The sequence below is a fragment of the Natronococcus sp. A-GB7 genome (assembly GCF_029688865.1).
Lineage (GTDB): Archaea > Halobacteriota > Halobacteria > Halobacteriales > Natrialbaceae > Natronococcus.
This window is the reverse complement of record NZ_JARUKV010000025.1, coordinates 1-54,640: the sequence shown is the minus strand read 5'-3', so window position 1 is coordinate 54,640 and position 54,640 is coordinate 1. Positions and strand designations below refer to the sequence as shown.

Here is a 54,640-nt window from a genome sequence, read left to right as displayed (position 1 = left end):
CCACCTGCTCGTCGACTCCCGGGATGGACTTCGAGCCTGTATTGCCGTCGAGGACGCCCTCGAGGGGCTGCTCGCGGTCGCGAAGGGCGGTCGCCCGCTCTCGGCGGTCGGCGATCACGCGACGCGGTTCGTCGCGCCCGGCGTCGACGGCGTCCGGACGGTCAAGGGTGTCGGGCGCATCGAGGCGGCGACGCTCGCTCCCGGCGAGGATCCCGAGTCCTACGAGCGACGGGGGGAGTCGGCGGACGAGAACCCGGGCGGCCAGCGCATGTAAGCCGAATCGGCATCCCTCGGCCGCGGGAACTGTGGCGTATGTCGCTCGAAACGTACCGACTCGAGGTTCGAGAGTCAGACGCAGGTCTCGACGCCGACGTCTACGACAGCGAGGGGCTGATCGAGGAGTCGACTCACCTCTCCTACGACGACTTCGACGTCGAGGCGCCGGATCGCGACGAAGCGGTCTCTCGGAGCGAGGAGATAACGGCCGACGTCACCGAACTCGACGTTCAGATCCAGCGCGACGGTGCCGGCTTCACGTTCGAACTGCTCGGCGATCGAGAAACCCTGACGACAGTCCGGGTCGACGACGAGGAGTAGGGCCGTTCACCTGCGCTCTGTTTTCGATCTGATCTCGTCGCCCTCTCGCCACTGGTAGTAGCGATACTCCACGCCATCGACCGCTATCGTGGACACCGTCGCCCGCTCGGGGACGCCGTTCGGGTACGCGTCGTCGTCTCCGTCGGACGGGCGAGACTCCGCCCAGGTCGCCAGCGCGTCGGCGTGATCGGCGACGGACCGGATCGTCTCGGGATCGGAGTCGGCGAGCGCCTCGAGGACCGCGCGGAGCTCCGGCTCGAGGTCGTCTGGCGGCGTCGGTTTGTCGGACGGCTCCATCGTCGGACCCGTTCGGTCGCGAGCGTAAAAAACACGGAGAATCGGCCGGCGGCGGTTCGTCGTCGCCGGTCAGTACTTCTCGAGGTAGCGGTCGAGCTCCCAGTCGGAGACGTCGATGAGGTACTCCTCGAACTCCTGGCGCTTGGCCTCGACGAACTTCTCGGCGATGTGCTCGCCCAAGGCGTCGTAGACGACCTCGTCCTCCTCGAGGGCATCGACGGCCTCGCCGAGGTTCGAGGGGAGGGTTTCGATACCGTACTCCTCGCGTTTCTGCTCGTCGAAGTCGTAGATGTTCTCGCGGACCGGGTCCGGACAGTCGAGGTCGTTCTCGATGCCCTCGAGACCGGCGTGAATGAGTGTGGCGAGCGCGAGGTACGGGTTACACGAGGGGTCGGGGAAGCGCGCCTCGATGCGGCTCGCGGCCGGGACGCGGGCGGCGGGCTTGCGGATCAGCGCCGAGCGGTTGCGGTCCGACCAGGCGACGTAGACCGGTGCCTCGTAGCCGGGCACCAGGCGCTTGTAGCTGTTGACCGTCGGGTTCGAGACGGCCGTGATCGCCGGCGCGTGCTCGAGGATCCCTGCGGTGAACGCGTGGGCCTCCTCGCTCAGGTCGAACTCGTCGTCGTCGTCGTGGAACGCGTTCTCGCCGTCCTCGGTGAAAAGCGAGAGGTGAGTGTGCATTCCCGAGCCGTTGACCTTCGGAATCGGTTTCGGCATGAACGTCGCGTGGTAGCCGTGCTGGGCGGCGATGGCCCGAACGACGGTCCGGAACGTTCCGACGTTGTCGGCCGTCGTCAGCGCGTCGTCGTACTCGAAGTTGATCTCGTGTTGACCCTGTGCGACCTCGTGGTGGCTCGCCTCGACCTCGAAGCCCATGTCCTCGAGGCCGTAGATGATATCTCGGCGAACGTCGCTGGCGAGGTCCTTCGGCGCGAGGTCGAAGTAGCCGCCGTGGTCGTTGGTCTTGGTCGTCGCGTGGCCGTCCTCGTCCTCCTCGAACAGGAAGAACTCCGGCTCGGGAGCGGCGTTGACGGTGTAGCCCATCTCCTTGGCGCGGTCGAGGGCCTGCTTGAGGATGTACCGCGGATCGCCCTCGAACGGCTCGCCCGTCGAGGTGTCGATCACGTCACAGATCATCCGTGCGGCGGCGCTGTCCTCCTTGTCCCTCCAGGGGAGGACGGCGAACGTCTCGGGGTCGGGCTTGAGGCGCATGTCCGACTCCTGAATGCGGACGAAGCCCTCGATCGAGGAGCCGTCGAAGTAGATCCCTTCGGTGAACGCCTTCTCGGCCTGGCGGGCCGGAACGGAGACGTTCTTTACCGTGCCGAGAATGTCCGTAAACTGCAGCCGAAGGAAGTCGACGTCCTTCGATTCGATCTGATCCAGTACGTCCTGCTCTGCTGTGGTCAGGTTCCCATCTGACATCTTCTACTCGACTTATCCAACGGATCCCACTATTAAAGCTCTACTGTTGTGGGCGAATATACTCGAGCCGAACTAGAGTTGGACAATCGTAAATTCCACCTGCTGTCTGGTGGGGATCGGGTCGAAAGACGGCGGGGAATCGGAAGGAAAAGCTTCGAACGTCGAACCGATACTGGCGATCACCGCTCGTCACGTCGGTCGAAGGGTGCCGCCGAGATCCGTGTGCCGACGCCGACGCTCGCCTGCCAGACCGAGACCGAGGTTCTGACGACCCGGCCCCACGCTTCGAGGGGACTGGGACCGTCGTTCTCGCGGGGTCGCTCGTCGAGAACCGTTCCGCAGTCGGGGCAGACGAGCGCGACCGTTTTCCCTCGGGGTTCGCGAGCCCAGTCACCATCGGCGGGGCTCGCGTGGTTACACCCCCAGCAGTACAGCGTCGCCTTCCACCTCTCGGAGGGCTCGCAGTCGTGACCGATGCTCATTGCAAGTCAGTAAGGGTTCGACGCGTAAAGCCCCTTTTGTCAATGATCGTTTCTTGAACTGATCCGGGCGAGTTAGTCACACGATAGCGACCCCATTCGGAATTTGGAATAACGAATGTCGGTATATAATGGATTTCTCTGCCCGAACGGTCAGGTAACTGTTCGATCGTTTCGGCCGAGAACACCCGTCGCGCGTCGGCACTACCGGTTTCAGTCGCGAGACCGTACCCGGGGTATGGACGAGTCAGCGAAACCGGCTCGCCTCGAGGACGGCGAGGACCTCGAGGCGTTCGTCGACGAGCACGACGTCGCCCTCGTGGAGTTCTACACGAAGGGCTGCGAGCGGTGTAACGCGATGGTACCGGTGCTCGGGAACGTCGCTCGCGCCGCCGACGTCTCTATCGCCTTGCTCAACCCAGGCAACGACATCACGCTCGTCGATCGGTTCGACATTCGCTCGGTGCCGACGCTCGTGTTGTTCGACGACGGCGAAGAAGTGGGTCGACTCGCCGAGGGGTTCATGCAAACCGACGCCGTCCTCTCCTTCCTCGAGGAGCGCGTTCCCGAGACCGTCGCGGAGTGAGAGCGGGCAGCTACGAGTCGTCCTCGGGTTCGAGTTCGTTCGGATCGACCTCGCCCGCGAGATACTGCTTGCCCAGGTCGCTGATGTCGTACATCCCCATCGCGTGTTTCGTCGCGAGTCCGTACTTCGCGAGCTCGCGACATCGGTAGGCGACGTGGGGGGCGCGGGGTTCGAGCTCCTCGGCGAGCTGGTCGGGCATGAACAGCTCCTCGTCTCGGAGCAGTCGGAGGAGCTCCTCGTCGACGGGATCCATCCATTCGTCGCTGTCGTCGGTCATCGGTACCTCGAGCTCGGTCGCCGAAGGCGGTAAATGGTACGGAGTTCCCGTTGCCGAATCGAGCGGGCTCGAGGTCGATCGCATGCGGTGTGGGTTTCGGGCCGGAACTACGGCCGTCGAGAGACCGCGACGGCGGCCACAGCCAGTGCGGCCACGGCGACGCCGACGCCGAAGCCGGGCAGTCCGTCGGCGTCGTCGCTCCCGTTACCGTCGTCGTCAGTGGCGTCGTCGCTCGAGTCGTCGCCCGTCGCGTCGTCTCCGTCGGCACCGTCGTCGTCGGCGACGCCGGCATCGTCCTCTGATGACTCGTTCGAGTCGGTGCTGTTCTCGGTGGTCGACTCGGTCCGCTCCTCGGGTTCGTCGCTCGAGTCGTCGACCTCGCCCGACAGCTGCAGCACGACGACGGCCTGGCCGTGCGAGCCGTCTGTCTTGTACGTCCAGCTGCCGCCCGCTTCCTCGTAGGACTCGGCGTCCTCGAGCGGATCGACGTCGCTGTCCCAGGCCTCGTGTGCCTGCTGGATGTAGCCGGCGACCTCGATGTCGTCGGCGTGCTCGCCGTCGATTTCGACCTCGCCGTACTCGATGGTTCCGTCCTCGGGCTGGCCGTGCATCTCGATGCAGTGGGAGTCCATGTAGCCGTCACCCTGCGGGAGCTCTGCGTTCGTCCCGAACTGGTCGGCGTCGAGCGGTCGGTCGTAGTTGTCGGTCAGCGAGTACTCGACGACCATCGGGTCCGCACTCGAGTGCCACTCGAGTTCGTCGCCGGTCGGCACGGTCGCGGTCGTGTTCGGGACGCTCTCGCCGACGACCGGTTCGCCCGCCTCGTTGACGAGCGTCACGCAGATCTTTCCGGAGCCGTCGCCGAGATACGGGTTTCGGTACTCGTCCTGGGGATTGATGTAGCTGATCCAGCTCCCATCGGGGGCGGCGGCCTCGTAGTACTCGTCACCCGGTTCCGGGACCGGCATCTCGGCGGCGGGCTCGGAGACGGCCGTCGTCGACGACTGCACTGCGTTCGTCTCGAGGGTCGCTTCGCTCGAGGCGTCGTCGGAGGCGACGGCGACGGTCCCGCCGACGAGAACGGTTGTCGCGAGCGCGGCCGCGAACACCGCGAGCACGCCGACGAGGACGACGGTTCGTCCGTCGTGACTCATCGGCCACCCCGTTCTCCCCGTCCGTTCGATCCCCCTTCGGAATCGACCGTCGAACCAATACAACTCCGATGTCGAGACTGTTCTAATTTAATGAATTTCATCTAATCAGATGATATCGGAGATGCCTGTATACTATTCGCCTCCTAAACCGGCTTAACTGCCTGATACATCGGATTAACCGGCTGCTAGTGGGCTTGCTCTCGCGGGCCGAACCGACTTGCCGATACCCCTGATAGAACGCTCAATGAGTCTTCGACAGCTTCGCAGAGCGAAGTCGAACGATCGACCGGAGCCGTCCGCGGCCGACCGATCGCTCGTCGCTCGAGCCGTCGGGCTGGCGATCGTCGGCGCCGGGGCCATCCTGACCGCCGATGCGATCGCCCGGCGTCTCGAGTCGAGCGGGCCGTCCGCGGTCGCCGACGGCGTGCGCCAACGCCGGGGTCGGTCGACGCCGCGAGGGGGGCCCCCATCGGAGCGGACCGACGACGGGGCCGAGCCGATCGACGATGATCAGCTGAACGCCGACGTCGCCGACGAGCGACGCTCGAGCGAGGCGATCGACGAGCGAGCGACCGAGGACGTCCAGGAGGAGCCAGCAACACCGGGTGAAATGACGGTCGACGAAGACGTCGCCGAGGAGCTCCGCGGGGACGGGCGCGAGGAGTGACCGTCGAAATTTCGGACCGCGAGTCGTGCGGAGAACGTGGCGCTTATCCGCCCTACGTCCGTAGGAGCGTCGATGACTGAGGGAGACGTCGCCGCCTTCACACACCTCGGCTCGACGGTCCGCGGGGCGCTTTCCGAGCGCGGGTTCTCGACGCCGACGGCGCCCCAGCGGCTGGCGATTCCGCCGCTGTCGGCCGGCGAGAACACGCTCGTGATCGCGCCGACCGGGAGCGGCAAGACCGAGACGGCGATGTTACCCGTCTTCGATCACCTCGTAGCGGACCGCCCCGAGGGGTTCGGCGCGCTCTACGTCACGCCGCTGCGGGCGCTCAACCGCGACATGCGCGAACGCCTCGAGTGGTGGGGCGAGTACCTCGACCTCGAGGTTGCGGTCCGCCACGGTGACACAACCCAGTACCAGCGGAGCAAGCAGGCCGAGGATCCACCCGATATCCTGGTGACGACCCCCGAGACCGTCCAGGCGATGCTCACCGGGGAGCGACTCCGGGAGGCACTCGGGGACGTCTCCCACGTCGTGATCGACGAGGTTCACGAGCTCGCCGCCTCGAAGCGGGGTGCACAGCTGTCGATCGCACTCGAGCGACTCCACGACCTCGCCGGCAACATGCAGCGGATCGGCCTCTCGGCGACCGTCGGCGATCCCGACTCCGTCGGGCAGTTCCTGACGGGCGGGCGCGCCTGCGAGATCCGGGAGATCGACGTCGGAAACAACGTCGACGTCACGGTCCGCAACCCCGAAATCACCGAGGAGGACGAGGAGCTGTCCGGCAAGCTCGTCACCGACGCCTCGACGGCGAGTCACGTCCGGCTGATCCGGGACCTCGTAGACGAACACGAGTCGACGCTGATCTTCGTCAACACGCGCCAGACGGCCGAGGCGCTTGGCTCGCGGTTCACCGAACTCGAGTTGCCGATCGGGATCCATCACGGCTCGCTCTCGAAGGAGGCCCGAATCGACGTCGAGGACCGGTTCAAGGCCGGCGAGCTCGACGGGCTGCTCTGTACCTCCTCGATGGAGCTGGGGATCGACGTCGGCCGGGTCGACCACGTGATCCAGTACCAGAGTCCGCGCCAGGTCGCTCGCCTGCTCCAGCGGATCGGCCGTGCGGGCCACCGCCAGGACGAGGTTTCCAGCGGGACGATCGTGACGACCCGCCCCGACGACACGTTCGAGGCGCTGTCGATCGCTCGGCGCGCTCGAGACGGCGAGGTCGAACCCGCCGCGATCCACGAGGGCAGCCTCGACGTCGTCGCCAATCAGCTGCCGGCGTTCGTCCAGAGCCGCGGCGACACCCGCCTCGAGGATGCCGTCGAGACGATCACCCGGGCGTACCCGTTCCGGGACGTCACCGAGGCGACGATCCGCGAGATCCTCGGCGAACTCCACCGCAACCGGATCGTCTGGTTCGACGAGAGCGAGGACCGCATCGAGACGACCGGCGGCACCTGGCAGTACGTCTACGCGAACCTCTCGATGATCCCCGACGAGGAGACCTACGAGGTCCACGACATCGCGTCGGGGAGCCAGATCGGGACCTTGGACGAGCAGTTCGTCGTCAACTTCGCCCAGCCCGGCGAGGTGTTCATCCAACGGGGCGAGATGTGGCGTATCGCCGAGATCGACGACGAGGAGGGCCGGGTGAAGGTGAGCCCGATCGAGGACCCCGCGGGCGAGGTTCCCTCCTGGATCGGCCAGGAGATCCCCGTCCCCGCGGCCGTCGCCGGCGAGGTCGGCGAGATCCGTGCCGTAGCCGAACCGCAACTGAAGCAGGGCGCCGACGCCACTGCGGTCGGCCGCGAGCTCGCGGGTCGGTATCCCGCCGACGAGCACACGCTCACCGAGGCCTGCTCGCAGCTCGCGGACCACGTCGAGAGCGAGGCGCCGATGCCGACGGCCGACCGGCTCGTCTTAGAGCGTCAGGGCCGAACGATCGTGCTCAACGCTCCCTTCGGCCACAAGACGAACGAGACGCTCGGCCGCGTGCTCTCGTCGCTGCTGGGCCAGCAGGCCGGCTCCTCTGTCGGTCTCGAGACCGATCCCTACAGAATCGAACTCGAGGTGCCGACGTCGATCGCGACGAGCGACGTGCTGGCGGTGCTCGAGGACACCGACCCCGACCACGTCGGAACGATCGTCGAGCTCGGACTCAAGGGGTCGGACGCGCTGGCCTTCCGGCTCGCCCAGGTCTCGGCGAAGTTCGGCGCGCTCAAGCGCTGGCAGGGGTCGGGCCGAACGTCGAACGAACGGCTGCTGAAGGCACTCGAGGATACGCCGATGTACGACGAGTCGATCCGCGAGGTGTTCCACGAGGACCTGGACGTCGCGCACGCGGGACGCGTGCTCGAGGCGATCCAGTCGGACGAACTCGAGCTGGCCACTCATCGCGGCCACACCGCCGTCGGGACGGGCGGTCGCTCGTCCGGAAAGGAGCTGCTCGCGCCGGAGAACGCCGACGCCAGCGTGATCGAGACGGTCAAGGAGCGCATTCGGGACGACCGCGTCATCTTGCTGTGTACCCACTGCCACGAGTGGAAGGTCAAGACGAAGGTCCGCCGCGTCGCCGACCAGCCCGAGTGTCCCGACTGCGGCTCGACCCGGATCGCGTCGCTGAACCCGTGGGCTGACGAGGTCGTACAGGCCGTCCGGGCGGAAAAGAAGGACGAAGAACAGGAGGAGATGACCGAACGGGCGTTCCACAGCGCCAGTCTGGTCCAGAGTCACGGCAAGCAGGCCGTGATCGCGATGGCCGCCCGAGGGGTCGGTCCGCACAACGCGGCTCGGATCATCAGCAAGCTCCGGGAGAACGAGGCCGACTTCTATCGCGACATCCTCTCGAAGGAACGCGAGTACGCCCGCACGCAGTCGTTCTGGGATTGATCAGCCGAGATCCGAACACGACGAACCGGTCGTCCGTTTCCGGCAACGGCCTTATCCGCGAACCGACTTGATTCCCCGTCTATGGACTCTGGGCCTCCCGACGAGCCAGTCGACAACGCGGCGCAGCCGACGCGGCCGACCGGGAGCCGTCTCTCGCTGCTCGAGGCCGCCGACGTTCCGGGCGTCCGCCTGACACCGGCGGGGACGATCGACGACGTCACCGAGGCGTTCGCCTCCCTGTCGGGCTACGACCGCCCGGAACTGATCGGACGGCAGTTCTCGGCGCTTCTCGGCGAGGGGAGCGCGTCGATCGAGAGGTCAGTAGCGGAGGGGAATCAGGTATCATTGTCGACGACGGGTTCGGTGCTGACCCGCTCGGGGACCGTCGTCGACGTCGGGATCAGCCTCGAGCGGGTGCCGACGAGCGAGTCCGACTCGGAACCGGGCGCGATCGCGATCGTCGATCCGCGGCCGACGCGGGAAACGACGGCCGAGCCGACCTACGGACGGACGTTCGAGGCGCTGGCCGACGCGCTGTCCGACGGGATCATCGTCCTCGACACGGACAGCGAGATCCGATACGCAAACCCCGCGGTCGAGCGGATCCTCGGCCACGATCCCGAAGCGCTCGTCGGCTCGAGCAAGGTGGAGATCATCCCGCCGCGACTCCGCCAGACCCACCTCGACGCCTTACAACGGTACCTCGAGACCGGGGAGCGAAACCTCGACTGGACCTACGTGGAGCTTCCGGGCCAGCACGGCGACGGTCACGAAGTTCCGCTCGGCGTCTCGCTCAACGACTTCTTCCACGACGGCGACCGGTACTTCGTCGGCCTCTTTCGAGATATCTCGCCGCGAAAGGAGGCCGAGGAAACGCTGACCGCGAAGGTCGCCCAGCTGGAGACGCTCGCCTACCTCAGCCGGTACGCCCTCGAGAACGGGGACGTCGACGAACTGTTCGCGAAGGCGACCGACCTCGTTGCTGCGGCGCTCGATGTCGAGTGCTGTGCCGTCCTCGAGACCGACGCAACCGGCTCGCGGAGCCGCGACGCGAGCTTCCGGGTCCGGGCCGCCACCGGCTGCGGCGACGCCCTTCACGAGGGCGAACTCACCTCGGTGTCGCCGGGCGACTCGCTGGCGGCCGCCGCACGCGGCGGCGACGAACCGATCGTCGTCGAGGCGTTCGAAACGGACGACCGCTTCGACGGCGCACCACTGCTCTCGGACCGACCCCTCCACAGCGGCGTCGGCGCGGCGATCGGACCGGTCGCCGACTCGTGGGGCGTCCTCGCGGCCTACGACGACGGACCACGCGAGTTCGCCGATCACGACGTGGACTTCCTCGACGGCGTCGCGACGATCCTGGCGACCGCCCTCGAGCGTCGGCGCTACGAGCGTCGGCTCAACGAGACGGTTGCGTCGGTCTCGAGGCCTCGAACGAGCGCTTGGAGCAGTTCGCCTACGCAGCCTCCCACGACCTTCAGGAGCCGTTACGGATGGTATCGAGCTACCTCGAACTGATCGAGAGTCGCTACGCGGACGAGCTCGACGCGGACGGCGAGGAGTTCATCGAGTACGCCGTCGACGGCGCCGACCGAATGCGCGAGATGATCGACGGCCTGCTCGCGTACTCCCGGATCGACTCGCAGGGCGATCCGTTCGAACCGATCGAGCTCGAGACCGTCCTCGAGGACGTGCTGACGGACCTGCAGGTGATGATCGAGCGACGCGGCGCCGAGATAACGGCGGAGCCGCTGCCGACCGTACAGGGCGACGCCAGCCAGCTTCGGCAACTGCTCCAGAACCTCCTGTCGAACGCGATCGAGTACAGCGGGGACGAGCCCCCCCGCGTCCACGTCGGCGCCGATCGCGACGGGAACCGGTGGGAGATCGCGGTTCGCGACGAGGGGATCGGGATCGACCCCGACGAGCAGGGGCGCGTCTTCGAGGTGTTCCAGCGACTGCACGGTCACGAGGAGTACGACGGAACCGGGATCGGGCTCGCGATCTGTCGTCGGATCGTCGAGCGTCACGGCGGTCGGATCCGCGTCGACTCCGAGCCCGGGGAGGGCGCGACGTTTGTCTTCACGCTTCCCGCGACCGAATCCTGACCCGTCCGTAACGACCATACGACTCGCTCGCATGGCTCGAGACATGAACGTCGCTCCCGGGGCCTGGAAGTACGCGCTCCCACCCCTTCTCGCCGCACCGTTCGCGTTGCTGTTCAGCGTCGCGGCCAGCGTCGCGGCCCTCCTCGCAGGGGTCGCGACGCTCGCCTTCTTCCGCGATCCGGACCGGAACCCGCCGCCGACGGGGGTCGTTGCACCCGCCGACGGAACCGTCTCAGTGTTGCGCGAGGAGGACGAGCGCGTTCGCTTGGGGATCTTCATGAACGTCTGGCACGTCCACGTCGTCCGCGCACCCTTCGAGGGCCGGGTGACCGACGTCGAGCACGTCTCCGGCGCGCACCGCCCGGCGTTCTCGAAGGAGTCAGAGCGCAACGAGCGGGTCCACGTCGAGTTCGAGGCTGACTCGCCCCACCTCCCCGACCTCGAGGTCGCTGGCGGCGACTCGAGCGCCGACCGGAACGCGGCCGCGTCGACGGTCACGTTCGTCGCCGGCGCGTTCGCCCGTCGGATCTTCCCCTACGTCGAACCCGACGACGACCTCGAGCGCGGGCAGCGGCTGGGCCACATCGCCTTCGGCAGCCGCGTCGATCTCGTCTTCCCCCCGAGCGTCGACCGCGAGGACATCACCGTCGAGCCGGGCGATTCGACGACGGCCGGCGAGACGGTCGTCGTCGAACCCGACGAGGATGCGCTGCTCGAGACGGGACTCGAGGAGTCGGAACGCGATTTCGAGGACGGCGACGCCGCGGCCGCTCCGCCGTAACGAACGCTCACTCCGAACGGTCGGTCGACCGCGGGTCGTCCAGGACCTCCGTCGCGTCGTTCATGGCGCGAAGGTCGGGCTCCGCGCAGGAACAGCACTCCCCCTTTTCGCTACCGATCGGTCGCATTTCTCCGCTCGCGTCGATCCGGACCGCGATAGCGTCCCCGCAGTGCCCGCAGATCGCCGCCGCTCGTTCGACTCCGTTCTCCGAGTCAGTCATCGCAATCGCCCTTTTGATCGATCATCACGGTTATTCCGATTCGGTGCGGAGCGGGATAACTACCCTTTCGGCTACGCCATGCGGTATAAAATGGGGAAGTCGCTTTCCGGTTGCCTCACCCCGGCGACGAACGTCTCGGCGAGGCGCCGGTGGACCGAACACGGCCTTAGCCGGACGCAGTCGTCTCCTCGCGTGCCGCCTCGAGGTGGCGACGCTCGATCAGGACCTCGCCGGCCCGTTCGTTGGCTTCCTCGGGGTCGTAGGCCGTCGCGACCTCGCGGATCGCCTTCATCGACGCCGTCCGAACCAGCGCCTCGAGGTCGGCGCCGGTGTACCCCTCGAGGTCGGCCGCCAGCTCCGCGAGATCGACGTCGTCGGCCAGGGGCTTGTCGCCGGCGTGGACCGCGAGGACCTTCTCGCGGGCCTCGAGGTCAGGTTCGCCGACGAGGACGTGCGTGTCGAGGCGACCTGGTCGGAGGAGGGCGGGATCGATCTGGTCCTTGCGGTTCGTCGCGGCCAGCACGACGAGGTTTGGGTTCTCGCGCATCCCGTCGAGTTCGGTCAGCAGCTGGGAGACGACCCGTTCCGTGACCTCGTTCTGGCCCGCACCTCGGGCCGCGGTGATGGCGTCGATCTCGTCGAAGAAGACGATCGACGGGGCGGCCTGGCGAGCCCGTTCGAACACCTTGCGGATCGCCTTCTCCGATTCGCCGACGTAGCGGTCGACGATCTCGGGGCCGTCGACCCGGACGAAGTTGACGTCGGTCTCGCCGGCGAGCGCACGAGCCAGCAGCGTCTTCCCCGTTCCGGGCGGGCCGTACAGCAGGACGCCCGAGGGCGGTTCGGTGTTCGTCTCCTCGAACAGTCGATCGTACGTCAGGGGCCACTCGACGGACTCTCGCAGCGTCTCCTTTGCGTCCTCGAGCCCGCCCACGTCCTCGAAGTCGGTTTCGGGCGACTCGGCGACGTACTCGCGCATCGCGGAGGGTTCGACGGACGCGAGGGCAGTGTCGAAGTGCGCCCTCGTCACCTTCGGATCCCGGTTCCACTCCTCGCGGTCGTCGGCCTCGGCCGGACGTTCCCGGATCGCGGCCATCGCGGCCTCGCTGGCGACCGCATCGAGGTCGGCACCGACGAACCCGTGGGTTCGCCGGGCGACGGCCTCGACGCTGACGTCGTCGGCGAGGGGCATCCCGCGGGTGTGGACCTCGAGGATCTCCCTCCGGCCCGTCTCGTCGGGAACGCCGATCTGGATCTCGCGGTCGAAGCGACCGCCCCGACGTAGCGCGGGGTCGATCGCGTCGACGCGGTTCGTCGCGCCGATGACGATCACCTCGCCGCGGGCGTCGAGGCCGTCCATCAGCGTCAGCAGCTGGCCGACGATGCGGTTCTCGGCGCCCTCGTCATCGCCGCGGGCGCCCGCGATGGAGTCGATCTCGTCGAAGAAGATGATGGTCGGCGCGTTCTCGCGGGCGCGCTCGAACACCTCCCTGAGCTGTTCCTCGCTCTCCCCTTTGTACTTCGACATGATCTCCGGGCCGGAGATCGTCTCGAACGACGCGTCTACTTCGTTCGCGACCGCGCGGGCGATCAGCGTCTTTCCCGTCCCCGGCGGACCGTACAGCAACACGCCCGACGGCGGTTCGACGCCGAGTCGCCGGAACAGTTCGGGTTCGGACAGCGGGAGTTCGATCATCTCCCGGACCTGCTCGAGTTCCTCGTCTAACCCGCCGATGTCCTCGTAGGTCGGCCCCGTCGTTCCCTCCGCGGAGACCGAGCCGTCCTCTGTACTCTCGCTCGAGGCGCCCGAGCTCGCGTTTCGAGAACTGTCGCCGGCGGCGCTTGCTCGGGCGTCGGGACCAGCGATGCGAATCGTGGTCGTACTCGAGATCCGAACATCGCCGGCGGGCGTCGTGTCGACGACGGTAAACGGGTTCTGGCTGACGCCCTCGATCCGGATCTGCTCGCCGGCTCGGACGGGCCGGTTCCGGAGCTTCTTGGCAGCGTCGCGCTCGGCGACCTGCCGTTCCCCGTCGGTGATCGACGGCGGGGGTGACAGCGTGACCCGCGTCGCCTCCTGGATCGTGGAGGTGTCCTTCGGACGAACCGTGACCGTGTCCCCGACGTGGACGCCGGCGTTCGCACGCGTGTCGCCGTCGATCTGGATCGCGGTTTCGGGGACCGACGGATCGGCGGGCCACATCTTCGCGACCGTCGTTTTCTCGCCCTCGATCACGACCGTATCGCCGCTTAAAACCCCCAGCTCCCGGCGCGCGCGTTCGGGAATCCGCGCGACGCCGCGGCCGGCGTCGCGTTTCTCGGCCGCCCGAACCGATAGCCCCACTCCGTCAGCGTCGGACCCGCTCATGGAGGGTGGTTCCGCGCCCGTGGTCTTGAGAATTGTCCTCGAGCCGACGGGATCGTCGGCCGCTGCCGGAGAAACGCCTTTGGGGGTCCGTATCACATCTTCGGACATGGTGGTCCAGACCGAACGAGACGACGCCACCTGGTTCGAGTGTGAAACCTGCGGGCTGCTGTTCGACGAGCAGTCCGACGCCACGGAACACGAGAAACACTGCGACGGCAGCGACCCGTCGTACATCCAGTGAGACGGACTGCCGTCCGTCCGAGCGGCCGAAAACGAACGCCCGCTACTCGAGGCGTTCGCGGTGGTCGGCCGCGAGCTCTCTGGCCTGCTCTAAGGTGTGCGTCTCCGTCCAGCGGACGCGGTCGCCGTCCCCGTAGGCGAGCGCCGTCTTGAGTTCGTCCTGCAACACGCCGTGATCGATCGACAGGACGGTCCCGGAGCCGTCGCCGAGTTCGTAGACGCCGGGTCGGTCGGGTGCGCGGGCGACGGCGTCCCGATCCAGCTCCCGCCAGGACTTCTGTAAGGGCATCAGTCGACAGCCTCGACGAGTTCGTAGGCGTGTTCGCTCATCTCGTCCTCGGCGAAGACGAAGACGCGGCCGTCGACCGTCGACGGCTCGGCCTCGACCTGGATCGCGTAGGCCGTTGTCGATACCGTCACGCCCGGGAACAGCACCTCCTCGTCGTCACCCTCGAGCATCACCCGGCCGACGCCGGTCGACTCGAGGATCTCCGCCTGGGTGTTGCGGTCGTTGACGTAGGTCATGACGCCCTCGACGCCGTCGGGATCCGTGACCAGGACGTGGACCTCCTTTCCCGGAGGTGTCTTCACCGTCCGCTCGACGGGTTTCGGCGGACCGTGGTAGAAGACGTCCCGTCCGTCGAGGTACTCGACGACGACGCCACCCTCGACGAAGTCGACGCCGATCGTGCTGGGTGCGACGTTGCTGCGCTGGCTCATACGTCCGGTTCGACCGGGCCGGAGAAAAACGGTGCGTTCGCGGTCCCGGTCGAACGCCGGGGCGTGCCCGCACTCAACCGGAGCCACTACTCGCCGTGATCGCCAGCCTAAATACGGCCCGGGCGAGAGGGACCGGTATGGATGGCCGGGCTGTTGCGTCGGCGGCCGGAACCGTGCTGAACGCGCTCGCGACCGGTCGCGGATCGGCGTTCGCGATCGATCTCGAGACGACCGCGACGGTCGAGCTGACGACCGACGGCGAGGTCGTCGGCACCGTCGCCGAGCAGCCGGACGCCGACACCGGGCTCGTCGAACGCTGCGCCGAGCTCGCCCTCAAGGAGTACGCCGACGCCGCGGGGCTCACCGGCGACGTCGGCGCTCGGGTCCGGACGGAGAGCGAGATCCCGATGGCCGCCGGGCTCAAGAGCTCGAGCGCCGCGGCCAACGCCACGGTGCTGGCGACCCTCGACGCCCTCGAGATCACCGACGCCGTCGATCGGATCGATGCCTGCCGGCTCGGCGTGCGGGCGGCCCGCGACGCCGGCGTCACGGCGACGGGAGCGTTCGACGACGCCAGCGCGAGCATGCTCGGTGGGGTGACGGTCACGGACAACGCGACCGACGAGCTGCTCGCCCGCGAACCCGTCGACTGGGACGCGCTTGTGTACACCCCGCCTGAACAGGCTTTCAGCGCCGACGCCGACGTCTCGGCCTGCGAGCGGATCGCGCCGATGGCCGAGCTCGTCGAGGAGCTGGCCCTCGAGGGCCGCTACGGCGAGGCGATGACCGTCAACGGCTTCGCGTTCTGTGGCGCTCTCGAGTTCCCGACGGGACCGATGCTCGAGGCGATGCCCGACGCCGCCGGCGTCTCGCTGTCGGGAACAGGGCCGAGCTACGTGGCCGTCGGCGACCGGTCGACGCTCGAGGAGATCCGCGAACGATGGGACGAGCGGGACGGAACGACGCGGCTACTGACGACGCGAACCGACGGGACACGAACCACATGACACCGAACGATACCGACACGAACGGAACCGAGTCGACGGATCGAGCGCCCGAAGAGATGGACCTCGACGAACTCCGCGAGGAGATCCAGACAATCGATCGCGAGATCGTCGAGCTGATCGCCCAGCGAACCTACGTCGCGGACACGATCGCGGCGGTCAAAGACGAGAAGGGCCTGCCGACGACCGACGAGAAACAGGAGGAGCAGGTGATGGAGCGAGCGGGTCACAACGCCGAGCAGTTCGACGTCGACGCGAACCTCGTGAAAGCGATCTTCCGGCTGCTGATCGAACTGAACAAGGTGGAGCAGCGCGAGAATCGATAGCACGCGGCAGAGGTGTTGCTACGTCATTCATCGGCCGGTTCTAACGGGACTAGTTTCACCTCGATGTCTTCGTAGTCTTTCTCCGATGAGAGTACGTTCAGCGTACGTGTTTCTGCAGTTGCGGCGTGGAACGCATCGAACGGCGTCATTCCCTCGTCGTAGTAGTTGACAGCCTTCAGAACGATTTGTCGCTCTTCCTCGTCTCGGACAGGGACGAGTTCGAGCAGATTTGCCACGAGTGGGACGTAATCGAACTCGTACCGTTCCCGGGCGAGGAGGAGTTCGAGATAGGAGAAGGCCGACGTTTCTACGTCGTACTCGTCGAGTGCTTCTTCTGCTGATTGCTGCAACCAGTCCGAATCTTTGGCGAGCGCGAGTAGAAAGTCGGTTTCGACGTAGACCGTCATCTATCGTCCCCTTTCTCACGGGCCTCAGCTTCCGCTTCTGCTTCGATATCCGCGCGAATATCGTCGACAGACGCATCACGTAACTCGCCTGCCGCTTCACGGACTGCAGCGAGGGGGTCGTCCGCAACCGGAACGAGTTCGATTCTGTCCTCGTACGTGACGATGTGATACTTCTCGCCGTATTTTTCTCGTACATCTTTGGGAATGTACAACCTCCCCTGCCCGTCCGTTTCTGCTGACATAGGTGCGACTACGGTACCACAGACAAAGAATCTTACCACCAGTAGAGAATTGATGGTACGGACATCAGTGTTTCATCTGTTCGCACATTGGATATTGTCTATCTGAACAAAGTAGAGCAGCGTGAGAACCGGTAGCAAACGACACTAATCTTACGGATCTACTACTGTTTCTCCTCGCCAACAGCTTCAGCGTTCGGACGCCGAAACACCTACAGTAACACGCAGGTAATACAAACGTATGTCCGAAGCGGCCACAAACAACGGCGACGACGAGATCGTTACGGTAAACTTCAAAGTCACACGGTCATTTCTCAACGAGATCGAAGACACGTGGCAAGGACGAGGATTCAACAGCCGGAGCGAATTTATTCGGTATACCTTACGCGATGCCGTCGAACACCCTACGTTCGACCGCGATGAACTCGTTGCGCTCCTCAAAGCTGAAGAAGACGTTCGTGAAGAACGGACGATGAGCGCCGAAGAAGCACGTGAACGATTCGGCACTAGCGACACGAATGAGTGACGACGGGTGGGCGTGGGAACTCGCATCGAAAGCACAGGACGACCTCGATGCACTCAATCCGAACGAGCAGCAACGCATTATCGACAAACTCGACGAAATCGTCGATTCTCCGTGGCGAGACCCACCGGACTATGGCGAACCGCTCCAGAACAGTCCACGCCGTAAGGTACGTATTGGTGAGTTCCGTCTCGCGGTCACGTTCGATCAAGACGAGTACCGAATGGTCGTTGCTCGAATCAAACGTCGCGGAGGCGCGTATACCGCTGACGACGACTGAATAGATGCACCAGAAACCGGCAAAGTAGACGAGATCTGTAACATCAGTCCGAGACCTGAACAAGGTCAAGCAACGCGAGAATCGGTAGCACGCGGCGGAAGTATTGCTACGTCATTCATCGGCAGGTTCTAGCGGAACTCGTTTCACCTCGATATCTCCATAGTCTTTCTCCAATGAGAGTACGTTCACCGTACGTGTTTCCGCAGTCGCGGCGTGGGTCGCATCGACATCCGATCTCGTTGTGTCTTCCTCGGCAGACTCAGCGAGTTCCGCCGGACCGCCGTTCCCCGATCTCCGCCTCGAGCGGGGTCGACTCGTCTCGCTCCTCGAGGACGGGCGGCTCGCCGCTCTCGATCACCGCGTCGGTCTCCTCGTACGACGGCGCACTCTCGAGGGTCGCGCAGTTACTGTACTTCGTCGCCGTCGTCGCTCCGAACGCGTCGGCTTCGAAGGCGGCCCTGAGCTCGAGGCAGTGGTCGCGGATCGTTCGAGTGGGCTCGAAGCCGAGCCTCGAGCGGAGCTTCTCGAACTCGACCCGGTAGCTGCGCTCGTCGGTCCGATCGTCGTGGTACTCGATTTCGGCCTCGGGGAACGCGTCGGCGACGACGGTCGCGAGCTCGTCGATCCGGTAGTTCTGTTCGTTCGAACCGACGTTGAACGTCTCCCCGGCGACGTCCTCGAAGGGAGCGGTCAGACACGCCTGGTACGCCCGCGCGACGTCCTCGACGTGGACGTTCGGGCGGTACTGGTCGCCCCCGAAGACGGGAACGACGCCCTTCTCGTGTGCCTTCGCTGGCAACACGTTCCCGACGAGGTCGAAGCGCATCCGCGGCGAGTAGCCGTACACCGTCGCCATCCTGAGGACCGTCGGGGCGAACCGCTCGTCGGCGAGTTCCCGGAGGGCCCGCTCGGACTGAATCTTCGCTCGCGCGTACAGCGAGACCGGATTGAGGGGGTCGTCCTCGGTACACCGCCCGGCCCCGTCGGTTCGTCCGTAGACGCTGCAAGTCGAGGCGAACAGGAACCGGTTGAGTCCGTGGTACTTGCAGATCGACGCCAGTAGCTGCGTCGAGTGGAGGTTGTACTCGAGGGTCTTTCGCGGATCGAGCGCGGTAGCGGGATCCCCGACGATTCCGCCGAGGTGGACGACGGCGTCGACCCCCTCGATCGCCTCGAGAACGTCGTCGACTGAGCGGGCGTCACCCCGGTACAGCGCGAACCGATCGCGCCCCTCGAGTGCGGCGATACCGCCGTTTCCGTACATGAGCGGGTCGAGGACGCGGACGGTAAAGCCGTCCTCGAGAAGTTTCCGACACAACACCGAGCCAACGTAGCCGGCACCGCCGACGACGAGCACGGTCTCGACGGCGCGGCCATCCGGCTCGGAAGCGCGTTCGGCTTCGATCTCCATCGGCGCCTCGCGGATCGTTCCGTCGGTGACCCCCTCGAGCCCGGCGTCGGCGTTCGACTCCAGTTCGACGTCCGGTTCCGCCGTTCCGTCGACGATCGACGAAACCGGCGCGTCCGGGGTCGCTCCCTCGAACAGCGCCGTCCTGAGTTGCTCGCTCGGTACAGCTTCTGCGGGTCGATTCTGACCGTCGACGACGACGCCACGTCCACCGGTGCGATCGATCCGAGCGATCGCCTCCCGGATCGACGTCCCGTCGCCCGTGATTGGTACCCATCTCATGGTTGTACGTGCGGTACGCCGAGTGCCGATTCCAGCCGGTTCGACGCACTGTTTCGCCGAACCAGAAAGAGTTGCTTTGTTATGCATCGACTGGCACGACGGTCAGCCGTCCGTTACTGTCTCGATCGAGAGCCGTCGGTACCGACCGCCGACCCGATCCCGTCGGCCGCGCCGCCGATCGACTGTGACTCGAGTGCAGCCCTGAGGCCGGCGACGACGCGGTCGACGGCGTCGTTGTCGAGAACGGGAGCGATCGGAAGGGAGAGAACGCACCCGCTAACGGCCTCAGTCACGGGCAGCGAGCCAGGCTCGTGTCGGTCCCGGTACGCGTCGGTCAGGTGAACCGGCGGATCCCAGTAGATCTTCGAGGCGATCCCGCGTTCGGACAGCGTCTCGATGACGGCCTCGCGGTCGACGCCCGGAGCCAGCGTCACGGTGTAGAGCTGGCGGACGTGGTACGCGTCGGCCGGCTCGGGGTGGGGTTCGACGCCGTCGATCCCGGACAGCCCAGCGGCGTACCGTCCGGCAACCCGTCGACGCTCGGCGATCAGTTCGTCGACCTTCTCGAGCTGTGCACAGCCGACGGCGGCGACGAGATCCGACATCCGGATGTTCGTACCGAGCCCGACGTAGTCGCCGCTCGCGGCCGAGTCGAAGTACTCCGCTGAGGCCCGCCCATGGGAGCGAAACCGCTCGAGCCGGCGCGCGAGTTCGTCGTCGTCGGTGACGACGGCGCCGCCCTCGCCGGTCGGCAGGATCTTGTTCTGGCAGAAACTCAGCGCCGCGGTCTCGCCGAACGTGCCGACCGCCTTCCCCCGGTAGGTGCTCCCGAACGCCTCGGCGGCGTCCTCGATCAGCGGAACGTCCGCCTCGGCCGCGACCGCCGCGAGGGCGTCGATCCGGCAGGGTGCGCCGTATGGATGGACCGGCACGATCGCAGCCGTCCGCTCGGTGACCGCATCGGCGACGGCCGCCGGGTCCAACCCGTAGGTCTCCGATTCGATGTCGGCGAACACGGGCCGGGCGCCGACGAGACGGACGGCGTTGGCCGTCGCGATGAAGGTAAACGCCGGGACGACGACCTCGTCGTCCTCGCCGACCCCGTGGGCCTCGAGGGCCGCGACCAGCGCCGTCGTTCCGGAGTTGACCGTTACGGCGTGCTCGACGCCGAGGTAGCGCTCGAGGCCGTCCTCGAACGCCTCGACGTAAGGTCCGTTGGCCCAGTACGAGCCCCGCGTGATGGAGTCGACCGCGTTCCGTACGTCGCGTTCGTCCCAGGCGATCTCGAACAGCGGAATGTCGTCGCTCATCGACGTCGGGTTCGAGGATCCGAAAGGTAAGTAGCCGTTCACTACCTGATCGAACGGGGTCGTTTCGGTCGCCGACCGTCGTTCGTCCCTCGAGTTCGACGCCCGAGTCGACCGACCGCTTTTGGTCGTCCTGACCGAACGGTCACGCATGTACGATTCGGTACTGATTCCGACGGACGGCCGGGAGAACACTGATCGGGCGATCGACGAGGCGATCGACCTCGCTCGCGTCCACGGCTCGACCGTTCACGCGCTGTACGTCGTCAACTCCGCGGCGATCGCGCCGGGAGTGGACTTCGAGGACCTGGAGGTCGCCGGCGGGGAGGCCGTCGACTACGTCGCCACGCGGGCCGCCGACGCTGGCCTCGAGGACGTCCGGACGACGGTGACACACGGCCTACGACACAAGGCGATCCTCCAGTACGCCGACGAACACGACGTCGATCTCATCGTCATGGGTCGCAATCGAGGGCTGGATCGCTTCCTCCGAAAGAGCGTCTCCGAGCGGGTCGCGACCGACTCGACGAGACCGGTGCTCGTCGTCGAGTGAGCGTCAGTCCCTCGCATTCGAAAGCGGTGCCCTCTGCCGCGGCGAGAAAACACTTTTACCGCAGTCTGCTACGGACGATAGATTCTCGTGGTCCGGTCTCCGAATCCGATCCGACTGGTAATCCTCTGGATCGGGCTGGCGCTCGCCCGGTTCGGACTCATTAGCTCCGAGCGAGCGCGCCGGACGACGAACCTCGCCTGGCCCCGCGTCCTCACGGGGCTCGCCCGGATGTCGAAAAACGCCGTCGACGTCGCGATGGTCGGCGTCGCCGTCGGCTCGACGGCGATCGCCGGCGTCGGCTTCGCCGCCCCCTTCTGGGGACTGGCCTTCGCCATCGGCGGCGGGGTCGCCGGCGGGACGATCGCGCTCGTCTCCCAGCGCTACGGCGCCGAAGCCTTCGACTCGCTCGGGCAGGCCGTTCGCTCGAGTGCCGTGCTGGTCGTGCTCCTCACGCTCCCGGTGACGGCGCTGTTCTGGACGTACCCGACCGAGCTGATCTCGATCATCGGTAACGATCCCGAGACGATCTCGCAGGGCGCAACCTACCTCCAGATCGTCGGCCTCGGAGTGCCGTTCGCGGGGCTGAACCTCATCGGGAGCCGCACGTTCGTCGGAATGGACGACGCCTGGACGCCGATGGTCGTCCGTGCCGGTGGCGCTGCCGCGAACATCGGACTCAACGCCGTCCTCATCTTCGGACTCGGCCTCGGCGTCGCGGGCGCCGCCCTCGGAACGGTACTGGCGAACGTCGTCGTCACCGCGACCTTCGCGATAGGCCTCACCGCGGGCTGGCTCCCCGGGATCGGAACCTTCCCGTTCAGCGTCGATCCGTTCGGCGGCTACTTCCACGGCGAGACCATCCGTGACCTGACCTCGATCGGGCTCCCCGTCATGGGGACCAAATCCGTCTGGACGGTCGCCGAGTTCCCCATGCTCGCGATCGTCGCGCTGTTCGGCCCGCAGGTCGTCGCCGCCTACGTCATCGCCCGGCGCATCTGGGGGCTGATGAACACGCCCGGCTGGGGCTTCGGCCTCGCCGCCTCGAGCCTCGTCGGCCAGGAGCTTGGCAACGGTCGCGAGGGGACCGCCGAGCGCTACGGCCGCGAGATCGTCCTCTTCGCCGTCGCCGTCTACGTCGTCGCGGCGGCGATCGTCTTCGCGTTCGCGGAACCGATCGTCCTCGCCTTCACCGACGACCCGGCCGAACTCTCGGTCCCGACCGCCGTCGCGCTGATCTACGCGGCCTGCCTGGCGATCGTCCTCAAGGGGATCTCGACGGGCGCCGAGGGCGCGCTCAAGGCCAGCGGCGACACTCGGTGGCCCTTCTACAGCCAGCTCGTCGGTATGTTCGGGCTCGCGATCCCGCTCGCGTATCTGGGCGCCGCGGGACTGACGGTCCCCTCGGCGACGATTCCGATCCTGGGGCTTTCGACCCCCGGCGTCTCGATTCCCGCACTCGGACTGACGGGACTGTACCTCGCCTTCATCGCCGAAACGGCCGCGCCCGCGGCCATCAACTACTACCGGTTCTCGACCGGGCGCTGGAAGGCGATCAGTCGGGGGTATCGTCCCGGCGCGGCGCCCAGCGACGACTGAGTTACTCGAGGGAAGGCACCGGAACGACGACGACGGGACGGGAGGCCCGCTCGAGCAGCGTTCGTGTCGTCGATCCGACCGCTACTGCAGAGTCAGCGCCGCTGGCCCCGACCACGATCTCGTCCGCGTCGACGGCCGCGGCGGCCTCGAGCAGCTCCGAGACGGCCTCCCCCTCTCGAAACTCGGTCTCGACGCTTCCGGCCGCGGCCAGTCGAACGGGTGCGACGTTCAGCGCTTCCTTGCCGTCGCGTTCGGCCGTCCCGTCACCGGATTCCGCCGTCGCGACGACCCGAACGTCGTCTATGTCCGTCAGTCTGTTCTCGAGGTAGTCACAGATCGCCGCGGTCGCGTGTACGGAGTCGGTGCCGACGAGCAGCTGCATACCACCTCTGCGCGGCGGTTTCCAAAGAAGGTGCGGGCCGCGGCTCCCCAGGGATGGCTTCGATGGCCGGACCCCGAAACGGCCGCTCGCTGCAATACCGGGTGCGTGTGCTCGGATCGAGCACGAGCGCTCCGATGACGAACCGGCAGCCGACGCTGACGACGGCGAGTCGCCTCCGGTCGAGCCGAGCTTACGCATCCGGCTGTCGGTCCCACAGCTCCGTGCCCGATCGTCTGTTTCGCGTATAGCGTTTGGGATCAGCGGAACGGGCGTCCGATCGCTCTCTGTACGGCGTCGAATGAACCGTTTCTTTGCTCCGCCGTCCGGCCGTTGGTTCAGTCACCTCCCTCTTTCCGAACGGCTCACGACAGTATTGTGCAGGCCGAGCCGTTTCCCGTAATCATAACTATCTATCAGGAGATATGGTTTTTGATACTGTCAGTCACTGGTGGAAACGATACCGATCAGTGGCGATCGTCTACCGGATCGGAGCGGCGTTCGTCCTCGGTTCGGTCGTCGGTCTGACCGTCGGCGAACCGGTGACCGTCCTCGAGCCACTCGGCGATCTGTTCGTTCGGCTGCTGAGCATGATCGTCGTTCCGATCATCATCTTCACGCTGCTCATGGGAATCAAAGAGCTGTCGCCGACGTCGCTCGGCAAGATCGGCGGTCAGGTGGTCGCGATCTACGCGGTTTCCTCGATGATCGCGGTGACGATCGGACTGGCCGTCGCGAACCTCATCGAGCCCGGAACGGGAATGACGTTGACGGATGCCGACTTCGAGGCCGACGAAGCCCCCAGCTTCATGGACGTCTTTCTGGGGATCGTCCCGGAGAACCCGATCGAAGCGATGGCGACGGGCGATATCTTGGCGACGATCTTCTTCGTCATCGTCTTCGGACTCGCGCTCGTACTCCTTCGTGAAAGCACCGACGACGAAAGCGTTCGAGACGGCGTCGAAACCGTGTTCAACGTAGCCGACGCGGGCTCGAAAGCCCTCTTCAAGGTCGTCTGGGGGATCATGGAGTACGGTGTGATCGGCATTTTCGCGCTCATGGCCGTCGCGTTCGCCGAGGCCGGAACCGAAGTGTTCAGCACCTTCGGGATGCTGGCGTTAACGCTGGTTCTCGCCGTCGCGATCCATATCGCAGTCGTCTATCTCGGCGTCATGATCCTGCTTCTGACCCAGCAGTCGCCGATCGCGTTCCTCGTCGGGATCAAGGATGCGTTGATGACCGCGGCGAGTATCAGTTCTTCGAGCGCGACGCTGCCGGTCTCGATGTCGAACGCCGATAACAATCTCCACCTCAACGAGGGCGTTTACAGCTTCTCGCTCCCGCTCGGCGCGACGATCAACATGGACGGAACGGGGATGTATCTGGGGATCGTCGCGATTTTCGCGGCGAACATCGTCGGCGCCTCGTTGACGCTCGTCGAGCAGGTCACCGTCGTCGCCATCGCGGTGCTTGCGGGGATCGGCACGGCGGGTGTGCCGAGTGCCGGATTGATCCTGATGACGCTCGTCCTCACGCAGGTCGGCCTCCCGGTTGCGGTCGTCGGGTTCATCGCCGGAATCGATCCGCTGCTCGATCGAATACGGACGATGACCAACGTCACCGGTGACCTGGCCGTGGCGACGCTCGTCGGACACTGGAACGGCGGCGTCGACTTCACGAGCGGGTCCTGGAGCGGAGAAACCGATCTGCTTCCGGATGCTGACTGAGCGGTGACACGGCGATCGCAGGACGTATCGCGGGGCTGCTCGCCTCCGAAATCCGTATTGGTCGGGACGGCGGCAGTGTACCCAGAGTTCGGTCATGGCCACTACTTCCACTCGCCGGCGGTTCCTCCAGTTCGTTGGCGTCGGAACCGCCGGCCTCGCCGGCTGCGCGAGCTTCGAGTTCGACGACGACGAGACACCTAGGAACGACCTGTCGACGCTGATCGCGACGTGGCGCGGACGCGATCCAAGCGACGCGGTCACGCTGCAGTGGCTCGAGGACGCGGACGATCACGACGGCGTCTCGGTCGAGCTGGCGGCCGGCGACGGCTCCAGCGCCGACGCCCGAAGCGGCGTCGACCCGTTCGGCGACTCGGAGCTACTCCGCCACCGGGCGGAGATAACCGACCTCGAGCCCGACACGTCCTACCGAATCGCGGTCGATGGCGACGAAACCGACCTTTCGGTCCACACTGCCCCCGACGAAGTTGACGATTCGCTCTCGTTCGCGGAAGGCGGAGACATCGGGACCGACGATGTCGTCCCCCGGCTCCACGAGCAGGCGGCCTCGCGGGATCCGCTGTTCGGCCTCGTCGGGGGCGACCTCGCGTACGCCGACGGCTACGACGTCGAGAAGTGGGTCACCTTCCTCGAGCACTGGCACGAGCACATGCGATCGGGCGACCGTCTCGTCCCGCTGGTCGCCGCTATCGGCGATCACGAACTCCGCGATCGAGAGTACTACGGCACGCCCGAAGACGCGCCGTACTTCTACTCGCTGTTCGACAACGTCCAGGAGGATCGGGCCTACTGGGCGCTCGATATCGGCGACGAACTGTCGATCCTGCTCCTCGACTCGAACCACACCGCCGAGGTCGCGGGAACCCAGACGGAGTGGTTCGAGCGCGCCCTGGCCGAGCGAAGCGATCGCGAGCACCTCCTGGCGGCCTACCACGTCCCCGCCTTCCCGTCGGCCAAGGACCTCGACGACGAGGAGCGCGGGAGCATCCGCGAGCACTGGGTGCCGCTGCTCGAGGCGTACGACGTCGACGTCGCCTTCGAGCACGACGACCACACCTACAAGCGCACCCACCGCCTGCTCGACGGGGAGCCCGACGAGGACGGCGTGCTCTACCTCGGCGACGGCGCGTGGGGGCGCGAGGCCAGGGAGCCGTACACTCCGGCGGAACGGCCGTGCCTCGCGGTGAGCGAGAGCGCCCTGCACGTGATCGACGTGGAACTCTCCGCGGACGGCTCCCGACGGTTCGAGGCGGTCGGCCCCGACGGCGAGGTCGTCGATCGACTCGAGGAAAGCGGGACGGGGTCACAGCACCGATTCGGCGGCGAGGTTGCCCTCGAGCGAAGCGACGTCGGCCTCGTGCCGAAGACGATCCGGTAGCGCGCTCCTTCGAGGCGCTCGTCAGTTCGTGCTCGGTAGCACACTCTTCTGCTCTCGATCGGTGACCGATCGACCGTCGTCGGGCGTATACGACATGCGGGTATACGGAACTCCCTCGAGCTGACGAGAGCGACTACTTCGGTTCGACGATCCCAGCCTGGCCGTCCTCGCTCCGTGCGATCGCGGCGAAGCGTTACAGGAACATGAACCGAACCCGCTGCACGCCGTCGAAATCCTTCAACCGGTAGATGAGCTGTCTGATCCGTTCGGCCTCGCCGTCGACGAACACCGTCTCGAGACACCAGTCGCCCTGGTGGGCGTGACTGGTCGAGATGATCGCCTCCTGGTAATCGTGCTGGACGTCGTGGAGCCGCTCGATCACGCGCTCGTGTTCGTAGTCGAAGACGACGACCCCGGTTACGGACCCGGTCGTCGTCTCGAGGGTTCGGTGCCGTTCGACGTACTCGGCCATCGCCTCGCGAACGGCCCGCGACCGCGAGTCGAGCCCCTCGGCCTGCCAGGTCGCATCGAACTCCTCGAGGATCTCGTCCGGAACGGCGAGACTGGTGCGCATAGTTGTTTCACGGTCGCCGGATCCATTACCGCTTCTCTTCGAAGCGACCGCCTCGGATTCTCGGGACTCGGCCGGTTCGTGGTCGTCTCCCCCACAGTTATTTTCGTCACCGACCTAGTTCGGGTATGGGCAGCGACGGCGGCTACAGTCTCACCGAAATTTTCGCGATCAAGTTCGTACTCGCCGACATCGTCATCATCGCTGCACTGCTGTTCGCCGGCCCGATCTATGCCGTCGCGATCACCGCCCTGCTGGTCGTCAGCGTCTTTCTCGTCTGGTACCTGACCGAACGGGTCGGCAGCGGGGACGCGACCGACGCCGACGAACCCCGTCGAGAGCCGGTCGATCCCGTCACCGAGCTACAGAACCGCTACGCCGCCGGCGAGCTCTCGGAGGCGGAGTTCGAGGCGAAACTCGAGCATCTGCTTGACTCGAACGAGCGGGCCGAACGGGCGGGCGTCGAAACGAGGGAACTCTCCCTCGAGCGCGAGCGATCGTAGGAGGCCAGATTTAGGATACTCCGGCGATACCGTTTCGAACGAGATGTACGTCGGCGACGATCGCACGAACGGGGCGGGGACCGCGTGACCGACGTCGCGGTCGCCGACGCCGTCGACGCCTACCTCCAGCGAAAGGCCCGCGGCGATCCCGACGGTCCCGGTGCCGGGACGTACGCGGCCAACGCCGAGTCGGTCCTCCGCCGGTGGGTCGAGTGGCTCGCCGAGGAACGAGGAATCCGATCGGTGTTCGATCTGGCGCCCGATCACATGCGGGCGTACGCCGAGGAACTCCGCGACCGAACCGAGAGCGGCGCGTACGCGCCCTCGACGGCAGGAACCTACTACGCGGTCGTTCGCGCCTTCCTCTCGTGGTGCGTTCGCGGGGGAATCCTCGAGGCGAACCCCGCGGCCGACGAGACCGCGACGGCCGCGCTCCCGGTGACGATCGAGGGCGACGCCGGAGAGGGGTGGAGCGCGGAGCGCAGACGAACCCTCGAGCGCCACGTCCGCGAGCGCGCGATCGAGGCCTCGAGCGACGGGTTCGACCGCGAGGAACGATGCGGTCGGCTCCGGGAGTACGCGCTGGTCGCGTTGCTCGTCTACTCGGACGTGCGGGGAAGCGAGCTGTTCCGAGTTCCCCGGGACGACCGACGGACGGGCGCCGTCTGGGAGGACGTCGACTTCTACACCGGGACGATCCGGGTGCTCGGTCGCTCCCAGCGACTCGAGGAGGTGCCGCTGCCGGCCCCGGTCAGGACGCCGCTGCGACGGTACCGGGTCGCACTCGATCCCCCCGCGAACGACTGGCCGCTGTTCCCGACCCGCCACGCGCCCTCGATCGCCCGTCGGGTGCGGGACGTGCTCGCCGAACGGGGCCACGAAGAAGGCGAGATCGAGTCCATAATGGACGAGTCGACGGCGACCGAGCTGGCCCGCGAGCGCGCGATCGCGCCCCCGGCGATCACGACGGAGGGAGCCCGGTCGGTGCTACGGCGGCTCTGCGAGGACGCCGGGGTCGCCGGCGAGGAGTCGCCGACCCCGAGGGACCTCCGTGGCGATCGGCCGGTCGGCTACCGGCGCGAGGCGTCGGGCTCGAGTCCCGCGCTTCGAGCGACGGTGCTCGAGCAGACGATCGCCGTTCCGCAGCGACGCCCGGTTTTCGAGGTCGTCGATGCCCGCGAGGACGAAGAATCGAACTGAGGAAGTGAAGAGGGAAGACGCGTCTCGTTTTCGCCAACGGAGCGAGCCGAGTCGCTAGATCAGCAGCCAGAGGATGACCGTCAACACGAGCGTTAGCACGAGCACTGTCAGACCGATGCTGGCCCGGAGATGGATCGTCGACGGGCGGCCGCCGTCGGCGGGGCGCCGTTCCTCGACGTCGACGATCCAGTTCGGCAGTCGGCGAGCCGCCGCGTCGACTGCCAGTACGGGGTTGTCCCCGATCCAGTAACAGCTCGTGACGAAGCTGACGGCCGCGCGGTCGACCGCGGCGTACAGCTCGGTGACCGCGAGCATCGAGCTCCGACCGAGGTGGTATCCCGCGGGATTGACGATCAGCGCGGGGTCGGAGTAGTCCATCTTCGACAGCGGTTTGCGGATGAGCTTGAATCCGACCGCCGAGATGGCGATCAGGATCGCCGCGTCCTGCAGGTGGCCCATGCTGTACGGCGTGAGCGGCTGTTCCTCGCCGCCCGGACCGAGGAACTGCGTGCCGTCGACCAGCGGGAGGATGTCGGTGAACACGGGCCAGCCGACCGCCGGCAGTCCGAGCACGACGCAGGCCCCGCCGACCGACAGCATCGCCGCCGTCTGTCCGACCTTCGAGTCCTTGACCGATCGATCGCTCTCGCCGTGGAAGAAGACGTAGAAGCCGAGCTTGATGAACGAGAGGAAGGTCCCGACCGCGCCGATAAACAGCAACCAGTACAGCGCCTCGTACTCGGGTGCGCCGTAGTAGCTCGGATCGGCAGCGTCGAGCACCATCCCCTTGCTGATGAAGCCGCTGAAGCCGGGGACGGCGGTGATCGACAGCGCGCCGATGAAGAAGGCGATCGCGGTCAGGGGCATCTCGCGCCAGAGCCCGCCAAGCTTGTAGAGGTCGTTCTCGTTCGTGCGGTAGATGACGACCCCGACGGCCATGAACAGCAGGCTCTTGTACAGGACGTTGTTGAACAGGTGCCCCATCGCGCCGGCGGCACCGATCGTCGTCCCGATCCCGATCCCGGCGACCATGTAGCCGAGCTGGGCCTGGATGTGATACGACAGCAGCGCGCGCATGTCGTGCTGGAGTAGGGCGAAGACGACGCCGTAGACGGCCATCAGCCCGCCCATGTACGCGAGGTAGACGTTCCCCTCCGGAACCGCCCGCAGGAGGATGTAGGCGCTGGTCTTCGTCGTAAAGGCCGCGAGGAACACCGAGGCCGCGAAGTGCGGACGCGGGTAGGTGTCCGGAAGCCAGGTGTGGAAGCCGACGAACGCGACGTTGACGCCGATGCCGACGATCGCGAGCAGCATCGGGAGCCCGTCGGCCATCCCGCCGGCCAGCAGCGCGTCGGTGTACTCGACGCCCTCGCCGAAGACGAACGAGCCGACCTGTGCGTAGTGGGCTGTCACCGCGAACAGCACCAGGCTGCCGCCGATCCCGTGTGCCAGCGCGTAGCGATAGCCCGCGCGGACGGCGTCGCCGCCGTAGTTCCAGACGAGCAGCGTGCTCGTCAGCGCCATGATCTCCCACATGAAGACCAGCGAGAGCCAGTCGCCGGCGAACGCCGCCCCGAGCGCGCTGGCAACGTAGGTCAGCGCGATGGCGGTCATTCGCTTGGATGCCTCGCTCGAGTAGGCGTAGATCACGGCGAACGTGCCGAGGAACCCGAGCGCGACGCCCATCATCCGGGTGAACTCGTCGATGTAGAACGGCTGGACATCGGCGAAGCCGAGGAAGGTGCCCGACAGCAGGGCGCCGTCGGGGGCGAACAGCGCGACTGCGACCACGGATGCGAGACTCAGCGCGCCGACGGCGAAGCCGAGTATCCGCGGGAGGACGAGCGCGAGCAGCGCCGCCGCAAAGACCACGAGCGGCGGGTAAGCCATCGTCAGGAGTTCGGATTCGATCATTCGTCCATCACCTCGAGGGCTTCCGGCCAGCCCATCTCACGCAGCTCCGCGAACTCCACGCCGAAGGTCGTCTCGACGATGTAGGTCGCGAGATCCAGGAAGATCGCGTAGTCCGGAATCACGCCGAGCGTGACCGCGCCGACGGCGATGACGGTAATCGGGAACATCATGAGCCAGGTGCTCTCGACGAACGGCTTGTGGCGCTCCCAGCCGCCCGGCGGCGCGCCGCCGTGGTGGTCGTGATGATCACCGTGATCGTGGTGGTCGTCGGCGTGGTCGCCGTGGGTTCCCGGGGTGCCGGGAACGTCGGCGTCGCTCGGGTACTGATCGACGGCGTACTCGAACTCGCCGTCGTTAGCCTCACCGTGCGTCTTCGGCTCGTCGCGTTCGTCGGCGTCCTCGGGTTTGGCTGGCGTGCCGGCCCCCTTCGCCTCGGACTCGTCGTCGCGATCGGCCGGCTGCGGCTGTCCCTCGTCGTGTGGCCGGTCACCGGACGGGTTCCCGCCGTCCGTCGCAACCTCCTCCTCGTCGGCGAAGTACGATTCGCGCTTGCCGCCCGCCGGGAACTCGAGCAGGGGTTTCGCGTCGTGGCGGTCCTCGCTCTCGAAGAAGGCGGTGTAGACGACGGGCCAGAGGTAGGCGATGTTCAGAATCCCCGAGACGATCAGCGCGCTCGCGAAGATCCAGTAGCCGCCGCCGACCGAGCCGGAGCCGATCAGCATGTAGAACTTGCTGACGAAGCCGGCGATCAGCGGCATGCCGGCCATTCCGGCTGCGCCGATAGCGAAGGCGGACATCGTCAGCGGCATCCGTTTGCCGATGCCGGCCATCTCGCTGACGTAGTCGGTGTGGGTCTCGACGTGGACCGCCCCCGCACAGAAGAACAGGGTGAGCTTCCCGAACGCGTGAGCGGGGATGTGGAACAGCGCTCCCAGGATCGCGTACGGATGGAGCATCGAGAGCCCGAGCACGATGTAAGAGAGCTGGGCCGTCGTCGAGAACGCCAGCCGGCGTTTGAGGTGGTCTTTCCGCATCGCGATGATACTCGCCGCGGTCAGGGTGAACGCGGCCAGAATCGCGACGGGAACGTTCAGTCCGACCTCGCCGATGCCGGGAACCGACAGCGGGAGGTCGTGGATGAGTCCGGGTCCGAACACCTCGAGGATCACTCGAGCGACGCCGAAGGCGCCGGACTTGACGACCGCGACCGCGTGGAGCAGTCCGGAAACCGGGGTTGGCGCGACCATCGCGTCGGCCAGCCAGGAGTGAAGCGGCATCACCGCGGCCTTGACGCCGAAGCCGGCGATCAGCAGGTAGAACGCGGCCTGGGCGATCGCGGGATCGGCCTGGGCGGCCGTCGCGAGGGCCTCGATACCGCCGGCTTCGAACGCGACGGTCGGATCGCCGGCCTGCTGGGTGAGCCAGTAGGTCATGACGGTGCCGGCAAGCAGAAAGACCCCGCCGCCGAAGAACGTGTAGGTGAGGTACTTCCGACCCGCGATACGGGCCTCGTCGTCCTCGTTGTGGGCGACCAGCGGGTAGGTGACAAGCGAGAGCAGCTCGTAGAAGAGGAAGATCGTCACCAGGTTCCCCGCGAAGGCGATCCCGATCGCCGTCGACAGGCTGGCCGCGAAGGAGGCGAAGAAGCGGGTCTGGGCGTGCTCGTCGAGCCCGCGCATGTACCCCGCCGCGTAGAAGGAGGTAAAGATCCACAGAAAGCTCGCGAGCATCGCGAACAGCATCCCCAGCGGGTCGGCCCGCAGGACGAAGTCGATTCCGGCGAGGAACTCGACGCCGAGCGACTCGCTGAGACTCCAGTAGTAGACGGTGCCGTCCATCACGCCGGGAAGCATGCTCAGCACGATGCCGAACTTCGCCAGCGCGGCTAGCACCGACCAGCCCTCTCGGACGTTCGGGTAGCGATACGACGCGATAATCAGAACCATCGCGACCGCCGAGACGAGGACGGCGGCGAGCGGCAGTACGGATGCTTCAGTCATTTAGTTAAACACCTCCGAGGTGAACGGCTCGAGCCACTCGAAGAGCGCGCCACCGGCGAAGCCGAGCAGCACGGCCGAAATCGCGATGGCGACGAGCAAGGCGAGCATCCCGAGGGAGACGTCCTCGGGCGAGCCGCGAGTGAACCGGCCGGAATCGATGAGGATTCCGGAACCGCCTCCACCCCCATCCGTCGCGACGCCCGTACCGTGTGGGGACTCGACGGGTGCGGCGGGTGTGAAGTACATCTTCTCGAGCAGCCTGGCCGAGTACGCGAGCGTCAGCATCGTGCTGAGGAAGACGACCGCTGCGATCGACCACAGCTCGGCCTCGACGGCGCCGACGGCGATATACCACTTGCCAATGAAGCCGGCCGACGGCGGGATCCCGATCAGCGCGATCAACAGGAGCGCGGTCGAGCCGGCGACGAACGGTCTGTTGTCCGCGAGGCCGGCGTACTCGTCGACGGTGCGGACGCCGTAGCTGACCGCGATGACTCCGGCGGCGACGAACAGCCCGGCTTTCATGACGCCGTGGCCGATCAGGTGGATGATCGCGCCGACCAGCGCCGTTTCCGTAAGGGCGCCGTAGGCGGCGACGACCAGCCCGAACTGCGAGACCGACGAGTAGGCGAACATCCGTTTGACGTCCCGCTGGATCACCGCGAGCGTGCTGCCGGCGATCACGCTGACGGCGCCGACGGTGACGACGATCTCCTGGGCGTACGGCGTCGTCGCGATAAATTCGACGCCGAAGACGTCGAACATCACGCGGCCGAGCGCGTACGCCGACACCGTCGAGACCAGCGCCGCGATCAGCGGCGTCACGCCGTCGGGGGCGTGCTGGTAGGCGTCGGGCTGCCAGGTGTGAAGCGGCCACTGGGCGACCTTGATCGCGAAGCCGACGAAGATGAAGGCGAAGCCGGCCCGCAGCAGCGTCAGATCGCTGCCGCCCTCCGCGGCGACCTGCGGGATCGCCTCGCCGAGGACCTCCATGTTCAGGGCGCCGGTCGCCATGAACAGGAAGCCGACGCCGATCAGGTACAGCGAGGCGCCGACGGTTCCCAGGATGAGGTACTTCAGGGCCGCGACGGCCGACTCGGGACCGTCGCCACTCGAAATCATGGCGTACGTGCCGAGCCCGACGATCTCGAGGAAGACGAACATGTTGAAGACGTCGCCTGTCAGCGAGAGGCCGATCAGCCCGCCGACGAGCAGCAGGTAGCCGGCGTAGAACGTGTTCCCGCGCGGGCCGCCGACGCGGGTGTACGCGAGAAGCCCGGCGGCGGTGACGGTCACGAGCGCGATAATCAGCGTCGAGAACGGGTCGGCGACGAGTTCGATGCCGATCCCCTGAGGGGTGTCCCAGCCGCCCAGCACGTGGACGACTCGGTCCTGTGCGTACACCGCGTTCGCGAGGTAGGCCGTTCCCGCGACCAGCCCGACCGTCGTCAGCGCCGTGACCGACCAGCCGGTCCGGTCGAACCACAGGCCGAGCGCGATCGGGACGGCGGCCATCAGAATCGGCACCGCGATCAGCAGGGCCGGGAGGAGTTCCGCGCTACTCATCGGCACGCACCTCCCGGAGGGTGTCCTCGCGGAGCGTTCCGTACTCCGCGTGGATGCGGACGATCAGCGCGAGGCCGACCGCGGTCAGTGCGATACCGACGACGATGGCGGTCAGCACGATCACGTGCGGGAGCGGACTCGCCATCAGCCCCGGGTCGCTCCCGTCTGCGGGAACGATCGGCGCTCGGCCGCCCTCGACGTAGGCGACCGCGACGAAAAACAGGAAGATCGCGGTCTGGAAGAGGTTGACCCCGATCAGCTTCTTTACGAGGTTCTGATTGGCGATCATCATGTACATGCCGACGCCCATCAGGACGAACATCAGGGCGTAGGCGTACCGCGTCGCCAGCACGTCGACTGCACCCTCAATCATCGTCGCGCACCTCCGTCCGGTGGTAGTCGGAGTCGTGGCTGACCGGCGTAAACCCCGACGCCGTCGCGAAGAACAGCGTCATGATGACGCCGGCGACGATCAGGGCGACGCCGCCGACCTCGATCGCCTCCATCCCCCAGTAGTGGGCGATGCCGAACGTGTCGACGAAGGCGTTGTACTCGAGGAAGTTGTACCCGAGCGCCATCGTCGCGAACCCGGTCCCGATGAAGATGGCGACGCCGCCGGTGATGAGGCCGACGACGAAGGAATTGCGCAGCCAGCGGCGGGTCGACTCGATGCCGAACGCGAACGCGAGCATGAGGACGGTGACGCCGATGATAGTCCCGCCCTGGAAGCTCCCGCCCGGAGTGTCGGCTCCGTGGAGCGAAAGGAACATGCCGTAGGTCAGGGTAAACGGTGCGATGATCTTGACGGAGGTCATGATCACCTGGCTCTCAGTGTAGGTATCGCCGTAGTCGGAGTCAGACATTATGTGAACACCTCCCGTTTCAGCACGAGCAGAACTGCGATGCCGGCCGCGAAGACGACGACTGCCTCGCCGAAGGTGTCGAACCCTCGGTAGGAGGCGAGCACCGCGGACACGGCGTTCTGGGCGCCCGTATCGGCGTAGGTCTCCTGGATGTAGTATAGCGAGGGCGTCTCGGTGAGCACCCCGCCGCCCCAGACGGGCGCGTCGGGGTCACCGACGGCGTACATGTCCGGGAGCAGCGTCATGAGGACGACGACGAACCCGCCGGCGACAACTACCGCCGGCACGTTGATCTGTTCGAACAGTTCGTCCGTCGACGGTCGGGTCGTTCGCGCGATCGTCAACAGCAGCAGGATCGTCGTCACGCCGGCGCCGATCGCGGCCTCGGTCATCGCGACGTCGGGCGCCAGCAGGAACGTGTAGAGGATCGCCATCCCCAGGCTGTAGGCGCCGAAGACGACGATCGCCGACAGCACGTCCCGGAACAGCGCGGTCGTGACCGCGGCCAGGAGGATGAAGATCGCAAGCGTGTACGCGACGGCGGTCTCAATCATCGCTGGTCACCTCCTCGTCGGTCTCCTTCTCCCAGGGCGTGATCCCCGACTCGGCCGCCGAGCGGGCGATCGCGTGGGCCGCCGTCGGGTTCGTGATGAACACGAAGAACAGCAAGAGAACGGTGTAGACCGTCGCGTTCTGCCAGCCCAGCGCCAGCGCGACGGCGGCGAGTGCGAGCCCCGCGCCGAGGGTGTCGGTCTGGGAGGCCGTGTGGGCCCGCGAGTAGACGTCCGGCAGGCGGATGACGCCCACCGCGGAGACGAACGTAAAGAACAGTCCGAAGGCGACGAGGATGACGATCGCCCAGAAGCGCAGCTCCTCGAAGAAGGGGATCGCCTCGACGAGTCCCTCGATCACAGCACACCACCCCGTTCGACCGTGAACTTCGAGATGGCGATCGCCATCAGGAAGTTAAGCAGGGCGTAGATCAGCGCGATGTCGAGGAACCACGGCTCGTCGAGCCCCGCGGCCAGCAGGGCGAGGATGACGACCGTGTTCGTTCCCAGCACGTTCACCGCCAGCAGCCGATCCTGGGTCGTCGGACCGGCGACGACGCGGTAGAACATTAGGATCGCCAGCACGACGAACAGCGCCGCGGCGCCGAGGAAGATCTCGTTGATCAGCTCGGCGGTCACAGCTCGTCACCTCCGATGATTTCGGCGTCGCCCCGTTCGCGCGGCGAGGCGATCGCCGCCGACTCTCTCCCGTGAAAGACGAACCGGACCGCGCGCTCGAGCGCGCCGTCGAACAGGTCGTCGCGGGCGCTTGCGATCAGCGAGTGGACGACCAGCCGCTGGTCGTCGGCACGGATCGTTAGCGTTCCAGGAGTGAGCGTGATGCTGTTGGCAAGCGCCAGCAGCGGGAGCCCGCTCCTGACGTGGGCGTTGACCCGGGTCAGCTTCGGGTCGATCGGCATCGACGGCCGCAGGATGACGATCGAGATGGCGAGGTTCGCCTTGATGATCTCGAACAGCAGGTACGGGACGTAGAGCCCGAATCGGACCGTCCGAACCGGAGATCGGACGCGACCGAGCGGGAACGTGAACGTCACGTTCGCCAGCGCGACGGCGACGATGCCGGCGACGGCCGCACCCGTGACCAGATCGAACCAGTAGGTCGGATCGCCGAGCACGAGGTAGAACCCGTAGGAGATCCAGAACATCGCGAACAGTCGGTCGAACTGCTGGGTCCCGTCCCCGATCAGCTGTTCGTGGCGGGCGGGACGCTCGACCGGGGCCTCCTCGTAGGGGAGTCCGACGGCCTCGAGTTCGCGCTCGATGGGCTGGAGCAGTCCGGCCGTTGCGCCCGGTTCGTACTCCGGATCGAGGACGACGCGATCGATGTCGTGATCGTCGGCGTACTCGCTGAACGTCCCGACGAAGTCCCTGGGACCGAAGAGATACTCCTCGTCGCCGAGTACGGCCGTTTCGATAGTGACCGACGAACTGTCCGCGTCCTCTCGCGCCCAGCTCTCGGCCCTCGAGAGGAGGGATCTCGCCGTCTCCACCTCGGTCTGTCCCTCCGGCATCTCCCTATCGCTTGGCAGCGCGACGACCAGGTGACACTCGAGGTCGTCGGCTCGCTCGAGTCCGGACCGGATGGCGTACCCGACCGTCTGTCTGACGGTGACCGTCTCGGACAGGGGGACGAGGATTCGTTCAGCCGCCACGGTAACTCCCTCCGCGCGACCGTCGTTGTACACTCATGGCTCTCGTTGTTAGTCGAGTCAAGCGGTAGCCGTAGGAAAACGATTTCGTTATCCGCCAGTCGGACCGAACGCGAGAGTTTCGAAACGAACCCGAAAGGGATGTTCGAATCGGATGGCTTAGCGGAGTTTTGCCGACCGAACGTCCGGTTGCCGGTCGAACAGACGCGCTAACCGGTGCGTTCGCCGTCGGTCGAGCGATTCGGCATCGGACCACAACCTTTACAAATATACTTTCAGTAGACAAAGCTGATTTGTATGTCGGAGGAAACCGTCACCGACCGAATCGACGCCGCACGTGCGGTGCTAACACCAATACAGGCCGCAACCGGCCTGACGTTCGCCGCGGGAATCGCGTTCGTCCTCGTGTTCCTGCAGGACCCACTCGCACACGACGCGATGCACAACTTCCGGCACGCGGCGGGGATCACCTGCCACTGAACCGATGCTCTACGACTACCTCCGCCGGGGCGTGCAGGCAGGTGTGATCGCCGGCCTCGCGTACGGGCTGTTCATGGCGTTCGTCGCGAATCCGCTCAGCGAGTATCTCCACCACGCACAACACGACCACGGTCACGATCACGGCCACGGCCACGACCACGCCCACGCCGTCTCCGAGACGACGACGGCGATCGTCAGCGTCGGAAGCGGCGTCCTCTGGGCGATCTTCCTCGGCGGCGTCTTCGCGATCGCGCTGTACTTCCTCGAGCCGGCGCTTCCCGGCCGCGGTACGGGCAGCGCGTTCGTCCTCGCCGGTGCCGGATTCCTGACGGTGTCGGCGACGCCGTGGCTCGTCCTCCCGCCCGCGGCCCCAGGCGCGGAGCAGCTGTATACCGTCGAGCTGCGACTGGCGATCTACGTCGGACTCGTCGCACTCGGCGCGCTCGTCTCGGCCGCAGCGATCGGTTCGTACGGGTGGGTCGCGTCCCGACACCGGGCGCTCGGAATCGTCGCCGCTACGGTACCGATCGTCGCGACGGCGGTCGTCCTCTCGACGGTCGCACCGACGATCGTGAGCCATCCCGAGCTGGCCGGCGAGCTCGTCTCGGCGTACCAGGCGATGGCCGCGCTGAGCCAGGCCGCGATCTGGGGGATCCTCGCCGCATCGGTGAGCTGGCTCGAACGCCGTGAGACGACGTCGACAGCCGGTGTTGTCGGCCCGAACGACCGTCGCTCGACGAGCCCCTGACCATGCAACGACGAACGACCCGACAGCGGGAACGTCTCGGCGCGTGCGTGTTCGTCTGTACGAACGACCGCGACTCCGACTACGCCTGCTGTGGCGACGTCGGTGCCGAGGAGACGCTCGCGGCGGTCAAATCCTGGCTCCGCGAGCGTGGTGCGTTCTGGTCGCCGGTCGGCGTCACGACGACCGGCTGTCTCGGCCTCTGTAGCGAGGACGGGGTGGCGATCGCGATCCAGCCTCGCGACGAGTGGTACGCCGACGTCACCCCGGAGGACGTGCCCGAACTGCTCGAACGCGAGTTCGGCCCGAACGCCGACTCGATCGACGAGCGGGCGGCCGACGCGGACGATCGCGATTCGCTCGATGCGACTCACCCCCACGATTGATCCTGCTGGGCGTCGTTGCCGGTCGTATGACAGGTGAGATCGTCGTCGTCGACGGCGCACGGACACCCCACGGCACGCTGCTCGGATCGCTCGCCGACGTCGAGGCCGTCGAACTGGGACGGACGGCGCTGGACGGTTTGCTCGAGCGAACTACCGTTTCCGGGGAGGAGATCGACTGGGTAGCGCTGGGGAACGCGATCCAGGCCGGGATCGGACAGGTGCCGGGTCGGCAGGCCGTCGTCGAGTCCGATCTGCCAAACGAGACGCCGACGACGACGGTCAACGAGGCCTCGGGCTCTGGGCTGCGGGCGATCGCACTGGCGGTCGACCGTATCGCAGCCGGGCGAGCCGAGTTCGCCGTCGCCGGCGGCTTCGAGTCGATGACCAACGCCCCCTGGATCCTGCCGGACTACCGCACGGGACGGCGTCACGGCGACGCGACGCTGAAGGACTCGATGATCATGGACTCGCTGTGGGACGTCAATCTCGATGTCCACATGGGCGAGATCACCGAACGTCTCGTCGACCGCGAGGGTGTCCCCCGTGAGGCACAGGACGAGTACGCCCTCGAGAGCCACCGCCTGGCTGCGGAGGCGATCGAGTCGGGCGCGTTCGACGACGAGGTCGTCCCCGTAGAGGCGGGCGGAGAGACGATCGACACCGACGAGGGACCGCGTCCCGACTCGACGCTGGCCGATCTCGCCGAGCTTCCGACCTCCTTTCGCGAGGACGGAACGATCACGCCGGGCAACGCCTCGAAGCTCAGCGACGGCGCGGGCGCGGTGCTGCTGGCTGACGCAGACGTCGCGGCAGACCGCGGGCTCGAGCCGATGGCGACCGTCGCCGACTACGAACTGGTCTACCGGGACCCCGACGAGTTCAACGAGGCCGTCGGCGACGTCGTCGCGAGTCTGCTCGAGCGAAACGCCCTCGAGGCGGACGACGTCGACGCGTTCTGGATCAACGAGGCGTTCGCGGCCCAGTCGGTGTACGTTATGGACCGACTCGGCGTTCCACGCGAACGGATGAACCCCCGCGGCGGTGCGGTCGCGTTCGGCCACCCGATCGGCGCCTCCGGCGGGATGCTGGCGACCAGTCTGGCGTACCAGCTCCGGGACGAGGGCCTCGAGCGCGGGCTCGTCGGGATGAGCGTCGGCGGCGGCGGGGCGATCATGGCGCTGCTCGAGAGCCCCTGAGGCTCCGAGCGCCGAACACGGGTTCCGAGGGGTTTACCTTCCCGCTGTTCCCAGTAGTAACCAATGACGCTGTACTCGCGAGTTCGCCCGCTCGCGTTCAAACTCCCCGCCGAGACGGCCCACGTTCTCGGCAAACGGGCGCTACGAGCGGCGCAGTCGACGTGGACGACTCGAGCCCTCCTCGCCTCGACCTATCGGTACGCCCATCCCGCCCTCGAGACCGAGCTGTTCGGCTGCCGGTTCGGGAGCCCCGTCGGCGTGGCCGCAGGGTTCGACAAGAACGCCGAAGTGACACACGCCCTCGAGGCGCTCGGGTTCGGGTTCGTCGAGATCGGAACCGTCACGCCCTACCCCCAGTCCGGCAACGACCGGCCGCGGCTGTTCCGACTGCAGGAGGACGGGGCGATGATCAACCGGATGGGGTTCAACGGCGACGGGATGGAGCAGGTCCGGGATCGCCTCGAGCGAGACGGCCCGCCACAGATTCCGCTCGGGGTCAACGTCGGCAAGATGAACTCCTCGAGCGAACGGGAGGCGGTCGAGGACTACCGGCGGGTGTTCGTCCGGCTCTCGCCGTTCGCCGACTACGTCGTCGTCAACGTCTCGTGTCCGAACACGCCCGACGAGTTCGACGAGGCCTCCCCTGACCACCTGCGGAACATCTTCGAGGCTCTCGAGGCGGAAAACGACGACGACGTCCCGATCCTGGTCAAGATCGGTCCCGACTCGCCCAGGGAGTCGATGCTCGACCTCGTCGACATCGTCGCGGACTGTGACCTCGACGGGATCGTCGCGACGAACACGACAACCAGTCGGGAGGATCTCGAGTCGCCGCGTCGGGAGGAGTGGGGCGGTCTCAGCGGCGATCCGCTCGAGGAGCGCTCGACGGCCGTGATTCGGACGCTGGCGACACACACCGACGACGACCTGCCGATCGTCGGCGTCGGCGGCGTCGACTCGGCGAGAAGCGCCTACGAGAAGATCCGCGCGGGCGCCTCGCTCGTTCAGCTCTACACCGGGTTCGTCTACGGCGGTCCCGGGACGGCAAAACGGATCAACCACGGACTGGTCGACCTGCTCGAGCGCGACGGGTTCTCGTCGGTCGAGGACGCGGTCGGCGCGGATCTCGAGTAGGACGGCCGCATACGGACCGCTGTAAGTCATTTCCGGGGCGACTGCGACCCGTTTCTACGGTCGCACCGGCAAATCGGTACAGCAGTCCGTATCAGTCGACGTCGACCCGCGTCCCGTACCCCGACTCGCCAACCACGTTGCCGTCCTGGTAGACGATCTCACCGCGGACGACCGTCGCGGTCGCCTTGCCGACGAACGACTCCCCGACGAACGGCGTCACGCAGTTCTTCGAGTGTAACTCGTCGGCGCTCTCGAGGGTCCACTCCGTATCGGGGTCGACGATCGTGAAGTCGGCGTCGGTGCCGACCTGCAGCGACCCCTTCTGTGGGTACATTCCCCATACCTGGGCGGGGCGGGTCGAGTGGCGACGCACCCACTCCTCGAGGGTGAGCCGTCCTTCGTCGACGAAGCTGAGCGCGACGGGCACCTCGGTCTCGAGGCCGACGAACCCCGAGGTCGCGTCCCAGGTGTTCCCGAACGGGTCGTCGACCTTCTTCTCCTCGGGGGTGTGGGGCGCGTGGTCGGTCGCGATGCAGTCGATCACGCCGCCGTCCATGCCGACCTCCCAGAGGCGCGCTCGCTCGTCGGCGTCGCGGATCGGCGGCTGGATCCGGGCGACGTTGCCCTTCTCGCGCATCACGTCCTCGGTGAACCAGAGGTAGTGGGGTGTCGTCTCCGCGGTGACGTCGACCCCTCGATCCTTGCCGCGGGCGACGGCTTCCGCCGCGGAGCCCGAGGAGACGTGGAACATGTGGACGCTCGCGTCGGTCTCCTCGGCGAAGGTGATCATCCGCTCGACGGCCTCCCGTTCGGCGATCACGGGCCTCGAGTGGGAGTGGTCGATCGGCTCGTTTCGCCCCTCGCGTTTGAACCGCTCCGTGTAGTGGTCGATGATCTCGCCGTTCTCCTCGTGAAAGCCCAGTCGCTTGCCCGTCTCGCCGATCCGCTCCATCGCCTCGAGAATCTCGCCGTCGGTCGGCGGCGGGACGTCGCCGACCGTCGAGCCGAGGAAGATCTTGTAGCCGAGCACGCCGGCGTCGTCGAGGTCGGGGATCAGATCCAGGTTCTCGCTCGTGACGACGGCGTAGCTCTGGAAGTCGACGTGGGCGCCGGCCTCGCCCCGTTCGTACTTCAACTCGAGGTGCTCGGGACTGTCGATGACGGGATCGGTGTTCGGCATCCCGACGACGGTCGTCACGCCGCCCGCTGCGGCCGCCCGCGTTGCGGACTCCCAGTCCTCCTTGTACTCGAGACCGGGTTCGCGGTTGTGGATGTGGCAGTCGACGACGCCGGGAGCGAGGACGTTCCCGTTGGCGTCGAGGACCCGCTCGGCACCGGGGAGCCGATCGGTGCGCCCGACGGCGACGATCGTCCCGTCCTCGACCGCGACGCCGGTGTCGGGGGTCCGTCCGGCCGGTGTGACGACGGTGCAGTTTCGAACGACGAGATCCACGGTCATTGGCCTCATCTATCGGCGAGATCCGGATATAGCTTCTGTTGCCCGGACGGGACCGACGACGGGGCGGCCGAATCACGCTCGAGGAACGGGTAGTACACCGACCGTTCGCGTAGGGCGATCCGGAACGGCACTCGAGAGCGTTCGGAACGGTAGCCGAGAGCGCTCGTGTCGATAATCGTGGGTTTTCCCCCGGTATCAACGGATTGGTCGGCTGCGCGCCGAACGGTCCGAAACCGGGCGAGGAGGCCGGTTCAACGTCGGATCAGGTTCGCGTAGGTGAGAGATAACTAACGGCTCGGCGGGGGTGGGTTGGAACATGATCGACAGCCTCGTCGTTTTCGTCGTCAGCCTCCTGATCGGCGCGTTCGGCATCTTCGTCGGTGCGAAGGTCGTCGTCGATACCGAGGACTACACCTACGCCCTGATCACCGCACTCATCGGCGCGATCGTGTGGGCGGTCGTCGGCTTCTTCTTCGGCTGGATTCCGCTTCTGGGGCCGCTCCTCGTGTTCGTCGCCTACCTCGCGGTGATCAACGCCCGCTACCCCGGCGGGTGGATCGAGGCGATCGTCATCACGGTTATCGCCTGGCTGTCGGTGCTCGTCGTTCTCTACGTCCTCGCCGTTATCGGCGTAACCGGATTCGAGGCAGCCGGCGTCCCCGGAACGTAAGCTGCTCGGGTCGGAAATATCACTTTCTCTTATCGAAGGGGGAGCCCCCTACACTGGCATTAGGTCGTCTGAGAATAGCAACAACGTGAAATACCGCGCTGGGAGTAACAATACATGATTTATAAAAAATACTTTGTGGGGTGCTGTCGACGGTTCAGCGTAAGACGGTCGTTCCGCGGATCGCAGTAACACGGACCGATCTCTCCAGCCACCATGATCCACGCGCTCTCCGAACCCGTCATTACCGCGCTCGTTCCGTCGACCAGCGAGGGGGTCACCCTCGGCGTTGTGTCGGCTCCGGGACTCGTCTGGGATCCGCATCTCGCGGCCGTCGCCGGGCTCGTCGCACTGATGATGCTCGGCGGCGCGCTCGTCGCCCGGAACCAGCTCGCGGCGACGTCGGGGCTCGGCGCGGAGTCGGACCCGCAGCGAAACGACGAATTCGTGACGGACCGGGAGCGGGTCTGCGAACTCATCAGGGAGAACGGCGGCCGGATGAAACAGTCGAGGATCGTCGACTCGGTCGACTGGTCGAAGGCGAAAGTGAGCCGGCTGCTGGCCGAACTCGAGGAGGAAGAGGAGGTAACGAAGCTCCGACTCGGCCGGGAGAACCTGGTCTGTCTCCCCGGCCACGAGCCGACGGCCTCGAAGTCGCCGGAACGAGCCAGAAACGAATAACCCGATTCTTCGATAGGTCGCAACCGAACCGCTAGCCGAGCAGCTGGTAGAGGCTGCTCGCGGCGACGATCAGCAGAACGAGCACGCTCGAGAGCACGGGATCCAGAGTCGAGCCGACGACCCCGTCGAGGCCGGCCACCGCGATCAGGAGCAGGCCGATCAGACAGAGCGCCAGATGGAGGCGAAGGGTCGACGAGCGATCGGTCGTCTCGTCGTCGACGTACGTGAGGACGTCGTCGAAGTTCGGTCCGGCGCGGATCGTCTTCGCGTCGGAGTCGTACTCGATGACCGAATCCTCCTGGAGCTGTGGGAGGTGAGTCTGCTGGAGGGAGACGTAGACGCTCTTGTAGAGGTTGTTCGGAACCGACGCCGACTCCGATTCGGTCGACGCGATCTCGGTCGCGATCTCGGAGACGTCGACCTGTCCGGCCTCCTCGGCGAGCAGCTGGACGATCGCTCGCCGCCGGTCGTTGCCCAGGATGTGAAAAATCTCGCTTTCCTCGAGTGAGTCGGTTCGGTTCGTCTGGACGGACATTGATCAAAGAGCGTTCGAAGACGTACGGTTACCGACCGGTCCACCACCCACTGACATACGCATGGGTTTCACCGACCACCGACTTCAACCTGCGGTATTAATTCCCAATCGGTCCGTTCGGAAGGATTATCTTCCATCGATCCGGACAGGAAACTAACACGGCGAGAACGGTCGGGCTGCTACCTGGGTAGGTGTCCGCCCGATTGCATCTCACGATACGTCGTGCAGGCCGGACAGCCGTGGACGACGTCACCGTTGTCTCCGAAGACTCGAGCGAACTGCTGGGTGACGTGTGTCCCACAGTTTCGACAGCGGGCGCCTGCCGACGACGATTCCATCGGTTTCCAGCCGTGTTGTGTTCGTTTCATAGGTTGTGGGTGTACACGGATGAGCGACGGACGAGTTCGTTCGTCGAGCCATCCGGTCTCATCGGATTCAGGGGAGCAAACGTGAATAAAGGACACAGACCGTTCACCCCCGAACCGGCTCGACAGCTCCGGAAATCCGTCGTTTATGGCCTATTTTGGGCTCTACAGCCCGTCTCCGGCACGATTCCCGATATCGGTTCGTTCCGACCTCAAGGTGAATTCAGCCGCGTTCTCGTTCGTTTGTCGGACGCTATCTCGATTTCTCTCGCCGAGATCGGCCGAAAGTATCCGTTTCCCGACCGAAATCTATAGTTTCTGCCGCAGGCGATTTTGAAACTGAGTGTAAGGTCCACCGTTCTCAAATACCACTACCGCTTACCGATCTACGTGTCGGAACGCGGCGCCGTAATCGCGGATCGCGACACGCCGCGGCTCTACCGGCCGGGGCCGGACTATCCGGAGACGAACGACGGTCCCGGCGAAGATGGGTGATCACGACTATGTCAACGCAAGCGACCAATACACGAGCGGAATCGGACTCGAATCCGTCGGTGCAGCTCAACGTGCTCGGTGACGACTGTGCACGGACGATCCTCGTCGCGACCAGCGACGGTCCGAAGACGGCAAAGGAGCTCACGGGACGGACCGACAGCTCCTCGGCGACCGTCTATCGGCGCATCAACAACCTCCTCGAGAGCGACCTGCTGGAGGAGTGCGTCCGGTTCGAGGAGAACGGCTCGCACACGACGGCGTACGAGGCAACGGTAGAGGGCCTGTCGGTCCGGATCGACTCGAGCGGGATCGACGTTTCCCTGTCGAAATCCGAGTGACGCCGGTGGCGGACGCCGAACGGGACCGTTCGAGAGCCCGAGAAACGTCCCGAAACGAACGATCGTCGTCTACAGAATCATTTTAATTGGAGCCGTCAGACGGGAACGAACTACTAGCGCGGCTGTATGATACGGATAACAAATATCTACTCAGTGGAACGGTCACTGTGATTGAGCAATGCACGATCTGACCGGCTTTCAGCGCGACCTCCTGTACGTGATCGCGGGCGCCGATCGTCCATCCGGACAGACGGTCAAAGACGAGGTCGAACAGTACTACAGTTCGGAGATCAATCACGGTCGACTGTACCCGAACCTCGACACGCTCGTCAACAAGGAGCTCGTCGAGAAGGGAGAGCTCGACAGGCGGACCAACTACTACGCGATCACCGACGAGGGCCACGAGCAGATCAGCGAACGCCGCGAGTGGGAACGACAGTACGTCGACCTGTAGGTCGATTCTACGAGCGCTGACGGCCGAAGCCGAGAGCCGCGTTCCGGACCGTGTGACCGCGATCGGCCACGATATTCGGTAGTACGGACATAACAAAGCCCGCGAGCGAGGACTGGCCCAACGATCTATGGTACGACCCTCCGCCCTCGAGGCGCAGACCGACGGATCAGCCGTGGTGACCGACGCGTGAGCCACCCCACGAGCACGGAAACGCGGTTTGGACGCCTCCGGTGGTACCCCCTTGACCTCGCGCTGGTCTCGCTGGCGGCGGCGCTCTCGTATCTCGCCGTCACGAGCTTCGATCCGGAGACCGCACCGCGGCTGCTGGTGACGTTTCCGCTCGCGCTGTTCCTGCCCGGATACGCGCTCGTCTCGGTGCTGTTTCCGGCAGGGGAACGGGCCGCCCGGCAGACGGCGACGACCCCGACCGACCGTCGGCCACGCGGGATCGACACCGTCGAGCGCCTCGGGCTCGCCGTCGCGCTCTCGCTGGCCCTCGGGCCGATCACCGTGATCGCGCTCCCCTTTGCCGGCTGGGAGCTCGAGGCGGCGTCGGTCGCCGGCGGGCTCGCGGTCGTCACGATCGGGCTAGCACAGCTCGGGGTCGTCCGTCGGCTCCGGACGCCCGCTGCCGTCCGGTTTACCGTCTCGATCCGAACGATCCGCGAGCGACTGGGCGGCACCGACGGCCGCGGCGTGACGGTGTCGTCGGTCGTTCTCGGGATCGCGATCGCTCTCGCCGTCGGGCTGCTCGTCGCCGCGTTTCTCTTTCCGGCCTCGGCCGGTGGCTACGACCAGCTGTCGCTGTACTCGGAGACCGAGGACGGCGACCTCGTCGCCGGGGAGTTCCCCGACGAGGTCGCGCCGGGCGAGTCGGTGCCAGTGACCATCGAGGTCGAGAACGGCGGCGATGAGACCCGGGAGTACACGGTTGTCGTCCAGGAGCAGGCGATCGAGGGCGGCGAGATCGTCGATAGCACGGACCACGAGCGGATCGAGACCGCAGTCCCGGGAGGCGAGACCGACGACGGCACGTACCCGGTCGCGCCGACGGCCGAACCAGGAGAGACGGTTCGGATCAGCGTCCTGCTGTTCGAGGGCGACCCGCCGATCGGAGCGACCAACGAGGACGCCCTCGAGGAGACCTACTTCTGGGTAACCGTCGCCGAGGAGCCGGAGGAACCGGAGGAGCCGGAGCCGGCGGACTGACGGGACCGACGACCGCGCTCGTGTCGGCCGCCACACCGCCTACCTCGACAGGATGACCGAACCCGTACTCGCCGTCGGAGCCGTTTCGGGTCGGCTCGGAGCCGACGGGAGCCCGAACGCGGCTCGACGATCACAGCGGCCGCGATCACGCGAACACACCGACTGACGTTCCGGCGAGCGTAGATGCGCTATCCGCGGAGGCGGTTCGATCCGTGGCTTCTCGAGCCGTCCGCCGCGACGAGGGATCGGGCGACCGGCCGAGGGGTCGTCGTGAGGTCTCGAAAGGGGTTTAGAAGGGTTACCGGCCCGCAACACCGAACGACAGCCTCGATTCCGGCTGCCTCGAGGCGCGGTGGACGATCGACACGGATAGCACGGCGAGACAGAGCGCGATCGCGACCGCGGGGGCAAGCGTCGCCGTCGCGGGCCCGACGGACAGCCAGGTGAGCGCCAGCGCGACGACGCCGAGTGCCGTTACCGCCGCGTAGATCCGGTGCCAGGGTCGCTGGTAGCCGAGCCGTCGGTCGAGGTAGGGTTCGAACACCTCGCTGCTGGGGAGAAGATCGATCGTGTGCGTATCCGGGTCCCAGTCGACGATCCCGTGATCCTCGAGCATCGGCAGGTGGGTCTGGTACAGCGAGATGTAGACGCGACGGCGCTGGGTTCGCGTCACGTCGTCGGTACCGATCTCGTTCTCCCAGGCGGCGACCTGTTCGACCAGCGGCGCGAGATCGCAGCTTCCGCCCTGCCGTTTCAGATACCTGACCGCCTGGCGTCTGCGCGCGTTGCTGAACACGTCGAACAGTTCGGCCTGGCTGAACTCTCGGTCGGTCATGGGTTCCCTCGCGATCCCGTCTCTCGTGCCCGGAGATCGGGTCTGATCGGATAGCTCACACCACCGAGTGGAACGGAACAGCCCTTTACTATCTCGCGGCTACCCGGGCGAAATCGCTATATACCGGTCAGAAGCCGTGATTGACGTCGGTAGCGACGATTCCGGCCGATCGACCTCGCGGTCGCCGGCGCCGATCGATCGAGTCCTCGAGGGTACCGGTTCGTTCCGTCCCTTCAGGGGCGACGTAGTACGGGACTACGCGACCGTCAAGCCGGGGATAACAAAGCCTCGCTACCGGCTGTGTCCGGACGATCACCCATCCGGGTATCGAGCATCTATGAGAGTACTCAGACACGACCGACGAGTGCAGGGACGGACCGGCGCGTTCCCGCGCGGAGGCTGGTCGCCGTGACGCGGTTCGTCTCTGGCGACGGCTGTACGATCGCCGACGACGCGACGATCGACCACGGCGAGTTCGAGGAACCGACCAGGATCGGCGCCGACGCGACGATCAGGGCCGGCTCGATCGTCTACGGCGACGTGACGATCGGCGACGGGTTCACCACCGGCCACGACGTGTTGATTCGCGAGCGAACCACGATCGGCGACGACGTGCTCGTGGGCACGAAGACCGTTATCGACGGCGAGACGACGATCGGCTCGCACGTCAGCCTCCAGACGAACGTCTACGTGCCGACCGAGACGACGATCGGCGACAACGTCTTCGTCGGCCCCGGCGCCGTCATGACGAACGACGAGTACCCCGTCCGGACCGAGGTCGACCTCGAGGGACCGACCCTCGAGGACGGCGCCTCGGTCGGCGCGAACGCGACGATCCTGCCGGGCGTGACCGTCGGCGAGAACGCGTTCGTCGCGGCCGGCGCCGTCGTCGTCGAGGACGTCCCTGCCGACAGCCTCGCCGTGGGCGCACCGGCCCGAACCAGATCGCTTCCCGCCCCCCTCGAGGGACCGAACCAGCTCGAATGACCGACACAGAAACCAACCCCGAGATCGACGCCGAGACGAGTATCGAGCACGTAACCGACGAGCCGAGCGACGACGGGGTTCCGATCGCCGACCCCGAACTCGGTCCGGATGCGATCGACCGCGTCCGGGAGGTCCTCGAGAGCGGTGCGCTCGCGGACGGCCCCGAGGTCCGGGCCTTCGAGCGCGAGTTCGCCGGCTTCTGTGGCACCGACCGCGCCGTCGCGACCTCGAACGGGACGACGGCGCTGGTGACCGCCCTCGAGGCGCTGGGGCTCGAGGACGGCGACGCGGTCGTCACCTCCCCGTTTTCCTTCGTCGCGAGCGCGAACGCGATCCGGCTCGCGGGCGGGACGCCGGTGTTCGCCGATATCGACCCCGAGACGTACGCGCTGGATCCGAACGCCGTCGAACGAGTACTGCGCGACCGGGAGGACGTCGTCGGCCTGCTACCGGTTCATCTCTACGGACTGCCCGCGAACGTGCCCACACTGCTCGAGCTCGCCGACGAGTACGACCTGTTCCTCCTCGAGGACGCCTGTCAGGCCCACGGCGCGAAGTGCGAGGGGAGCCGGGTCGGCTCGCTGGGCGACGCCGCCTGCTTCTCGTTTTACCCGACCAAGAACATGACAACTGCCGAGGGCGGGATGATCACGACCGATCGCGAGGACGTCGCCGACCGAGCGGCCCGGTACGTCAACCACGGCCGGGGCGAGACCGGCACCGGCGGCTACGACCACCTCGAACTCGGCCACAACTTCCGGTTAACGGGCGTCGCGGCCGCGATCGGTCGCGTCCAGCTCGAGCGGCTCTCGTCGTTCAATCGCGCCCGCCGGGAGCACGCGGCCGCCTACGACGAGGCGTTCGTCGAACTCCCCCTCGAGACGCCGACCGAACCGCCCCGGTATCGGCACGTCTACCACCAGTACACGGTTCGCACGACCGATCGGGACGCGCTCGCCGAGTCGCTCGCGGACCGGAGTATCGACACCGGAATCTACTACGACCGACCGATCCACCGCCAGCCGGCCTACGAGTCGGTCAGCACGGCCGCGGCGACGTTCCCCGAGGCAGAACGGGCCGCCGACGAGGTGCTTTCCCTCCCCGTTCACCCGTCGCTCTCGGCCGAGGACCGACGAACCGTCGTCGAAGCGGTGTGGGACCACTACGATACGCAATGACCGACCAATCTACCGTCAGAGCCGGCGTCGTCGGCGCCGGCTCGATGGGCGAGAACCACGCGCGGGTGTACAGCGAGCTCCGAACCGTCGATCTCGTCGGCGTCGCCGACCGCGACCGAGAGGTCGCCCGGCGGGTCGCCGCCGAGCACGGAACCGACGCCGTCTCCCTCGAGGCGCTGCTCGAGCGGGTCGACGCAGTCACCGTCGCCGTGCCGACTCACGCACACGCCGAGGTCGTCTCGCGGTGTCTCGAGGCCGGCGTCGACGTGCTGGTCGAGAAACCGATCGCGGGCTCGGTCGCGGAGGGGCGCGCCCTCGCCGACCAGGCACGGAACGCCGGACGAGTCCTGCAGGTCGGCCACATCGAACGGTTCAATCCCGCGGTCGGAATGCTCGAGGAGCTCCTCGACGACCTCGAGATCATCGGGATCGAGGCCGAACGGCTCGGTCCGCCGATCAACCGCGACGCGCCCGGCGACGTCGTCTTCGACCTGATGATCCACGACGTCGACGTCGTCGGCGCCCTCCTCGGGCGGAAGCCGACGTCGATCTCGGCGATCGGGGCGGCCGACGGACGGTACGCGACGGCGACGATGGAGTACGGCGACATCGTCGCGACGCTGACCGCGAGCCGGGTGACCCAGAAGAAGGTTCGGAAACTCACCGTCACCGCCCGGGAGTGTCTCGTCGAGGTCGACTACCTCGAGCAGTCCGTGCTGATCCACCGCGACTCCTACCCCGAGTACCTGACCGACGACGGGCAGAACCGCTACCGCCACGAGAGCGTGGTCGAACGCCCGCGGATCGCGACGAGCGAACCGCTGCGGTGCGAGCTCGAGTCGTTCGTCGAGGCCGTCCGTACCGGATCGGAGCCCGAAGTGACCGCCGAGGACGGGATCGCGGCCCTCGAGACGGTCCAGGCGATCGATTCGCGGCTCGGAAACAGGAGGCGCGAACCCGAGGTGAACGCCCGATGACCTCCCTCGAACCGGTGATCTACGGCTCGGATCTCCCGTCACGCGAGCTTCGGGACCGACTGACCGCCGGCGAGATCCCCGTCGCCGTCTACGGGCTCGGCAAGATGGGACTCCCCCTCGCGGGCGTCTACGCCGAGACGACGGGCAACGTCACCGGCGTCGACATCGATCCCGCGGTCGTCGAGCGCCTCGACGACGGTGAGAGCCACGTCGTCGGCGAACCGGGGCTCGACGCCCTCGTCGCCGACCAGGTCGAGCGCGGTCGGCTCGCGGCGACGACCGACGGCGCCGCGGCAGCCGCCGAGGCCGGGATCCACGTGATCATCGTCCCGACGCTGCTCGCCGAGGACGACTCGCCCGACCTGACGACCGTCGAGTCGGTGGTCGAGGACGTCGCCGCCGGACTCGATCCCGGCGACCTCGTCGTCGCCGAGTCGACGCTGCCACCCGGCTCCTGTCGGGACGTCCTGCTCCCGCATCTGGTTCAAGAGAGCGGCCTCGAGCGCGGCGAGTTCGGGCTCGCGTTCTGTCCCGAGCGGACGGCCTCGGGATCTGCGCTGCGGGACATTCGGGGACGCTACCCGAAGGTCGTCGGTGGCGTCGACGCGGCGAGCACCCGCGCGGCCGAACTGATCTACGGCGAGCTCACGAGCAACGAGGTCCACGCGGTGTCGGACGCGACGACCGCGGAGGCCGTGAAGGTGTTCGAAGGAGTCTACCGCGACGTCAACATCGCGCTCGCCAACGAGCTGGGACGGCTCGCGGACGAGCTCGGGATCTCGGTACGGGAGGCGATCGACACCGCGAACGGGCTCTCGGTCTGTCAGCTCCACGAGCCCGGTCCCGGCGTCGGGGGCCACTGCATCCCCTACTACCCCCACTTCCTGCTCTCGCGGTTCGAAGAGCCGATGCCGGTGATGCGAACCGCCCGCGATCTCAACGACGCGATGCCGTCGGTGATGGTCGATCGCCTCGCCGACCGGCTCGCGGCGACCGACGCCGGCACCGATCTCGCCGACGCCTCGGTGCTCGTCCTCGGGATCACCTACCGGGCCGGTGTCGAGGAGACCCGCGCCTCGCCCGCGCTAGGCGTCGTCGACGCGCTCCGCGAGGCGGGGGCCGACGTCGCCGGCGTCGATCCGCTGGTCGATCCCGCCGAGTACGGCGCCCGCCCGGTCGCCCTCGAGGACCTGCCCGAGGAGTCGTTCGACGGCGCGATCCTCGTCACGGCTCACGAGGAGTTCGAGGCGATTCCATGGCCCGATCTCGAGCCGATGGTCGTCGTCGACGGCCGGGACGCCCTCGACCTTTCGGGAACGGCTCACAGCCACTACACGTTCGCGGGTTCCCACGATGGGTCGGCCCCGCTCGGAGACGGCGACGGCTCGAGGAGGTCGCGGTCGGAAGCGATCGAGCCCGGACGGACGGACGGTGGGACCGATGTATAAGGGACGCTCGATCGCGGTGGTCGTCACCGCCTACGACGAGGCGGCGTTCGTCGGTCGCGTCATCGAGACGGTTCCCGACTACGTCGATCGGATCTACGCCGTCGACGACGCCTCGCCGGACGACTCCTGGGCAGTCATCCGTCGGACCGCAGCGCGGATCAACGAGGCGACCGAGCCGGCGCGAGCGATCGCCGACGGCGGCGACGGCCGGCGGGTCGTTCCGATCCGCCACGAGGAAAACAGAGGGTACGGCGGCGCGGTCAAGACCGGCTACGAGCGGGCCGCGGCCGACGGGATCGACGTCGTCGCCGTGATGAACGGCGACGCTCAGATGGACCCCGCGATCCTCGATCGGATCCTCGACCCCGTCGTCGACGGCGAGGCCGACTACGCGAAGGGCAACCGACTGTTGACCCCCGGCGACCGCGCCTCGATGTCGACGTTCCGGTTTATCGGCAACGCCGCCCTCACCGGGCTCTCGAAGTTCGCCACCGGCTACTGGACGCTGTCGGACCCCCAGAACGGGTACACCGCCATCTCCAGGGAGGCGATCGAGACGCTCGACCTCGAGGCGATCACCGACGAGTACGGCTTCCTCAACCACCTCCTGACCCACCTCAACGTCGCGGAGCTTCGCGTCGCGGACGTTCCCATGACGGCCGTCTACGGCGAGGAGGAGTCGAGCATCGGCTACTCGTCGTTCGTCCGATTCGTCTCCTTGCTGTTGCTCCGGAGCTTCCTGTGGCGCCTCAAAACGCGCTATATTGTCCGGAGCTTTCACCCTACGGTCGTCTTCTACGGCGCCGGTGCGACCGGGCTGGCCGGTGGGCTCGCCGGACTGGTCGGCTCGCTCGCTCGAGCGGTCCGTGGCACCGAGAGCTTCACGGGCGCGGTCGCCTCCTTCGTCGCCGGACTGGTCGGGACAGTGGCGCTCGGGATCGCCATCTGGCTCGACCGCGAGGAGAACGCCCCGCTCGAGGTGAGCCCGTACGATCGACCCGACGAGGACGTCGCGGACGGTGGGTCGTCGGATCAGCTCGAGGAGACGCCGCCCCGGTCGGTCGACTAGGGAAGCGAGTGCATCATCGTTCTCGACTCCGGGTCGGGCGAATCGTTACGTATACGCACCTAACGCCGTCTCTTCCATCAACTACTATGGATGTTGAGAGAGCCGTGCTGAATACACAGCGCGAATGTGGCACGGTCAGAAGCAAAATCAAAGGCTATTCGAATCGTTCGATGCAGCCAATCTACACACCAATTCGAAAGTAGTCGCGTTTCTGGGCCACCTCCGTAATTATTAGACCCCCTAACGAACCAACACTAAGTCAACTCACATTTGGAGCTACACGCCATGATCCTTGAAGCAGAAACCCACATTCGCGCGGATCCTGAGGACGTATTCGAATTTTTCGCTGAGATGGAGCAGAATTACGAAGCCTGGCATCCAGATCATATCACCTTTCGCTGGGTGGAAGGAGTGCCCGTGGAAGAAGGCACACTGGCATACTTCGAGGAGGAAATCGGTGGCGAGGTGATGAAAAAGACCGTCGAGTACGTGACTGTCGAATCAAATCGTCGGGTCGAACTCAAACCCACGTCTCGCCTGATGGGGTTTTTCCTTCCCTTCATCAAATTCACCATCGAACCTGTCGGTGAAGGGTGTGTCTTTACCCAACAGATTAAGATTCGAACTGGGCCGATTGGAAAGCGGCTCAATCAGGACGAATTTGACGCTGTTCATCAACATATGAAAGAGGAAGGCGAGAATCTGAGGCGACTTCTGGAGAAAGAGCAAGAGTCGGATGCGGTGAAGGGTGGGTGAGGCATACGCAGACACCATAGCACGGCTGCCGCAGCGATTGCTGTTCGAAACAAACGAAGTCGCGTCGCTGCATTCGATCTCTATATCTTGCACGCGATTTCTACCAGCTATTGGATAGATTGAGCGAGGCGTGTTGAATAGATAGCGCGTATCGTTCACGG

The 54,640-nt window shown here is 66.3% G+C and carries 60 protein-coding genes and 1 pseudogene (1 of these 61 cut by a window edge); 34 read left to right on the top strand and 27 right to left on the bottom strand.

Features of this window, described 5'->3' with window-relative positions; genetic code table 11:
• A protein-coding gene (locus tag QA609_RS19375; protein WP_278304270.1) for a molybdopterin-dependent oxidoreductase crosses the window boundary here: on the top strand, nt 1–274 show its 3' portion. It extends 212 nt beyond the left edge of the window; the window shows 274 of its 486 coding nt (coding positions 213–486); the start codon falls outside the window, past its left edge; the stop codon is at nt 272–274.
• A 38-nt stretch (nt 275–312) separates the two neighbouring features.
• Nucleotides 313–597 carry a hypothetical protein gene (locus QA609_RS19370; RefSeq protein ID WP_278304269.1) on the top strand — a complete coding sequence of 95 codons (285 nt, stop codon included), beginning with the start codon at nt 313–315 and terminating at the stop codon, nt 595–597.
• 6 nt (nt 598–603) lie between these two features.
• Here QA609_RS19370 and QA609_RS19365 read toward each other — a convergent pair whose 3' ends face one another.
• The 3 genes from QA609_RS19365 to QA609_RS19355 all read right to left on the bottom strand — a co-directional run bounded on the left by QA609_RS19365 (nt 604) and on the right by QA609_RS19355 (nt 2,801).
• On the bottom strand, nt 604–894 hold the full coding sequence (locus QA609_RS19365) for a hypothetical protein (RefSeq protein ID WP_278304268.1): 291 nt from the start codon (nt 892–894) through the stop codon (nt 604–606).
• Nucleotides 895–963: 69 nt separating this feature from the next.
• Nucleotides 964–2,319: a type I glutamate--ammonia ligase gene (glnA, locus tag QA609_RS19360; protein ID WP_278304267.1), complete on the bottom strand. Its 1,356-nt coding sequence runs from the start codon at nt 2,317–2,319 to the stop codon at nt 964–966.
• Between the two features lie 179 nt (nt 2,320–2,498).
• A complete protein-coding gene (locus QA609_RS19355) occupies nt 2,499–2,801 on the bottom strand; it encodes a hypothetical protein (RefSeq protein WP_278304266.1) in 303 nt (100 codons plus the stop codon).
• Nucleotides 2,802–3,036: 235 nt separating this feature from the next.
• Here QA609_RS19355 and QA609_RS19350 point away from each other — a divergent pair, with 235 nt between their 5' ends.
• Nucleotides 3,037–3,384 (top strand): thioredoxin family protein, encoded by a 348-nt coding sequence (locus tag QA609_RS19350; RefSeq protein WP_278304265.1) that lies wholly within the window; start codon nt 3,037–3,039, stop codon nt 3,382–3,384.
• Between the two features lie 10 nt (nt 3,385–3,394).
• Here QA609_RS19350 and QA609_RS19345 read toward each other — a convergent pair whose 3' ends face one another.
• Nucleotides 3,395–3,661 (bottom strand): hypothetical protein, encoded by a 267-nt coding sequence (locus QA609_RS19345; RefSeq protein WP_278304264.1) that lies wholly within the window; start codon nt 3,659–3,661, stop codon nt 3,395–3,397.
• A 107-nt stretch (nt 3,662–3,768) separates the two neighbouring features.
• A complete protein-coding gene (locus QA609_RS19340) occupies nt 3,769–4,815 on the bottom strand; it encodes a PGF-CTERM sorting domain-containing protein (protein WP_278304263.1) in 1,047 nt (348 codons plus the stop codon).
• Nucleotides 4,816–5,059: 244 nt separating this feature from the next.
• Between QA609_RS19340 and QA609_RS19335 the strand changes: the two genes are divergently transcribed.
• From QA609_RS19335 to QA609_RS19320, 4 genes and pseudogenes are all read left to right on the top strand, one after another.
• Entirely contained in the window at nt 5,060–5,482 is a 423-nt protein-coding gene (locus QA609_RS19335) for a hypothetical protein (protein WP_278304262.1), read from the top strand.
• 72 nt (nt 5,483–5,554) lie between these two features.
• Entirely contained in the window at nt 5,555–8,380 is a 2,826-nt protein-coding gene (locus QA609_RS19330) for a DEAD/DEAH box helicase (protein ID WP_278304261.1), read from the top strand.
• Nucleotides 8,381–8,461: 81 nt separating this feature from the next.
• Nucleotides 8,462–10,491, top strand: a pseudogene (locus QA609_RS19325) (ATP-binding protein).
• A 43-nt stretch (nt 10,492–10,534) separates the two neighbouring features.
• Nucleotides 10,535–11,272: a protein sorting system archaetidylserine decarboxylase gene (locus QA609_RS19320; protein WP_278304260.1), complete on the top strand. Its 738-nt coding sequence runs from the start codon at nt 10,535–10,537 to the stop codon at nt 11,270–11,272.
• Nucleotides 11,273–11,279: 7 nt separating this feature from the next.
• Here QA609_RS19320 and QA609_RS19315 read toward each other — a convergent pair whose 3' ends face one another.
• Nucleotides 11,280–11,492, bottom strand: a complete 213-nt coding sequence (locus QA609_RS19315) for a hypothetical protein (protein WP_278304259.1) — start codon at nt 11,490–11,492, stop codon at nt 11,280–11,282.
• Between the two features lie 166 nt (nt 11,493–11,658).
• Nucleotides 11,659–13,860, bottom strand: a complete 2,202-nt coding sequence (locus tag QA609_RS19310) for an AAA family ATPase (RefSeq protein ID WP_278304258.1) — start codon at nt 13,858–13,860, stop codon at nt 11,659–11,661.
• 106 nt (nt 13,861–13,966) lie between these two features.
• Between QA609_RS19310 and QA609_RS19305 the strand changes: the two genes are divergently transcribed.
• Nucleotides 13,967–14,101, top strand: a complete 135-nt coding sequence (locus QA609_RS19305; protein ID WP_005559003.1) for a hypothetical protein — start codon at nt 13,967–13,969, stop codon at nt 14,099–14,101.
• Between the two features lie 42 nt (nt 14,102–14,143).
• Here QA609_RS19305 and QA609_RS19300 read toward each other — a convergent pair whose 3' ends face one another.
• On the bottom strand, nt 14,144–14,389 hold the full coding sequence (locus QA609_RS19300; RefSeq protein WP_278304257.1) for a hypothetical protein: 246 nt from the start codon (nt 14,387–14,389) through the stop codon (nt 14,144–14,146).
• A complete protein-coding gene (locus QA609_RS19295; RefSeq protein WP_278304256.1) occupies nt 14,389–14,820 on the bottom strand; it encodes a DUF5796 family protein in 432 nt (143 codons plus the stop codon). Before QA609_RS19295 ends, QA609_RS19300 begins: the two co-directional genes overlap by 1 nt.
• 137 nt (nt 14,821–14,957) lie before the next feature.
• Between QA609_RS19295 and QA609_RS19290 the strand changes: the two genes are divergently transcribed.
• A complete protein-coding gene (locus QA609_RS19290; protein WP_278304255.1) occupies nt 14,958–15,827 on the top strand; it encodes a shikimate kinase in 870 nt (289 codons plus the stop codon).
• Complete coding sequence (locus QA609_RS19285) at nt 15,824–16,150, top strand: chorismate mutase (RefSeq protein ID WP_278304254.1); 327 nt, start codon at nt 15,824–15,826, stop codon at nt 16,148–16,150. The genes QA609_RS19290 and QA609_RS19285 overlap by 4 nt, the downstream gene beginning before the upstream one ends.
• 23 nt (nt 16,151–16,173) lie before the next feature.
• Here QA609_RS19285 and QA609_RS19280 read toward each other — a convergent pair whose 3' ends face one another.
• Entirely contained in the window at nt 16,174–16,557 is a 384-nt protein-coding gene (locus QA609_RS19280; RefSeq protein ID WP_278304253.1) for a PIN domain-containing protein, read from the bottom strand.
• Nucleotides 16,554–16,799 (bottom strand): AbrB/MazE/SpoVT family DNA-binding domain-containing protein, encoded by a 246-nt coding sequence (locus QA609_RS19275; protein WP_278304252.1) that lies wholly within the window; start codon nt 16,797–16,799, stop codon nt 16,554–16,556. The genes QA609_RS19280 and QA609_RS19275 overlap by 4 nt, the downstream gene beginning before the upstream one ends.
• Before the next feature lie 238 nt (nt 16,800–17,037).
• Here QA609_RS19275 and QA609_RS19270 point away from each other — a divergent pair, with 238 nt between their 5' ends.
• Both QA609_RS19270 and QA609_RS19265 read left to right on the top strand, forming a co-directional pair.
• Entirely contained in the window at nt 17,038–17,322 is a 285-nt protein-coding gene (locus tag QA609_RS19270) for a ribbon-helix-helix domain-containing protein (RefSeq protein WP_090508275.1), read from the top strand.
• The gene (locus tag QA609_RS19265; protein WP_090508274.1) at nt 17,315–17,599 is read left to right on the top strand and encodes a type II toxin-antitoxin system RelE/ParE family toxin; all 285 of its coding nucleotides are present in this window, start codon (nt 17,315–17,317) and stop codon (nt 17,597–17,599) included. The genes QA609_RS19270 and QA609_RS19265 overlap by 8 nt, the downstream gene beginning before the upstream one ends.
• A 259-nt stretch (nt 17,600–17,858) precedes the next feature.
• Here the strand turns inward: QA609_RS19265 and QA609_RS19260 are convergent, their stop codons facing one another.
• Both QA609_RS19260 and QA609_RS19255 read right to left on the bottom strand, forming a co-directional pair.
• Nucleotides 17,859–19,289 carry an NAD-dependent epimerase/dehydratase family protein gene (locus QA609_RS19260; protein ID WP_278304250.1) on the bottom strand — a complete coding sequence of 477 codons (1,431 nt, stop codon included), beginning with the start codon at nt 19,287–19,289 and terminating at the stop codon, nt 17,859–17,861.
• Nucleotides 19,290–19,402: 113 nt separating this feature from the next.
• Nucleotides 19,403–20,599 carry a DegT/DnrJ/EryC1/StrS family aminotransferase gene (locus QA609_RS19255; protein WP_278304249.1) on the bottom strand — a complete coding sequence of 399 codons (1,197 nt, stop codon included), beginning with the start codon at nt 20,597–20,599 and terminating at the stop codon, nt 19,403–19,405.
• 148 nt (nt 20,600–20,747) lie between these two features.
• On the opposite strand from QA609_RS19255, the gene QA609_RS19250 reads away from it, so the two are divergent.
• Entirely contained in the window at nt 20,748–21,149 is a 402-nt protein-coding gene (locus QA609_RS19250; protein WP_278304248.1) for a universal stress protein, read from the top strand.
• A gap of 87 nt (nt 21,150–21,236) precedes the next feature.
• On the top strand, nt 21,237–22,745 hold the full coding sequence (locus tag QA609_RS19245) for an MATE family efflux transporter (protein WP_278304247.1): 1,509 nt from the start codon (nt 21,237–21,239) through the stop codon (nt 22,743–22,745).
• Nucleotide 22,746: 1 nt separating this feature from the next.
• On the opposite strand, the gene QA609_RS19240 is transcribed toward QA609_RS19245, so the two are convergent.
• Nucleotides 22,747–23,127 (bottom strand): universal stress protein, encoded by a 381-nt coding sequence (locus tag QA609_RS19240; protein WP_278304246.1) that lies wholly within the window; start codon nt 23,125–23,127, stop codon nt 22,747–22,749.
• 422 nt (nt 23,128–23,549) lie between these two features.
• On the opposite strand from QA609_RS19240, the gene QA609_RS19235 reads away from it, so the two are divergent.
• Nucleotides 23,550–24,851, top strand: coding sequence for a dicarboxylate/amino acid:cation symporter (locus tag QA609_RS19235; protein WP_278304245.1), 1,302 nt, complete (start codon nt 23,550–23,552; stop codon nt 24,849–24,851).
• A gap of 94 nt (nt 24,852–24,945) precedes the next feature.
• Nucleotides 24,946–26,247 (top strand): metallophosphoesterase family protein, encoded by a 1,302-nt coding sequence (locus tag QA609_RS19230; RefSeq protein ID WP_278304244.1) that lies wholly within the window; start codon nt 24,946–24,948, stop codon nt 26,245–26,247.
• A gap of 193 nt (nt 26,248–26,440) precedes the next feature.
• Here QA609_RS19230 and QA609_RS19225 read toward each other — a convergent pair whose 3' ends face one another.
• On the bottom strand, nt 26,441–26,821 hold the full coding sequence (locus QA609_RS19225) for a ribbon-helix-helix protein, CopG family (protein WP_278304243.1): 381 nt from the start codon (nt 26,819–26,821) through the stop codon (nt 26,441–26,443).
• 125 nt (nt 26,822–26,946) lie between these two features.
• Between QA609_RS19225 and QA609_RS19220 the strand changes: the two genes are divergently transcribed.
• Nucleotides 26,947–27,321 (top strand): SHOCT domain-containing protein, encoded by a 375-nt coding sequence (locus tag QA609_RS19220; protein WP_278304242.1) that lies wholly within the window; start codon nt 26,947–26,949, stop codon nt 27,319–27,321.
• 84 nt (nt 27,322–27,405) lie between these two features.
• Nucleotides 27,406–28,521 carry a recombinase XerD gene (locus QA609_RS19215; RefSeq protein ID WP_278304241.1) on the top strand — a complete coding sequence of 372 codons (1,116 nt, stop codon included), beginning with the start codon at nt 27,406–27,408 and terminating at the stop codon, nt 28,519–28,521.
• A gap of 54 nt (nt 28,522–28,575) precedes the next feature.
• On the opposite strand, the gene QA609_RS19210 is transcribed toward QA609_RS19215, so the two are convergent.
• From QA609_RS19210 to QA609_RS19170, 9 genes are read right to left on the bottom strand one after another with little or no spacing between them, the layout of a single operon-like run.
• Nucleotides 28,576–30,435, bottom strand: a complete 1,860-nt coding sequence (locus QA609_RS19210; RefSeq protein ID WP_278304240.1) for a Na(+)/H(+) antiporter subunit D — start codon at nt 30,433–30,435, stop codon at nt 28,576–28,578.
• Nucleotides 30,432–32,435 (bottom strand): proton-conducting transporter membrane subunit, encoded by a 2,004-nt coding sequence (locus QA609_RS19205; RefSeq protein WP_278304239.1) that lies wholly within the window; start codon nt 32,433–32,435, stop codon nt 30,432–30,434. Before QA609_RS19205 ends, QA609_RS19210 begins: the two co-directional genes overlap by 4 nt.
• Nucleotides 32,436–34,001 (bottom strand): proton-conducting transporter membrane subunit, encoded by a 1,566-nt coding sequence (locus QA609_RS19200; protein ID WP_278304238.1) that lies wholly within the window; start codon nt 33,999–34,001, stop codon nt 32,436–32,438.
• Nucleotides 33,994–34,374, bottom strand: coding sequence for a cation:proton antiporter subunit C (locus tag QA609_RS19195; protein ID WP_278304237.1), 381 nt, complete (start codon nt 34,372–34,374; stop codon nt 33,994–33,996). Before QA609_RS19195 ends, QA609_RS19200 begins: the two co-directional genes overlap by 8 nt.
• Complete coding sequence (locus QA609_RS19190) at nt 34,367–34,864, bottom strand: MnhB domain-containing protein (protein ID WP_278304236.1); 498 nt, start codon at nt 34,862–34,864, stop codon at nt 34,367–34,369. Before QA609_RS19190 ends, QA609_RS19195 begins: the two co-directional genes overlap by 8 nt.
• Nucleotides 34,864–35,418, bottom strand: a complete 555-nt coding sequence (locus tag QA609_RS19185; RefSeq protein ID WP_278304235.1) for a DUF4040 domain-containing protein — start codon at nt 35,416–35,418, stop codon at nt 34,864–34,866. Before QA609_RS19185 ends, QA609_RS19190 begins: the two co-directional genes overlap by 1 nt.
• A complete protein-coding gene (gene mnhG, locus QA609_RS19180) occupies nt 35,411–35,773 on the bottom strand; it encodes a monovalent cation/H(+) antiporter subunit G (RefSeq protein WP_278304297.1) in 363 nt (120 codons plus the stop codon). The genes QA609_RS19185 and mnhG overlap by 8 nt, the downstream gene beginning before the upstream one ends.
• On the bottom strand, nt 35,773–36,054 hold the full coding sequence (locus QA609_RS19175; protein ID WP_278304234.1) for a cation:proton antiporter: 282 nt from the start codon (nt 36,052–36,054) through the stop codon (nt 35,773–35,775). The genes mnhG and QA609_RS19175 overlap by 1 nt, the downstream gene beginning before the upstream one ends.
• A complete protein-coding gene (locus tag QA609_RS19170) occupies nt 36,051–37,088 on the bottom strand; it encodes a monovalent cation/H+ antiporter subunit E (RefSeq protein ID WP_278304233.1) in 1,038 nt (345 codons plus the stop codon). Before QA609_RS19170 ends, QA609_RS19175 begins: the two co-directional genes overlap by 4 nt.
• Before the next feature lie 294 nt (nt 37,089–37,382).
• Between QA609_RS19170 and QA609_RS19165 the strand changes: the two genes are divergently transcribed.
• From QA609_RS19165 to QA609_RS19145, 5 genes are all read left to right on the top strand, one after another.
• A complete protein-coding gene (locus QA609_RS19165) occupies nt 37,383–37,565 on the top strand; it encodes a CbtB domain-containing protein (RefSeq protein ID WP_278304232.1) in 183 nt (60 codons plus the stop codon).
• Nucleotides 37,566–37,569: 4 nt separating this feature from the next.
• Nucleotides 37,570–38,313, top strand: coding sequence for a CbtA family protein (locus QA609_RS19160; protein ID WP_278304231.1), 744 nt, complete (start codon nt 37,570–37,572; stop codon nt 38,311–38,313).
• Between the two features lie 2 nt (nt 38,314–38,315).
• Nucleotides 38,316–38,696: a (2Fe-2S) ferredoxin domain-containing protein gene (locus QA609_RS19155; protein WP_278304230.1), complete on the top strand. Its 381-nt coding sequence runs from the start codon at nt 38,316–38,318 to the stop codon at nt 38,694–38,696.
• A 26-nt stretch (nt 38,697–38,722) separates the two neighbouring features.
• The gene (locus QA609_RS19150; protein ID WP_278304229.1) at nt 38,723–39,892 is read left to right on the top strand and encodes a thiolase family protein; all 1,170 of its coding nucleotides are present in this window, start codon (nt 38,723–38,725) and stop codon (nt 39,890–39,892) included.
• Between the two features lie 63 nt (nt 39,893–39,955).
• Nucleotides 39,956–41,026, top strand: coding sequence for a quinone-dependent dihydroorotate dehydrogenase (locus QA609_RS19145; protein WP_278304228.1), 1,071 nt, complete (start codon nt 39,956–39,958; stop codon nt 41,024–41,026).
• A gap of 91 nt (nt 41,027–41,117) precedes the next feature.
• Here the strand turns inward: QA609_RS19145 and allB are convergent, their stop codons facing one another.
• A complete protein-coding gene (gene allB, locus QA609_RS19140; protein ID WP_278304227.1) occupies nt 41,118–42,485 on the bottom strand; it encodes an allantoinase AllB in 1,368 nt (455 codons plus the stop codon).
• Between the two features lie 316 nt (nt 42,486–42,801).
• Here allB and QA609_RS19135 point away from each other — a divergent pair, with 316 nt between their 5' ends.
• Both QA609_RS19135 and QA609_RS19130 read left to right on the top strand, forming a co-directional pair.
• On the top strand, nt 42,802–43,155 hold the full coding sequence (locus QA609_RS19135; protein WP_278304226.1) for a hypothetical protein: 354 nt from the start codon (nt 42,802–42,804) through the stop codon (nt 43,153–43,155).
• A gap of 213 nt (nt 43,156–43,368) precedes the next feature.
• Nucleotides 43,369–43,833 carry a helix-turn-helix domain-containing protein gene (locus tag QA609_RS19130; RefSeq protein WP_278304224.1) on the top strand — a complete coding sequence of 155 codons (465 nt, stop codon included), beginning with the start codon at nt 43,369–43,371 and terminating at the stop codon, nt 43,831–43,833.
• 31 nt (nt 43,834–43,864) lie between these two features.
• Here QA609_RS19130 and QA609_RS19125 read toward each other — a convergent pair whose 3' ends face one another.
• Nucleotides 43,865–44,368 (bottom strand): ArsR family transcriptional regulator, encoded by a 504-nt coding sequence (locus QA609_RS19125; protein WP_278304223.1) that lies wholly within the window; start codon nt 44,366–44,368, stop codon nt 43,865–43,867.
• 868 nt (nt 44,369–45,236) lie between these two features.
• Between QA609_RS19125 and QA609_RS19120 the strand changes: the two genes are divergently transcribed.
• From QA609_RS19120 to QA609_RS19110, 3 genes are all read left to right on the top strand, one after another.
• On the top strand, nt 45,237–45,566 hold the full coding sequence (locus QA609_RS19120) for a helix-turn-helix domain-containing protein (RefSeq protein ID WP_278304222.1): 330 nt from the start codon (nt 45,237–45,239) through the stop codon (nt 45,564–45,566).
• 178 nt (nt 45,567–45,744) lie between these two features.
• Nucleotides 45,745–46,020, top strand: a complete 276-nt coding sequence (locus QA609_RS19115; protein WP_278304221.1) for a PadR family transcriptional regulator — start codon at nt 45,745–45,747, stop codon at nt 46,018–46,020.
• A 186-nt stretch (nt 46,021–46,206) separates the two neighbouring features.
• Entirely contained in the window at nt 46,207–47,229 is a 1,023-nt protein-coding gene (locus QA609_RS19110; RefSeq protein WP_278304219.1) for a DUF1616 domain-containing protein, read from the top strand.
• Nucleotides 47,230–47,527: 298 nt separating this feature from the next.
• Here QA609_RS19110 and QA609_RS19105 read toward each other — a convergent pair whose 3' ends face one another.
• A complete protein-coding gene (locus QA609_RS19105) occupies nt 47,528–48,064 on the bottom strand; it encodes a hypothetical protein (RefSeq protein ID WP_278304218.1) in 537 nt (178 codons plus the stop codon).
• Nucleotides 48,065–48,472: 408 nt separating this feature from the next.
• Between QA609_RS19105 and QA609_RS19100 the strand changes: the two genes are divergently transcribed.
• The 6 genes from QA609_RS19100 (at nt 48,473) to QA609_RS19075 (ending at nt 54,479) form a co-directional block, all read left to right on the top strand.
• Nucleotides 48,473–49,051, top strand: a complete 579-nt coding sequence (locus QA609_RS19100) for an acyltransferase (RefSeq protein WP_278304217.1) — start codon at nt 48,473–48,475, stop codon at nt 49,049–49,051.
• Nucleotides 49,048–50,229, top strand: coding sequence for a DegT/DnrJ/EryC1/StrS family aminotransferase (locus tag QA609_RS19095; RefSeq protein ID WP_278304216.1), 1,182 nt, complete (start codon nt 49,048–49,050; stop codon nt 50,227–50,229). Before QA609_RS19100 ends, QA609_RS19095 begins: the two co-directional genes overlap by 4 nt.
• Entirely contained in the window at nt 50,226–51,206 is a 981-nt protein-coding gene (locus QA609_RS19090; RefSeq protein WP_278304215.1) for a Gfo/Idh/MocA family oxidoreductase, read from the top strand. The genes QA609_RS19095 and QA609_RS19090 overlap by 4 nt, the downstream gene beginning before the upstream one ends.
• Nucleotides 51,203–52,654 carry a nucleotide sugar dehydrogenase gene (locus tag QA609_RS19085; RefSeq protein WP_278304214.1) on the top strand — a complete coding sequence of 484 codons (1,452 nt, stop codon included), beginning with the start codon at nt 51,203–51,205 and terminating at the stop codon, nt 52,652–52,654. The genes QA609_RS19090 and QA609_RS19085 overlap by 4 nt, the downstream gene beginning before the upstream one ends.
• Entirely contained in the window at nt 52,647–53,723 is a 1,077-nt protein-coding gene (locus QA609_RS19080; protein WP_278304213.1) for a glycosyltransferase family 2 protein, read from the top strand. Before QA609_RS19085 ends, QA609_RS19080 begins: the two co-directional genes overlap by 8 nt.
• Nucleotides 53,724–54,008: 285 nt before the next feature.
• A complete protein-coding gene (locus QA609_RS19075; RefSeq protein ID WP_278304212.1) occupies nt 54,009–54,479 on the top strand; it encodes an SRPBCC family protein in 471 nt (156 codons plus the stop codon).
• Nucleotides 54,480–54,640: the final 161 nt, after the last annotated feature.

What these genes read in the sequence shown, in the direction of transcription:
- QA609_RS19370 (WP_278304269.1), top strand. Translation starts at nt 313, where the DNA reads ATGTCGCTCGAAACGTACCGACTCGAGGTTCGAGAGTCAGACGCAGGT.
- QA609_RS19365 (WP_278304268.1), bottom strand. Translation starts at nt 894, where the DNA reads ATGGAGCCGTCCGACAAACCGACGCCGCCAGACGACCTCGAGCCGGAG.
- glnA (WP_278304267.1), bottom strand. Translation starts at nt 2,319, where the DNA reads ATGTCAGATGGGAACCTGACCACAGCAGAGCAGGACGTACTGGATCAG.
- QA609_RS19355 (WP_278304266.1), bottom strand. Translation starts at nt 2,801, where the DNA reads ATGAGCATCGGTCACGACTGCGAGCCCTCCGAGAGGTGGAAGGCGACG.
- QA609_RS19350 (WP_278304265.1), top strand. Translation starts at nt 3,037, where the DNA reads ATGGACGAGTCAGCGAAACCGGCTCGCCTCGAGGACGGCGAGGACCTC.
- QA609_RS19345 (WP_278304264.1), bottom strand. Translation starts at nt 3,661, where the DNA reads ATGACCGACGACAGCGACGAATGGATGGATCCCGTCGACGAGGAGCTC.
- QA609_RS19340 (WP_278304263.1), bottom strand. Translation starts at nt 4,815, where the DNA reads ATGAGTCACGACGGACGAACCGTCGTCCTCGTCGGCGTGCTCGCGGTG.
- QA609_RS19335 (WP_278304262.1), top strand. Translation starts at nt 5,060, where the DNA reads ATGAGTCTTCGACAGCTTCGCAGAGCGAAGTCGAACGATCGACCGGAG.
- QA609_RS19330 (WP_278304261.1), top strand. Translation starts at nt 5,555, where the DNA reads ATGACTGAGGGAGACGTCGCCGCCTTCACACACCTCGGCTCGACGGTC.
- QA609_RS19320 (WP_278304260.1), top strand. Translation starts at nt 10,535, where the DNA reads ATGAACGTCGCTCCCGGGGCCTGGAAGTACGCGCTCCCACCCCTTCTC.
- QA609_RS19315 (WP_278304259.1), bottom strand. Translation starts at nt 11,492, where the DNA reads ATGACTGACTCGGAGAACGGAGTCGAACGAGCGGCGGCGATCTGCGGG.
- QA609_RS19310 (WP_278304258.1), bottom strand. Translation starts at nt 13,860, where the DNA reads ATGAGCGGGTCCGACGCTGACGGAGTGGGGCTATCGGTTCGGGCGGCC.
- QA609_RS19305 (WP_005559003.1), top strand. Translation starts at nt 13,967, where the DNA reads ATGGTGGTCCAGACCGAACGAGACGACGCCACCTGGTTCGAGTGTGAA.
- QA609_RS19300 (WP_278304257.1), bottom strand. Translation starts at nt 14,389, where the DNA reads ATGCCCTTACAGAAGTCCTGGCGGGAGCTGGATCGGGACGCCGTCGCC.
- QA609_RS19295 (WP_278304256.1), bottom strand. Translation starts at nt 14,820, where the DNA reads ATGAGCCAGCGCAGCAACGTCGCACCCAGCACGATCGGCGTCGACTTC.
- QA609_RS19290 (WP_278304255.1), top strand. Translation starts at nt 14,958, where the DNA reads ATGGATGGCCGGGCTGTTGCGTCGGCGGCCGGAACCGTGCTGAACGCG.
- QA609_RS19285 (WP_278304254.1), top strand. Translation starts at nt 15,824, where the DNA reads ATGACACCGAACGATACCGACACGAACGGAACCGAGTCGACGGATCGA.
- QA609_RS19280 (WP_278304253.1), bottom strand. Translation starts at nt 16,557, where the DNA reads ATGACGGTCTACGTCGAAACCGACTTTCTACTCGCGCTCGCCAAAGAT.
- QA609_RS19275 (WP_278304252.1), bottom strand. Translation starts at nt 16,799, where the DNA reads ATGTCAGCAGAAACGGACGGGCAGGGGAGGTTGTACATTCCCAAAGAT.
- QA609_RS19270 (WP_090508275.1), top strand. Translation starts at nt 17,038, where the DNA reads ATGTCCGAAGCGGCCACAAACAACGGCGACGACGAGATCGTTACGGTA.
- QA609_RS19265 (WP_090508274.1), top strand. Translation starts at nt 17,315, where the DNA reads ATGAGTGACGACGGGTGGGCGTGGGAACTCGCATCGAAAGCACAGGAC.
- QA609_RS19260 (WP_278304250.1), bottom strand. Translation starts at nt 19,289, where the DNA reads ATGAGATGGGTACCAATCACGGGCGACGGGACGTCGATCCGGGAGGCG.
- QA609_RS19255 (WP_278304249.1), bottom strand. Translation starts at nt 20,599, where the DNA reads ATGAGCGACGACATTCCGCTGTTCGAGATCGCCTGGGACGAACGCGAC.
- QA609_RS19250 (WP_278304248.1), top strand. Translation starts at nt 20,748, where the DNA reads ATGTACGATTCGGTACTGATTCCGACGGACGGCCGGGAGAACACTGAT.
- QA609_RS19240 (WP_278304246.1), bottom strand. Translation starts at nt 23,127, where the DNA reads ATGCAGCTGCTCGTCGGCACCGACTCCGTACACGCGACCGCGGCGATC.
- QA609_RS19235 (WP_278304245.1), top strand. Translation starts at nt 23,550, where the DNA reads ATGGTTTTTGATACTGTCAGTCACTGGTGGAAACGATACCGATCAGTG.
- QA609_RS19230 (WP_278304244.1), top strand. Translation starts at nt 24,946, where the DNA reads ATGGCCACTACTTCCACTCGCCGGCGGTTCCTCCAGTTCGTTGGCGTC.
- QA609_RS19225 (WP_278304243.1), bottom strand. Translation starts at nt 26,821, where the DNA reads ATGCGCACCAGTCTCGCCGTTCCGGACGAGATCCTCGAGGAGTTCGAT.
- QA609_RS19220 (WP_278304242.1), top strand. Translation starts at nt 26,947, where the DNA reads ATGGGCAGCGACGGCGGCTACAGTCTCACCGAAATTTTCGCGATCAAG.
- QA609_RS19210 (WP_278304240.1), bottom strand. Translation starts at nt 30,435, where the DNA reads ATGATCGAATCCGAACTCCTGACGATGGCTTACCCGCCGCTCGTGGTC.
- QA609_RS19205 (WP_278304239.1), bottom strand. Translation starts at nt 32,435, where the DNA reads ATGACTGAAGCATCCGTACTGCCGCTCGCCGCCGTCCTCGTCTCGGCG.
- QA609_RS19200 (WP_278304238.1), bottom strand. Translation starts at nt 34,001, where the DNA reads ATGAGTAGCGCGGAACTCCTCCCGGCCCTGCTGATCGCGGTGCCGATT.
- QA609_RS19195 (WP_278304237.1), bottom strand. Translation starts at nt 34,374, where the DNA reads ATGATTGAGGGTGCAGTCGACGTGCTGGCGACGCGGTACGCCTACGCC.
- QA609_RS19190 (WP_278304236.1), bottom strand. Translation starts at nt 34,864, where the DNA reads ATGTCTGACTCCGACTACGGCGATACCTACACTGAGAGCCAGGTGATC.
- QA609_RS19185 (WP_278304235.1), bottom strand. Translation starts at nt 35,418, where the DNA reads ATGATTGAGACCGCCGTCGCGTACACGCTTGCGATCTTCATCCTCCTG.
- QA609_RS19165 (WP_278304232.1), top strand. Translation starts at nt 37,383, where the DNA reads ATGTCGGAGGAAACCGTCACCGACCGAATCGACGCCGCACGTGCGGTG.
- QA609_RS19160 (WP_278304231.1), top strand. Translation starts at nt 37,570, where the DNA reads ATGCTCTACGACTACCTCCGCCGGGGCGTGCAGGCAGGTGTGATCGCC.
- QA609_RS19155 (WP_278304230.1), top strand. Translation starts at nt 38,316, where the DNA reads ATGCAACGACGAACGACCCGACAGCGGGAACGTCTCGGCGCGTGCGTG.
- QA609_RS19150 (WP_278304229.1), top strand. Translation starts at nt 38,723, where the DNA reads ATGACAGGTGAGATCGTCGTCGTCGACGGCGCACGGACACCCCACGGC.
- QA609_RS19145 (WP_278304228.1), top strand. Translation starts at nt 39,956, where the DNA reads ATGACGCTGTACTCGCGAGTTCGCCCGCTCGCGTTCAAACTCCCCGCC.
- allB (WP_278304227.1), bottom strand. Translation starts at nt 42,485, where the DNA reads ATGACCGTGGATCTCGTCGTTCGAAACTGCACCGTCGTCACACCGGCC.
- QA609_RS19135 (WP_278304226.1), top strand. Translation starts at nt 42,802, where the DNA reads ATGATCGACAGCCTCGTCGTTTTCGTCGTCAGCCTCCTGATCGGCGCG.
- QA609_RS19130 (WP_278304224.1), top strand. Translation starts at nt 43,369, where the DNA reads ATGATCCACGCGCTCTCCGAACCCGTCATTACCGCGCTCGTTCCGTCG.
- QA609_RS19125 (WP_278304223.1), bottom strand. Translation starts at nt 44,368, where the DNA reads ATGTCCGTCCAGACGAACCGAACCGACTCACTCGAGGAAAGCGAGATT.
- QA609_RS19120 (WP_278304222.1), top strand. Translation starts at nt 45,237, where the DNA reads ATGTCAACGCAAGCGACCAATACACGAGCGGAATCGGACTCGAATCCG.
- QA609_RS19115 (WP_278304221.1), top strand. Translation starts at nt 45,745, where the DNA reads ATGCACGATCTGACCGGCTTTCAGCGCGACCTCCTGTACGTGATCGCG.
- QA609_RS19105 (WP_278304218.1), bottom strand. Translation starts at nt 48,064, where the DNA reads ATGACCGACCGAGAGTTCAGCCAGGCCGAACTGTTCGACGTGTTCAGC.
- QA609_RS19095 (WP_278304216.1), top strand. Translation starts at nt 49,048, where the DNA reads ATGACCGACACAGAAACCAACCCCGAGATCGACGCCGAGACGAGTATC.
- QA609_RS19090 (WP_278304215.1), top strand. Translation starts at nt 50,226, where the DNA reads ATGACCGACCAATCTACCGTCAGAGCCGGCGTCGTCGGCGCCGGCTCG.
- QA609_RS19085 (WP_278304214.1), top strand. Translation starts at nt 51,203, where the DNA reads ATGACCTCCCTCGAACCGGTGATCTACGGCTCGGATCTCCCGTCACGC.
- QA609_RS19080 (WP_278304213.1), top strand. Translation starts at nt 52,647, where the DNA reads ATGTATAAGGGACGCTCGATCGCGGTGGTCGTCACCGCCTACGACGAG.
- QA609_RS19075 (WP_278304212.1), top strand. Translation starts at nt 54,009, where the DNA reads ATGATCCTTGAAGCAGAAACCCACATTCGCGCGGATCCTGAGGACGTA.